Origin of the sequence: Bacteroides sp. D55t1_190419_B8 (assembly GCF_015558905.1) — a bacterium.
Classification (GTDB): domain Bacteria; phylum Bacteroidota; class Bacteroidia; order Bacteroidales; family Bacteroidaceae; genus Bacteroides; species Bacteroides vicugnae.
On sequence record NZ_JADMOU010000035.1, the window covers coordinates 1 to 57,671 of the forward strand.

51 protein-coding genes, 1 other RNA gene and 1 pseudogene (1 of these 53 running past the window's edge) are annotated in these 57,671 nt (G+C 40.7%); 34 read left to right on the plus strand and 19 right to left on the minus strand.

What is annotated here, in order from left to right; all coding sequences use genetic code 11:
- The 14 genes from I2I13_RS21130 to I2I13_RS21195 form a co-directional block, all read left to right on the plus strand.
- Nucleotides 1-1,779, plus strand: a 1,779-nt coding sequence (locus I2I13_RS21130; RefSeq protein WP_195650433.1) for an SLBB domain-containing protein, incomplete at its 5' end; no start/stop codon positions are given.
- A gap of 12 nt (nt 1,780-1,791) precedes the next feature.
- A complete protein-coding gene (locus I2I13_RS21135) occupies nt 1,792-2,925 on the plus strand; it encodes a chain-length determining protein (protein WP_195650434.1) in 1,134 nt (377 codons plus the stop codon).
- Nucleotides 2,926-2,945: 20 nt separating this feature from the next.
- Nucleotides 2,946-4,352 carry an undecaprenyl-phosphate glucose phosphotransferase gene (locus tag I2I13_RS21140; RefSeq protein WP_195650435.1) on the plus strand — a complete coding sequence of 469 codons (1,407 nt, stop codon included), beginning with the start codon at nt 2,946-2,948 and terminating at the stop codon, nt 4,350-4,352.
- A gap of 176 nt (nt 4,353-4,528) precedes the next feature.
- Nucleotides 4,529-5,206, plus strand: coding sequence for a cytidylyltransferase domain-containing protein (locus tag I2I13_RS21145; protein WP_117809582.1), 678 nt, complete (start codon nt 4,529-4,531; stop codon nt 5,204-5,206).
- A 36-nt stretch (nt 5,207-5,242) separates the two neighbouring features.
- Nucleotides 5,243-6,520: a hypothetical protein gene (locus tag I2I13_RS21150; RefSeq protein ID WP_195650436.1), complete on the plus strand. Its 1,278-nt coding sequence runs from the start codon at nt 5,243-5,245 to the stop codon at nt 6,518-6,520.
- Nucleotides 6,521-6,532: 12 nt separating this feature from the next.
- Entirely contained in the window at nt 6,533-7,828 is a 1,296-nt protein-coding gene (locus I2I13_RS21155) for a lipopolysaccharide biosynthesis protein (RefSeq protein WP_195650437.1), read from the plus strand.
- Nucleotides 7,829-7,840: 12 nt separating this feature from the next.
- A complete protein-coding gene (locus I2I13_RS21160; protein ID WP_195650438.1) occupies nt 7,841-8,695 on the plus strand; it encodes a hypothetical protein in 855 nt (284 codons plus the stop codon).
- 15 nt (nt 8,696-8,710) lie between these two features.
- A complete protein-coding gene (locus I2I13_RS21165) occupies nt 8,711-9,907 on the plus strand; it encodes an O-antigen ligase (RefSeq protein WP_195650439.1) in 1,197 nt (398 codons plus the stop codon).
- A gap of 25 nt (nt 9,908-9,932) precedes the next feature.
- Nucleotides 9,933-10,772: a glycosyltransferase family 2 protein gene (locus I2I13_RS21170; RefSeq protein ID WP_229128691.1), complete on the plus strand. Its 840-nt coding sequence runs from the start codon at nt 9,933-9,935 to the stop codon at nt 10,770-10,772.
- Complete coding sequence (locus I2I13_RS21175; RefSeq protein ID WP_195650440.1) at nt 10,769-11,368, plus strand: DapH/DapD/GlmU-related protein; 600 nt, start codon at nt 10,769-10,771, stop codon at nt 11,366-11,368. Before I2I13_RS21170 ends, I2I13_RS21175 begins: the two co-directional genes overlap by 4 nt.
- Nucleotides 11,369-11,372: 4 nt before the next feature.
- Nucleotides 11,373-12,197 (plus strand): alpha-1,2-fucosyltransferase, encoded by an 825-nt coding sequence (locus I2I13_RS21180; protein WP_195650441.1) that lies wholly within the window; start codon nt 11,373-11,375, stop codon nt 12,195-12,197.
- 1 nt (nt 12,198) lies between these two features.
- Nucleotides 12,199-13,155 (plus strand): glycosyltransferase family 2 protein, encoded by a 957-nt coding sequence (locus tag I2I13_RS21185; protein ID WP_195650442.1) that lies wholly within the window; start codon nt 12,199-12,201, stop codon nt 13,153-13,155.
- Between the two features lie 143 nt (nt 13,156-13,298).
- Entirely contained in the window at nt 13,299-14,429 is a 1,131-nt protein-coding gene (locus I2I13_RS21190) for a glycosyltransferase family 4 protein (protein ID WP_195650443.1), read from the plus strand.
- A 343-nt stretch (nt 14,430-14,772) separates the two neighbouring features.
- Nucleotides 14,773-15,006, plus strand: a complete 234-nt coding sequence (locus tag I2I13_RS21195; protein ID WP_004296628.1) for a DUF4248 domain-containing protein — start codon at nt 14,773-14,775, stop codon at nt 15,004-15,006.
- A gap of 62 nt (nt 15,007-15,068) precedes the next feature.
- Here the strand turns inward: I2I13_RS21195 and I2I13_RS21200 are convergent, their stop codons facing one another.
- The 4 genes and pseudogenes from I2I13_RS21200 to I2I13_RS21215 all read right to left on the minus strand — a co-directional run bounded on the left by I2I13_RS21200 (nt 15,069) and on the right by I2I13_RS21215 (nt 18,695).
- Nucleotides 15,069-15,512, minus strand: coding sequence for an N-acetylmuramoyl-L-alanine amidase (locus tag I2I13_RS21200; RefSeq protein WP_195650444.1), 444 nt, complete (start codon nt 15,510-15,512; stop codon nt 15,069-15,071).
- A gap of 16 nt (nt 15,513-15,528) precedes the next feature.
- Complete coding sequence (locus I2I13_RS21205) at nt 15,529-15,627, minus strand: smalltalk protein (RefSeq protein ID WP_004303901.1); 99 nt, start codon at nt 15,625-15,627, stop codon at nt 15,529-15,531.
- Nucleotides 15,628-15,697: 70 nt separating this feature from the next.
- Nucleotides 15,698-16,186: an HU family DNA-binding protein gene (locus I2I13_RS21210; RefSeq protein ID WP_148367888.1), complete on the minus strand. Its 489-nt coding sequence runs from the start codon at nt 16,184-16,186 to the stop codon at nt 15,698-15,700.
- A gap of 248 nt (nt 16,187-16,434) precedes the next feature.
- A pseudogene (locus I2I13_RS21215) lies at nt 16,435-18,695 on the minus strand (DUF3987 domain-containing protein).
- A gap of 152 nt (nt 18,696-18,847) precedes the next feature.
- Between I2I13_RS21215 and I2I13_RS21220 the strand changes: the two are divergent.
- From I2I13_RS21220 to I2I13_RS21230, 3 genes are all read left to right on the plus strand, one after another.
- Nucleotides 18,848-19,207, plus strand: coding sequence for a hypothetical protein (locus I2I13_RS21220; protein ID WP_195650445.1), 360 nt, complete (start codon nt 18,848-18,850; stop codon nt 19,205-19,207).
- A gap of 95 nt (nt 19,208-19,302) precedes the next feature.
- Nucleotides 19,303-21,561 (plus strand): hypothetical protein, encoded by a 2,259-nt coding sequence (locus tag I2I13_RS21225; RefSeq protein ID WP_195650446.1) that lies wholly within the window; start codon nt 19,303-19,305, stop codon nt 21,559-21,561.
- Nucleotides 21,562-21,598: 37 nt separating this feature from the next.
- The gene (locus I2I13_RS21230; RefSeq protein WP_217723579.1) at nt 21,599-21,892 is read left to right on the plus strand and encodes a RyR domain-containing protein; all 294 of its coding nucleotides are present in this window, start codon (nt 21,599-21,601) and stop codon (nt 21,890-21,892) included.
- Here the strand turns inward: I2I13_RS21230 and I2I13_RS21235 are convergent.
- The 3 genes from I2I13_RS21235 to I2I13_RS21245 are packed head-to-tail and all read right to left on the minus strand — an operon-like array spanning nt 21,867 to nt 27,475.
- Nucleotides 21,867-25,148, minus strand: a complete 3,282-nt coding sequence (locus I2I13_RS21235) for a CHAT domain-containing protein (RefSeq protein ID WP_195650447.1) — start codon at nt 25,146-25,148, stop codon at nt 21,867-21,869. The genes I2I13_RS21230 and I2I13_RS21235 overlap by 26 nt on opposite strands.
- Nucleotides 25,149-25,168: 20 nt before the next feature.
- On the minus strand, nt 25,169-25,831 hold the full coding sequence (locus I2I13_RS21240) for a hypothetical protein (protein WP_229128693.1): 663 nt from the start codon (nt 25,829-25,831) through the stop codon (nt 25,169-25,171).
- Nucleotides 25,832-25,858: 27 nt separating this feature from the next.
- Nucleotides 25,859-27,475, minus strand: a complete 1,617-nt coding sequence (locus tag I2I13_RS21245; protein ID WP_195650449.1) for an SUMF1/EgtB/PvdO family nonheme iron enzyme — start codon at nt 27,473-27,475, stop codon at nt 25,859-25,861.
- Nucleotides 27,476-27,570: 95 nt separating this feature from the next.
- On the opposite strand from I2I13_RS21245, the gene I2I13_RS21250 reads away from it, so the two are divergent.
- Nucleotides 27,571-27,945 carry a RidA family protein gene (locus I2I13_RS21250; RefSeq protein ID WP_148367895.1) on the plus strand — a complete coding sequence of 125 codons (375 nt, stop codon included), beginning with the start codon at nt 27,571-27,573 and terminating at the stop codon, nt 27,943-27,945.
- Here the strand turns inward: I2I13_RS21250 and I2I13_RS21255 are convergent.
- Nucleotides 27,913-29,403: a folylpolyglutamate synthase/dihydrofolate synthase family protein gene (locus tag I2I13_RS21255; protein WP_195650450.1), complete on the minus strand. Its 1,491-nt coding sequence runs from the start codon at nt 29,401-29,403 to the stop codon at nt 27,913-27,915. The two genes, I2I13_RS21250 and I2I13_RS21255, sit on opposite strands and share 33 nt — an antisense overlap.
- Before the next feature lie 131 nt (nt 29,404-29,534).
- Between I2I13_RS21255 and I2I13_RS21260 the strand changes: the two genes are divergently transcribed.
- Complete coding sequence (locus tag I2I13_RS21260; RefSeq protein WP_148367896.1) at nt 29,535-30,860, plus strand: PhoH family protein; 1,326 nt, start codon at nt 29,535-29,537, stop codon at nt 30,858-30,860.
- A gap of 113 nt (nt 30,861-30,973) precedes the next feature.
- Here the strand turns inward: I2I13_RS21260 and I2I13_RS21265 are convergent, their stop codons facing one another.
- The 4 genes from I2I13_RS21265 to I2I13_RS21280 all read right to left on the minus strand — a co-directional run bounded on the left by I2I13_RS21265 (nt 30,974) and on the right by I2I13_RS21280 (nt 33,779).
- Complete coding sequence (locus I2I13_RS21265) at nt 30,974-31,951, minus strand: dihydroorotate dehydrogenase-like protein (RefSeq protein WP_195650451.1); 978 nt, start codon at nt 31,949-31,951, stop codon at nt 30,974-30,976.
- Between the two features lie 26 nt (nt 31,952-31,977).
- Complete coding sequence (locus I2I13_RS21270; RefSeq protein WP_074558994.1) at nt 31,978-32,646, minus strand: YggS family pyridoxal phosphate-dependent enzyme; 669 nt, start codon at nt 32,644-32,646, stop codon at nt 31,978-31,980.
- Between the two features lie 6 nt (nt 32,647-32,652).
- A complete protein-coding gene (locus I2I13_RS21275; RefSeq protein ID WP_004296648.1) occupies nt 32,653-33,132 on the minus strand; it encodes a DUF4494 domain-containing protein in 480 nt (159 codons plus the stop codon).
- 83 nt (nt 33,133-33,215) lie between these two features.
- A complete protein-coding gene (locus tag I2I13_RS21280) occupies nt 33,216-33,779 on the minus strand; it encodes an HdeD family acid-resistance protein (protein WP_004296649.1) in 564 nt (187 codons plus the stop codon).
- Between the two features lie 137 nt (nt 33,780-33,916).
- Here I2I13_RS21280 and tpx point away from each other — a divergent pair, with 137 nt between their 5' ends.
- On the plus strand, nt 33,917-34,417 hold the full coding sequence (gene tpx / locus I2I13_RS21285; protein ID WP_074559007.1) for a thiol peroxidase: 501 nt from the start codon (nt 33,917-33,919) through the stop codon (nt 34,415-34,417).
- 189 nt (nt 34,418-34,606) lie between these two features.
- Nucleotides 34,607-35,491 (plus strand): DUF3078 domain-containing protein, encoded by an 885-nt coding sequence (locus I2I13_RS21290; protein ID WP_074558996.1) that lies wholly within the window; start codon nt 34,607-34,609, stop codon nt 35,489-35,491.
- A gap of 118 nt (nt 35,492-35,609) precedes the next feature.
- Here the strand turns inward: I2I13_RS21290 and I2I13_RS21295 are convergent, their stop codons facing one another.
- The 4 genes from I2I13_RS21295 to I2I13_RS21310 all read right to left on the minus strand — a co-directional run bounded on the left by I2I13_RS21295 (nt 35,610) and on the right by I2I13_RS21310 (nt 40,438).
- The gene (locus I2I13_RS21295) at nt 35,610-36,254 is read right to left on the minus strand and encodes a DedA family protein (protein WP_074558997.1); all 645 of its coding nucleotides are present in this window, start codon (nt 36,252-36,254) and stop codon (nt 35,610-35,612) included.
- A gap of 30 nt (nt 36,255-36,284) precedes the next feature.
- Nucleotides 36,285-37,736, minus strand: a complete 1,452-nt coding sequence (locus I2I13_RS21300; RefSeq protein ID WP_148367898.1) for a lipopolysaccharide assembly protein LapB — start codon at nt 37,734-37,736, stop codon at nt 36,285-36,287.
- A 101-nt stretch (nt 37,737-37,837) separates the two neighbouring features.
- Nucleotides 37,838-39,577 carry a glutamine--tRNA ligase/YqeY domain fusion protein gene (locus I2I13_RS21305; RefSeq protein ID WP_074638588.1) on the minus strand — a complete coding sequence of 580 codons (1,740 nt, stop codon included), beginning with the start codon at nt 39,575-39,577 and terminating at the stop codon, nt 37,838-37,840.
- A 48-nt stretch (nt 39,578-39,625) separates the two neighbouring features.
- Entirely contained in the window at nt 39,626-40,438 is an 813-nt protein-coding gene (locus I2I13_RS21310; RefSeq protein WP_099147584.1) for a PstS family phosphate ABC transporter substrate-binding protein, read from the minus strand.
- A 177-nt stretch (nt 40,439-40,615) separates the two neighbouring features.
- On the opposite strand from I2I13_RS21310, the gene pstC reads away from it, so the two are divergent.
- The 6 genes from pstC (at nt 40,616) to I2I13_RS21340 (ending at nt 45,860) form a co-directional block, all read left to right on the plus strand.
- Nucleotides 40,616-41,812: a phosphate ABC transporter permease subunit PstC gene (gene pstC / locus I2I13_RS21315; protein WP_195650452.1), complete on the plus strand. Its 1,197-nt coding sequence runs from the start codon at nt 40,616-40,618 to the stop codon at nt 41,810-41,812.
- Between the two features lies 1 nt (nt 41,813).
- Entirely contained in the window at nt 41,814-42,689 is an 876-nt protein-coding gene (pstA, locus tag I2I13_RS21320) for a phosphate ABC transporter permease PstA (protein WP_148367901.1), read from the plus strand.
- An 8-nt stretch (nt 42,690-42,697) separates the two neighbouring features.
- The gene (pstB, locus tag I2I13_RS21325) at nt 42,698-43,456 is read left to right on the plus strand and encodes a phosphate ABC transporter ATP-binding protein PstB (protein WP_148367902.1); all 759 of its coding nucleotides are present in this window, start codon (nt 42,698-42,700) and stop codon (nt 43,454-43,456) included.
- Between the two features lie 143 nt (nt 43,457-43,599).
- Entirely contained in the window at nt 43,600-44,289 is a 690-nt protein-coding gene (gene phoU / locus I2I13_RS21330; RefSeq protein ID WP_004296659.1) for a phosphate signaling complex protein PhoU, read from the plus strand.
- 390 nt (nt 44,290-44,679) lie between these two features.
- Nucleotides 44,680-45,282 carry a riboflavin synthase gene (locus I2I13_RS21335; RefSeq protein WP_004303876.1) on the plus strand — a complete coding sequence of 201 codons (603 nt, stop codon included), beginning with the start codon at nt 44,680-44,682 and terminating at the stop codon, nt 45,280-45,282.
- A gap of 32 nt (nt 45,283-45,314) precedes the next feature.
- Nucleotides 45,315-45,860: a nitroreductase family protein gene (locus I2I13_RS21340; protein WP_148367913.1), complete on the plus strand. Its 546-nt coding sequence runs from the start codon at nt 45,315-45,317 to the stop codon at nt 45,858-45,860.
- 168 nt (nt 45,861-46,028) lie between these two features.
- Here the strand turns inward: I2I13_RS21340 and I2I13_RS21345 are convergent, their stop codons facing one another.
- The 3 genes from I2I13_RS21345 to rnpB all read right to left on the minus strand — a co-directional run bounded on the left by I2I13_RS21345 (nt 46,029) and on the right by rnpB (nt 51,186).
- Nucleotides 46,029-49,313, minus strand: a complete 3,285-nt coding sequence (locus I2I13_RS21345) for a S41 family peptidase (protein WP_195650453.1) — start codon at nt 49,311-49,313, stop codon at nt 46,029-46,031.
- A gap of 54 nt (nt 49,314-49,367) precedes the next feature.
- Nucleotides 49,368-50,687, minus strand: coding sequence for a YihY/virulence factor BrkB family protein (locus tag I2I13_RS21350; protein ID WP_099147404.1), 1,320 nt, complete (start codon nt 50,685-50,687; stop codon nt 49,368-49,370).
- 112 nt (nt 50,688-50,799) lie between these two features.
- An RNA gene (gene rnpB / locus I2I13_RS21355) (RNase P RNA component class A) lies at nt 50,800-51,186 on the minus strand.
- A gap of 98 nt (nt 51,187-51,284) precedes the next feature.
- Here rnpB and I2I13_RS21360 point away from each other — a divergent pair.
- The 7 genes from I2I13_RS21360 to I2I13_RS21390 all read left to right on the plus strand — a co-directional run.
- Nucleotides 51,285-52,265: an NlpC/P60 family protein gene (locus I2I13_RS21360; protein ID WP_195650454.1), complete on the plus strand. Its 981-nt coding sequence runs from the start codon at nt 51,285-51,287 to the stop codon at nt 52,263-52,265.
- Between the two features lie 4 nt (nt 52,266-52,269).
- A complete protein-coding gene (locus I2I13_RS21365; RefSeq protein ID WP_148367907.1) occupies nt 52,270-53,421 on the plus strand; it encodes a dipeptide epimerase in 1,152 nt (383 codons plus the stop codon).
- A 219-nt stretch (nt 53,422-53,640) separates the two neighbouring features.
- The gene (locus I2I13_RS21370; RefSeq protein ID WP_148367908.1) at nt 53,641-55,176 is read left to right on the plus strand and encodes a trypsin-like peptidase domain-containing protein; all 1,536 of its coding nucleotides are present in this window, start codon (nt 53,641-53,643) and stop codon (nt 55,174-55,176) included.
- A 183-nt stretch (nt 55,177-55,359) separates the two neighbouring features.
- Nucleotides 55,360-56,220, plus strand: a complete 861-nt coding sequence (locus I2I13_RS21375) for an RNA polymerase sigma factor RpoD/SigA (RefSeq protein ID WP_002561589.1) — start codon at nt 55,360-55,362, stop codon at nt 56,218-56,220.
- Between the two features lie 134 nt (nt 56,221-56,354).
- Entirely contained in the window at nt 56,355-56,978 is a 624-nt protein-coding gene (locus I2I13_RS21380; protein ID WP_148367909.1) for a murein L,D-transpeptidase catalytic domain-containing protein, read from the plus strand.
- A 77-nt stretch (nt 56,979-57,055) separates the two neighbouring features.
- Nucleotides 57,056-57,457, plus strand: coding sequence for a hypothetical protein (locus tag I2I13_RS21385; protein ID WP_004296669.1), 402 nt, complete (start codon nt 57,056-57,058; stop codon nt 57,455-57,457).
- A 90-nt stretch (nt 57,458-57,547) separates the two neighbouring features.
- Nucleotides 57,548-57,671: the 5' end (the start) of a clostripain-related cysteine peptidase gene (locus tag I2I13_RS21390; protein ID WP_195650455.1), read on the plus strand. 1,088 nt of this gene lie beyond the right edge of the window; only the first 124 of its 1,212 coding nucleotides appear in the window; it begins with the start codon at nt 57,548-57,550; its stop codon lies off the right edge, out of view.

Below are 57,671 nucleotides of genomic sequence, written 5' to 3' on the forward strand. Positions count from 1 at the left end.
ACCTCTGACATCCGTCTGACTTTGGGCAGCATACGTACTATCCAGATCAATGTAATGGGTGAGGTTGTCCAACCGGGCACTTACTCCCTCTCTTCTTTTGCCACAGTCTTCCATGCGCTTTACCGCGCGGGTGGAGTCAGTGACATAGGAAGCCTTCGCAATGTCCAGCTGGTACGTAACGGCAAAAATATTGCCACGATCGACGTCTACCAATTTATCATGAAAGGAAACATTCAGGATGACATCCGCCTTCAGGAAGGCGATGTAGTGATTGTCCCCGCCTATGACGTATTGGTTAAGATCGACGGAAAAGTGAAACGGCCAATGCGTTTCGAAATGAAAAAGGATGAAAGCCTATCCACTCTTATCAGCTATGCCGGTGGCTTTGAGGCCGACGCCTACACCCGTTCCTTACGTGTCGTACGTCAGAACGGACAGGAATATGAAGTAAATACGGTCAAAGACCTTGACTATAGTGTCTATAAAATGCGAAACGGTGATGTTGTGACCGCCGAAGCCATCCTTAACCGCTTCATCAATAAACTTGAAATCCGTGGAGCCGTTTATCGTCCCGGTATCTACCAGCTGAATGGAAAACTGAATACTGTTCGTGAATTGGTAAACGAAGCCCAAGGCCTGACCGGTGATGCCTTCTTGAACCGTGCCGTTCTCTACCGTCAGCGTGAGGACTTGACTACCGAAGTTGTTCCAGTAGACATTAAAGCTATCATGGACGGTACTTCCCAAAACATCATACTGATGAAAAATGACATCCTTTATATTCCGAGTATTCATGACCTGGAAGACAGGGGCAACGTCGTAATCCACGGTGAAGTAGCCAAACCGGATTCTTATCCTTATGCTGATAACATGACCCTTGAAGACTTGATTATTCAAGCAGGTGGATTACGTGAAGCCGCTTCTGTAGTCCGTGTAGATGTATCCCGTAGAATTAAGAATCCTCGTAGTACAGTAGACAACGATACTATCGGCCAGATATATACATTCTCCCTGAAAGAAGGTTTTATAGTGGATGGCACTCCCGGCTTTGTCCTTCAACCTTATGATGAAGTTTATGTACGTCGTAGTCCGGGTTATCAGGCTCAACAGAATGTAGTTGTTGAAGGTGAAATTCTGTTCGGAGGCTCTTATGCAATGACCAGTCGTGAAGAACGTCTTTCTGACTTAATCAATAAAGCGGGAGGTGCAACGAATTATGCCTACTTACGTGGTGCCAAATTGACTCGTGTGGCTAATGCTAGTGAAAAGAAACGCATGAGTGATGTAATCCGTTTGATGAGTCGACAGTTGGGCGAGGCTATGATGGACTCTTTGGGTGTTCGTGTGGAAGATACCTTTAGTGTTGGTATTGACTTGGAAAAAGCTCTAGCCAAACCTGGAAGTACAGCAGATATTGTCTTGCGTGAAGGTGATGTAATTTCTATTCCGAAAAACAATAATACGGTTACAATTAATGGTGCTGTAATGGTTCCGAATACAGTTTCATATATAGAGGGTGAGAATATAGATTATTACCTGAATCAAGCCGGTGGTTATTCTGAAAATGCGAAAAAGAGTAAGAAATTCATCGTATACATGAATGGTCAGGTGACTAAGGTGAAAGGTCGTGGCAAGAAACAGATCGAACCAGGTTGTGAAATAATTGTGCCTAGTAAAGCTAAGAAGAAAACTAATATTGGAAATATCTTAGGTTATGCTACTACCTTCAGTACTTTAGGAATGATGGTTGCTTCTATTGCTAATTTAATCAAGAAATAACAAATACTTCTTATGCCTACTCTGATAGAAGGAGAATCTGAAAAGGAAATAAAACAAAAACAGGATAATCATATGGATGAAGAGATCAGAATTGATGTGATGGAGATTCTTCGTAAGATTATAGCTATTCGTAAAACAATCTATAAAGCGGCTGGCATCGGTTTAGTAATTGGCATTATTATAGCAATAAGTATTCCTAAACAGTATACAGTTGAAGTTACTCTTTCTCCGGAAATGGGGAACAATAAAGGCAGTGGTTTATCCGGTTTAGCAGCTTCTTTCTTGGGAAATGAGGTTACTATGGGTGATGGGACTGATGCTCTGAATGCTTCTTTATCTGCCGATATCGTTTCTTCCACTCCTTTTTTACTGGAACTTTCCACAATGGAAATTTCTGTATCGAGAGATGAAAGTATGACATTGAATACATATTTGGACGAAGAATCTTCTCCTTGGTGGAACTATGTGATCGGATTTCCGGAGATGCTGATTGGTGGAGTAAAGTCATTATTGGTGGATGATGATGAATCAATAGCATCTATTGGAGTGAATCAGGGTATAATTAAACTCTCTAAGAAAGAGTCAAAGAAAATTGAAACTCTGAAGGAAATGATTACTGCTGCTGTTGATAAAAAAACATCTATGACTTCCGTTGCTGTAACTTTACAAAATCCTAGAGTTGCTGCCGTGGTTGCCGATTCTGTAGTGAAGAAATTGCAGGAATACATCATAGATTACCGGACTTCCAAAGCGAAAGAAGATTGTCTCTATTTGGAAAAGCTATTTAAAGAACGTCAGGAAGAGTATTACACTGCTCAAAGAAAATATGCTAATTATATAGATTCTCATGATAATATCATATTGCAGAGTGTTCGTGCTGAACAGGAACGATTACAAAATGACATGAATTTGGCTTATCAGGTTTATAGTCAAGTGGCAAATCAACTTCAGGTTGCTAGAGCTAAGGTTCAGGAAGAAAAGCCTGTATTCGCTATTGTAGAGCCAGCGGTAATACCATTGGACCCTTCGGGGACCAGTAGGAAAATATATGTTTTGATATTTATTTTCCTATCTGTTTGCATTGTCATATTGGGAAATTTTTTCGGGGAAAATCTTTTAAATAAGTTCAAAGAAATACAGGTCTAAAATCAATTGTTAACGTAATAATGGTTTCAACCAATCAAATAAATAAAATAGTAGAACTTATTGCAGTTTTGGGAGATTTGATAATTCTGAACTTATGTTTGTTTCAACTCCTTGTGTTTTGGGAAAAAGCATTTATGTATTCGCCTTTTTCTTGTACTGCTTCTTTAATGATGACTTCGTTAAGTCTCTGTTATCTGGCATGTTCAGCATCTCGTGGAAAGGCTTGGAATAGTAGAGAAATTCGTGCAGATCAGCTTGTGTTGCGTGTCTTGAAAAATATTATAGCATTTTCAGTTTTCTGGGCATGTATCATGACTTTTAGTGGAATTTCTATCATTTCCCCTCTTTTTTTTGTAATATATTTTTTTATCCTCTTTTGTGTTTTGAGTATTTATCGTATCATTATTCGTCGTTCATTGATTGGTTATTGTGCTAAATGGAAGCATAAAAGTTATGCTGTTTTTATTGGTGGAGGTGATAATATGCAGATGCTGTATGAGGAGATGGGAAGTTCTTTGGCGTCTATTTATGAAGTTGTCGGTTATTTCGATATTGTTCCAAACGATGTTTTTTCATCTCAATGCCGTTATCTAGGCAATCCTGATGGTTTTGCAGATTTTATGTCTGAAGAAACATCAATAAAGCATGTTTTCTGTTCATTGTCAATGGATCAGGGGCGTTATAATGTTCCTATTACAAATTATTGTGAGAACCATTTGCTTTATTTTCATGGTGTACCTAACGTTGGTAAGGGGTTTCCCCGGCGTATTTGGCACAGTATGGTAGGAAATATGCCGATTTTAAACTTGAGATATGAACCACTTAGTAAAGTGGAGAATCGTTTTTTAAAACGGGCATTCGATATTGTATTATCAGGGATTTTTTTGATTACTATTTTTCCATTTGTTTACCTTATTGTAGGAAGTATCATAAAGTTAACTTCTCCTGGTCCTATATTTTTTACACAAATGCGAACAGGTTTGAATGGAGGGGAATTCAAGTGTTATAAATTTCGTTCCATGAAAGTGAATAAAGAAGCAGATAGTAAACAAGCAACAGTTAATGATCCTCGAAAAACTCGATTTGGAGATTTTATTCGGCGTTCTAATATTGATGAACTTCCACAGTTGATCAATGTCTTTAAAGGTGATATGTCGATAGTAGGACCTCGTCCTCATATGCTGATTCATACAGAGATTTATGCACAATTGATTGATAAATATATGGTGCGCCATTTTATTAAGCCAGGAGTAACCGGGTGGGCACAAACACATGGATTTCGTGGTGAAACTAAAGAACTGTCACAAATGGAAGGACGCGTCAAAGCTGATATTTGGTATATGGAACATTGGACAATATTGCTCGATTTATATATTATTTATAAAACTATAGTAAATGTGTTTGTTGGAGAGAAAAATGCATATTGAGATGAGGAATGTCTTTATGTTATTAAATATGTGAGATTTAATGTCCATTTATCGCATATTCTGAATTTTGAATGAAGTGTAGAATATAATAAACAAAGTCTGTTTCGGTATCTGTCTTTAAAGAAAAGAGTTTTGAGAGAGGTATTAATTGGACGATAATCAGCTAATTTAAAGTTATGAAAAAAATTACAGCAGTTGTTCCTATTAGAAAGGGCTCCCAAAGAGTCGTAGACAAAAATTTGCGTCCTTTTGCTGGATCTAATCTTTTGGCAATAAAAATAGAAAATCTTAAAAGGGTTAGGGGGATTGATGAAATTATAGTTAATACTGATTCGGAACATGCAATTGAGATAGCACAAGAAATGGGAGTTTCATTTCATCGTAGAGAAGACTATTATGCTTCTTCAAAATGTACAGGAAGTGAATTTTTTGAACATTTGGGGCAAGTTACTGATACCGATATATTTGCATATTGTCCAGTGACTTCTCCTTTTATAAAGATAGAGACAATGGAGGCTGCTATAAGTATGTTTAAAGAAGAAAATGAGTTTGATTGTTTATCAACCGTTTCAGTGATTAAAGAATTTATGTGGTTAGATGGGAAAGCTATAAATTATAATCCTTTAAATGCACCTAATAGTCAAAATTTGCCAGATATTGAAGCTTTGAATTTTGGTTTTACTTTAATAAATAAGAGTGATTTGATAAGATATCGAAATATAATAGGGAAAACTCCCCAATTTATAAGAACTACTGATATAGAGGCTATTGATATAGATACTCCTTTGGATTTTTTTGTTGCAGAACAGATTTATATTAAAACAATTATTGAAGCAAAGAATTTGTTAGGTTGATTGGTTAACATCAGTGGATATTCTGACTAAATAAAAATGAATACTACAAAATTATTTTTGAGTTTAAATGGGATCGCTTTTAGGGGATTTCCTAATGTAAGATGGGATTTTATTTTTGGCAGATTATCCTTATATTTTCAATGTAAGGAGTTTGATAAAAAAGCTAAAGTAATTAGTCTATTAGACTTCTTTTACTCTTTGTTTTTTCCAAAAACTCCTTGCTATAATATTGAAGAAAAAGGAAAAAAGGGAGTTTTGCTTTTGAATAATTGTTGTGATAGAAAAACTAACATAGATAGGCTACATACTATTAGTGATTTAATACAGAATAGAACCGTGATTTTAGGAGGCAAACCTCGTAGAAAATTTAATATTTTATATACTACTAATATTCTGTCATACATACCATTTTGGCTTTTCTCGTTTAGAAAACGAGATATACCGTTTATACAGAAACTGATTATACTTAATAGATTGGCATTCCTGTATCAAGTGTTAGATTATATTGGTAAAAATATAGATATTCATAACTATAGTTTATTTGTATCATATTATGATTCACTGACAGAGGATAGTTTTTGGGAAGAGCTTTTTCGGCTTGAAAAAATAAAAACGGCCTCTTTGCAACATGGACAATTTATTGCATATCGTGAAGATACAGTAATTAATTGTGGAATTGAATTACGTACATTTAAAAGTGATTTCTTGTTATGTTGGAATAATTATACAAAGAGAGAAGCTGTAATATCAGGAATTGAAGAATCAAGATTACCCATATTAGGTATTATAGGATATGCGAGTAAAGAATACTGGAATAAGTGTACAAAGCCAAATAATAATAAATTTGGTGTCGTTATTGGACATCCTGATTATATAGATGAAAATATAACTTTAATAAATGCTGCTAATAGTTTGTCTAGAGCAAAGGGATTTAGGTATTATCTTAAATTACATCCTAGCTATAAAGATGATTTTTTTAAGGATATAGTGGATCAAAATTTTTATTTGGGCAATGTTAAAAAGGGTATTGATATGATTGATTATGCAAATATGGTTAATTTCTCAATAGTAGGAAGTTCTACAGTATTTACAGAATTAATCTTCTTAGGTCATGAGGTTATAAGATATTCAAATCAAAGTATAAAGGATAAATATCGAGATATTAAAATTGGACTAACTTTTAGTGAGTCAAAACAAATTGTCGATGTTTATAATAGAGGAAATTTTGAAATTGATGGCTTGTTTGACGATTTATGTTCAATTCGTGAAGTGAGATCTTCTTATCAAAATTTTTTTTCAGCATTTGATGTTTAATCTTATAATAATATGTATATCATCAAAGATAGAATTAAAGGTTATCTGCATCATCCTCTATTTAAGAGAACAGCCATATATACTATAACTGATGGTATTACAAAATCTATTTCTTTTATAGTATTACCTATTGTTTCCTATTTTATTATCCCTTCAGAATTAGGTATTGCTGCAAATTTCGACGTTCTTCAAAATATCGTTATATTATTAGCAGGTCAGGTTGTTGTAAGTTCATTACCATATTTTTATTATGAAAGGACAAAAGAAGAGGTAGCTATATTGGTTAGTAATTTGCTTTTTCTAGTTTTATTAGTTAGTATAATTCTTGCAATAATTATAGTTTTCTGTACTAATATAATAGAGGGGTATTTACATATAGGACTATCATTGCAATTACTTACAGTGTTGAGTAGCCTTTGTATGCTTGCAAACAATGTGAACTTCATTTTATATAAGATGGAGGATAACCCTATTAATTTTGCAAAATTGCAAGTAGGCCAGGTTATTTTGTATGTCAGTTTACTTGCAGTTTTAGTGATAGGGTATGATCAACAAGCATTTGGGAAGATTTTGAGCTATGTAGTAGCAATATCTATTATGTTTTTTATTCATCTTTCACTATTATATAAAAGAGGATATTTAATATTTAAAGTAGACCTTAATATTCAAAAGACTTTAGTGAGATTTGGAATACCTCTTTTGCCACATTCTTTATCTTTTTGGATAAAGAGTGGTATGGATAAAGTTATCCTTACAACATATTGTGGATTATCTGTAAATGGACTTTATTCAATGGCTTTAAGTTTTGGTGCGGTTTATGCTTTATTTAATACATCTTTTAGTAATGTCTATGTCCCAGAACTACAAAAAAGATTATCTAGGATGACCCCGGAAAATGAATATGAAGAAAAAAAGTTTCTAGTAAAATTGTCATATAGATTGGGTGGTGCTTTTTGTGTGTTGTGTCTTGTTGTTATTATTATATGTTGGATTATAGTTCATTATGTCTTGAGTGAACAATATACAGCTTCTTTCCAATATATACCATGGATAATATTATCATCTACAATATATTCATTTTACGGGTTAGTTATTCAGTATCCATATACTGTAAAAAAAACATTTGGATTAGGTTTAGTAACGTTTTTGGGCAGTGCTTTTCAACTATTATTGACTTTTTTACTAGTGAAAACTATAGGAGCTGACGGTATAAAATATAGCTTAGTTATCGGTTCTTTAACTATTATGTTGGGAGTTTGGTGGTATAGTAACAAAGTTTATCCCATGCCGTGGTTTTCACGTCTATAAATCAATTGATATATGAGAAAGATTGTATTTCTTTCATTTGCTAATACAGATTATTCTGATTCTTTAATTAGATTAGAAAAAGAAACGGAAGGTTTTCCTTTTGATGAGAGAGTTCTTCTTACAGAAAAAGATCTTCAACCTGAATTAAGGAAGAAAATTCATTGGTTCAAGCATCGGCGTGGCTATGGATATTGGCGTTGGAAAGGATTTATTATATATAATCAACTTCAAAGAATGGAAGATGGTGATATACTGGTTTATTCTGATGCGGGAAATGTCTTTAATTGTAAGGGAATACCGAGATTTCTAGAATATATAAAGATGTTGGATGATAACACTTCGGGGATTTTGGCATTTCAAGAGATGTATAAGGAAAGAGTATATACAAAGAGGGATTTATTCGAATTTCTAAATGTGAAAAGCGGAGATTCTGTAATGGAATCTAATCAATATTGGTCTGGGTGTGTTTTTCTTAAAAAGAATAATATAACATTGACTTTGGCAAAACAATGGTATGATATTAGTCTTTACCATTATGATTTGGTTACTGATAAAAGATCTAAAGCACCAAATTATGATGGGTTTATAGAAAATCGCCATGATCAAAGTGTTTTTTCTTTATTAGCAAAAAAGTTTAATCCTATTGTATTAGAAACAGATGAGTTTATGGCTGTGGATAATAATTGGGATAAATTATCAGAGAAACCTATCCATGCAAAAAGGGCTCGTTATAGTGATCAATCTTTAAAAAAGAAGATAAAACGCTTCTTATTAAGACCTTTGATCTTAGTGACTCGTTGGTATATTATTATATTTGAGGATATGGATATGAGACGCCCCTTTCAAATAAAAGGAAGAACTTATTAATCTTGTATTAATTATATGAAAGTAATAATATTAAAGCGTTCTTATGTAGAGAATATGATAGCTGTGTTACTGATCTTATTGTCATCGGGCACATTGTGCTTTTATCATCAACATTCTATATTATTATGCTTTTCATTATTCTTTTATGGGATGTATTTATTTATAAAGCGTAAACCTCATTTGAGATCAGTTATAAAAAATAAAAGTTTTTTGTTTGTTGTTACTTACACATTTTGGATATGGATAAATTTTCTTGTAATTAATACTAATCATGTAGAAGCTGTCACTCAACCCTATGTATATTGTTTAATACTTTGGGGGACATTTTTTATGACATTGTCAATGGATTACGGCTCATTTAAGAGTTTGTTGTTAGATTTAACCTGTGTTATTTGTGTTATTAGTCTAACTTTATATGTGCTATATCATATAGGTTTGATATCTCCTCGTTTGGTAGAGGGAGCGCATGGCGGAACGTTTTCTTTACTGTTATTTGATGTTATAAAATTAGGCCATGATAGTAATCGAATGTGCAGTTTGTGGTGGGAGCCTAGTGCTTTCCAAGTGGTATTATCAATGACTTTATTCTTGTATATACCTGATATGATATCCAATTTGTTTGATAAAAAGATATTTAAAAAGATATTGGTACTTATATTGGCTATGATATTATCACGATCTACATCTGGATATTTGGGATTAATAATAATTGTACTAATTATTGTTTTGCATAATGATATTCTCAAAAAGAGCAAATTTGCCTTTATACTCCTATTTATAATCGCTAGTAGTGGTGTAATGTATATATTTTCAAGTGATGTTATTCAGGACAAGCTTGAGGAGGATTATGGAAATCAAAATGCAGATGGGTCACTGAATGTGCGTCTGTTTGACAACTTAGCTATGATACAAATGATTTCTGAACGTCCATTAGTAGGATACGGTATAGATTCAGAGGATTACGATATGAGATCTTTAGAACTAAACAATAGAACATCATCTAATGGAGTTCTTGCACTATGTGCTAGTTTTGGGCTTCCAATAATGTTCTTTTATGTAATAACTGTGTTTAGAACTTTGAAGGTCAAAGATTTACATTTTAATAATATAGCTGCTTGCCTTTTGTTTTTGTTTTTTAACTGCTTCAACGGTATGATTATACATTCAATTGTGTGGGCAGTATTTTTAGATTATAAAAAAGAAAATACTTAACTTCTAACTTTTAGTAATTGAAATAATGGGACAATATGATATCTCTGTTGTTTTAGGCTCCAAAAATAGAAAAAAGCTAATAAAAGCTACAATAGAAAGTATAAGGGGAAATAAGTTCAATGGTTCAATAGAAATCATTGTAATAGACGGTGGCTCAACTGATGGTACATGTGATTGGTTAGCTAAACAAACAGATATTTTTACTATAATTCAGCCTAATTATACGACAACTAATGACCAAGGAATAAAATGTAAAGCGCATTCATGGGGGGAATTTATGAATATTGGTTTTAAATATTCCCATTCGGATTATATTGTAATGATTTCAGATGATCTGATACTAGCACCCGGTTGTCTTCAGAAGGGATATGACGAACTAAAGAGAAGAATTGGGAATGGTGAAAAAATAGGCGGTGGTGCATTTTATTTTAGAGAATATCCCAGGCATGATTATTATCGAGTGATAATGCTTCCCAAAGGATATATTAATATCAATCATGGCTTTTATTATAAGCCAGCTTTGGAGAATGTAAATTGGTTGGATGAGATAAATTATTTTTTTTATTGTGGAGATGGTGATATTGCAATGCGATTAAATGAAAATGGTTGGAAAACCATTCCTTTAAATGAATGCTATGCAGCTCATTTAGTTCATTTACCTGTGAATAAAAAAAAGATTCCAAAATGGAGACTTATTGACATGGATACATTTGAAAAGTTGTATCCTTATAAATGTATTGGTGATACAATTGAAAAGAATAGTGTCAATGTCAAGATTGATACATCGGCCTTTTGGAAATATGCATTGAAGAATGTATTATGTGGATATTTACTAAAAATGTATGATAACTACATCAATAAATGAAAGCTCAAAAGGTTTTTAATGCATTTACAACATATTGTAATTTGCTGAAATTAAGATGTATAGGGGTACAGGTTGGTAGGAAAGCAAGGTTTTGTGGTGATGTATGCTTTTGTATCAACAAAAATTCAAAAGTGGTATTTGGTAAAGGGTTGATTATTACTGGAGGATACAATATTAATGCTCTATCACCATCGGAGCGTTCTTATATATTGGTAAGAAAAAATACAGAACTGATTATAGGTGATAATTGTGGATTTTCTAGTATTTGTATAAGTGTACACGATTCTATTAGAATAGGAAATAATGTCATAATTGGTGCTAATACTAGGTTGAATGATAGTAATGATCATTCAATCAATTACTTGGAGAGAAGGATGGAACGAGAATATAAAGATTGGTCAAAACTAAATATTGATCATGCTCCTATTATTATAGAAGATGATGTTTTTATTGGAGCGCACTGTATTATTTCTAAGGGAATAACCATAGGTGCTCGTTCAATTGTGGCTGCGGGATCTGTGGTTGTAAAATCTATTCCATCTGATGAAGTTTGGGGAGGAAATCCAGCTAAATTTATAAAAAAGTTGCAAAACTAAAGAAATGAAGGTCATTGTATTTCAGGGAGGATTAGGAAATCAGATTTTTGAGTATGCATATTATTCTTATCTCAAAAATAAATATAAAAATGAAAGATTTTTTGCCTATTATCCAAAGGCAGCATTAAAACGTCATAATGGATTTGAGTTAAGTAGACGATTTGAAGTAGAAATGCCTCCTACGTCTTTTCTTACGAACTTGCTAGGAGGGATTCTCTTTTATCTTAATAAGATTTTTAGAAGGGTAGGCTTTTTACCATGGTTTGTTAATGATGATAGTGGTCGGCATGAAGATGCGTTATTTCATGATGGATATATGCAGGATCGAAAATTTGTTGGAAATAATTTTTCGTTGTTATTTAAATCTTTAGAGTTATCAGCGAAGAATATAGAACTAATTAAGCGACTGAAATCAGAGAATTCTGTATCTATTCATATTAGAAGAGGGGACTACTTGTGGCAAAAAGAAGCTGAAATATTTGGTAATATTTGTACAGATGAGTATTACAAAAGGGCAATACAAGCAGTTTATCAGACGACTGATAATCCATTATTTGTTTTTTTTTCTAATGATCCTGATTATGTGAAAAAGCATTATAGATTAGAAAACATGCTTGTTGTTGATTGGAATACAGGTGATAATAGTTTTATTGATATGTACTTAATGTCTAATTGCAAGTCTATGATATTGGCTAATAGTACTTTTAGTTATTGGGCAGCCATACTTAATAATAATGTGCAAAAAGTTTTCTGTCCTCCTAAATGGTCGAATGTAAATAACCCTCCTGAAATTATTATGGATAATTGGATAATAATTAATTGCTTCTAATATGAAACCTTTAATTTCTATAATTGTACCTGTTTATAATGTAGAGGCATACCTAGCTAAATGTGTAGACAGTATTTTGGCACAAACATATACTAATCTTGAAATTATTCTTGTTAATGATGGTAGTTCTGATGATTGTGGAAGACTCTGTGACGAATATGCAAAACAAGATAAGCGTATAAAGGTTATACACAAAAAGAATGGAGGGCAGAGTGATGCACGTAATGTGGCAATAGATATAGCAACAGGTGAATTTATTTCTTTTATTGATAGTGACGACTATGTTACTGATAACTATATAATGACTCTTTATTTATTGATAGAAAAATATAAGTGTAAAGTTTCAGTCGCATTATATACCACTTTTGTTGAGGGGTCCACTCCTAATATTGTTGATGAGGTTTACAAAGAAGATTGTCAGACAAATATAAAAGCTATAGAAGAAATGTTTTATCAGAAGAAATATGATACAGCACCATGGGCAAAACTTTATCATAGTTCTTTGTTTACTACTGGAATTCGTTATCCAGAAGGTATAATCTATGAAGATTTAGCTACTACTTATTTGTTGATATTTCAGTCTGATAAAGTAGCGTTTTGTAATAAAAGGATATACAATTATTTATTACGGAAAGATAGTAGTGGAAGATCACCTTTTGGCTCCCAGAAAATGGATAGTGCATTAAAAGTATGTGAATTGATGGAAAGTCACTTAGATATTCTTGGTAAAGTAATGCAAGCATATCAATGTAGAATGATGAGCTTCTTTTTTCATCTTTTACTTAAAATGCCGGATGGCTATGAACATCGTAATATGCTTTACAATAGAATAAAGGCAATACGTTGGTCTGTTTTATGTAATAGCAGGGCAAGGAAAAAAGCACGTGTGGCTAGTTTGCTTTCCTATTTTGGATTAGGTGTCGTGAAAGGTGTGTTTCATTTGATAGATAGGAGATAAATATTTTAGATAATGTGCTTTCGCTCTAGAGAGATTGCGTAAGTATATACTTTTTATAGGATTATGGATGTTATGGTTAATATGTAACAATATTTGTGAGGTTAAGCTCTTGGCTTAATGTTAATTATTTACTCATCTTTGATATGGATAAAATAAAAATAATGCATATCGTGCAATCTCCTGGTGGGGTTGCTCGTTATCTTTCTATGTATTTGAAATATTCGGATAAGAATAGATTTGAACATATATTGATTTGCTCTTTGGATTATAAAATAGAAAAGATGGAATATTTAGTCGAGCATATAGAATACTTATCTATGGGGAGACAAATTTCTATAATAAATGATGCAAAGGGAATTTGGGCTATACGGAAATTTATAAAAAAGTATATGCCAGATGTCATATATATGCACAGTAGTAAAGCTGGTGCTTTAGGAAGATTGGCAGATATCGGATTTAAAAATATAGTTTTATATAATCCTCATGGTTGGGCATTCAATATGAATAACATATCTGTAATCAAAAAAAAAGTGTATGCATTGATTGAGAAGGTGTTAGCTTATAAAACTAATATGATAATAGCTATTTCTGCTTGGGAAAAGGAGAGTGCTGTAAAATATAAAATTTGTTGTTCGGATAAGATTCATATTATACCTAGTGGTGTTGACGTATGCTTGTATGATGAGGAACGAGGTAGATATGACTTAAATAGGAGCAAATTGAAGCTACCATTAAACGCTTATGTAATAGGTATGGTAGGAAGAATATCTTATGGTAAAGGCCCTGATTTATTTATAAAAGCAGCTGCACTTATTAAAGAAAAAATTCCTAATGCTTTTTTTGTTATTGTTGGAGATGGTGAAGAAAGGGCATCTGTTGAAAAATTACTTTCAGAGATGAGACTAAAAGATGACTTTCTTATAACTGGATGGGTTTCTAACCCGATAGAATATATCCAACTCTTCGATCAAGCGATGTTATTAACTCGTTGGGAAGGATTTGGATTGGTGTTAACAGAATATATGTTGGCAGAAAAACCTATAATTACAACTAGAGTGGGAGCAGTTCCTGATTTAATGCAGCAAGGAAAAAATGGCATAATGATCGATGTCGGAGATATCGAAGGAATTGTTGAAGCCTCATTTAAGTTATATGCAGATAATCAATATAGGCAGACACTAGTATCTAATGGACGTTTAACTGTGCGAAATTTATATGATATACGCTGTACAGTAAAGGAACATGAACGTTTACTTATGAGTGTAAGATATTGATGATTTAAAAAAATAAGAAATGGTATAAAATAAAATGTTGAGATGTAATAAACACGTGAGTGTTTCGCATGTGAGATGAAAAAATGTAGGTCCCTAGCTTCATGCTGTAAAAAGCATGATTCTCCTACATTGTGGATTGGAAATAGCACGACGGTGCATTTCTGATCTACGCCCTGACATCGGAGGTTAAAGCCGATGTGAATTTCCCACTATATCAACTGTCTGTGAAGATCGTTGATATTTCTTTTTATTCTCATAATACTGGATAATAATATCAGATTTCTTTGTTTATATGTTGAAATATTTGTAACTTTATAGCATAGAAAACAGTAATAAGGAAACGATGGAACATTCAGATTTTGTAGTGAAATGTTATAATAAACAAGAGTTGGCCCAGATGTATTTTCCGGATTTGACAATTCGTGCTTCGGTCAATAAACTCCGGAGGTGGATGCGGAGATGCAAGCCGCTGATGAATGAGATACTATCTACGGACTTTCATCCGAAGACAAAGGCATTTTCTGTGAGAGAAGTACGGCTTATTACCTATTACTTGGGAAAGCCGGGAGAACTATAAATGATATAAACATAAAAAAGAATTACGGGAGACTGCACTTTCGCCAGCTCCCGTAGTTCTTTTTATATATCCATATACTCCTTTTGACTGTCAAAACAAGGACAAGCCTTATGAATCGAAGCACTAAGCTGATAATGTCCCAGGATTTGCGCATCCGGATACTGATGTTTGAGAATCGTCAACAAGTCAAGTAGCGCGAAGCGCTGCGCCTGTGTTCTCGTATCCGCCGGACGACCTTCTTCATCCAAACCACCTTCATAGCAAATTCCAATACTATGCCGGTTGAAACCTCGCACATGCGCACCGGGCTCCGATACCGGGCGACAATGATGAAGTTCCCCGTTACGGGTGATGTAAAAATGATACCCTATGTCCTTGAAACCTCGTTGCAGGTGACATTGTCGAAGCTGTTCTACGGTGAAGGAAACATTGCAGCGCGTTGCGCTGCAATGAATCACCAACAACTTAATCTCACGTGGGAGATAGCTTTCTTCTGAATATTCCATATCGGTCAGCAGGAGATTAATGCCCCACGCAGGACGTTACACCGATAGCTGAAATGATTGAAGTCGCGATAGTCACGATAAACTGGAGAATGTTTTTCCAAAGTTGCTTTTTCATATAAATTTGAATTAAAGAATAAATACTACTGATACATCATAAACTCAATAACCAACCCGTAACTGACGGATTAAGCTGCCGGATCCGGAGCTTCCCCGCTGCCGGAACCTCCCTGATTATCATCACCGCCATCATCAGGAAGCGGATCTTTATCCGAATCAGTGGAAGAATCACTCTTATATAATGTATAATCCAACGTCTTACACAACTTGCGGAGATCACTACCCGGATAGAAGAGCACTTTGCCCTTATTGATGCACGATGCCTTGAATTCCTTTGCCGTATCGGTAGGAGTACCGGTCTTGATACTCATACGGAAATTACCCAAATCCCCCATCTGGACGATATTTCCTTCCTCCAGTACATTGACGATTTCGAGCAAAAACTCACCGATACAACCTTCCAGTTCACCTTTGGAATAAGAAGAACGTTCAGTGATACGTTTACAAACTTCTTTGACCGTCACTTTACGACCGCTACGCGCCACTGCATAGTACTTCGGAGTTTCATTAGGTTTCAACAGGTTCTTACGAGCCATGAGAGTGTAATTCTGTGCCATAACTTTTAATTTTAAATCATTAATTTTTAATTGCCTTGTAATCGATTACATGACAAAAGTACTACATCGGGAAAGCGGCATGACGCATAGTGACGCACACAGGCGTACAGATAAAAAGAAAAAACACCGGGAGATTTGTATCGAAACTTCCCAATGTTTGATTTCAATCATTGCGATGTTTTTTTCAAATCTCCCGATGTTTTTCCGGACTCTTCAAAAGGACAAAAGGACAAAAAGGACAGATGTGACTATTGCTCATTCATCTTGGTGTAAGAACCATGGGATATCTTATTGATCTTTACTCCATTAAGCGATTTTAGCAGACGTGTTACCTTACGATGGTTGAAATCATATTTTGCGCCAATCTGAATCGCTTCATCTGTCGTGAAACTGTCGGGCAACTCTTGAACGAAATTACGAATAGTGTCCGGATTCTTCAGTGGACGGACCGAAGGAGACGGCATGGATGAGTGCAACAACCGGCTATGCTCGTAACAACATAGAACGATTTGAAGAGAACGCTCAAAATCAGCATCCGTGCAATAAATCTCGGAAGAAAGATCGGATGCCTCAAATTGCCGGATACGGGTCTGGATCATGCTGATGCGCATCACCAGAAAAGCATAGCGTTTCACTACAGCTTGGAGGTCATCGTTGCCTTCCAATGCCACCTCGGACAGCATACGTGAGAAAATCTCATTCAGACGGTTCCATTGCAGGCGGTTGAAATGAAAAAGAACCGGATGAGCCAGGCAGAAGTTATATAATTCAGAAACACGATGCGCGATCGGTTTGAAAGAATCTTCCAGCGAGATGCAGTCGTCGCCCATCTCTTTCCAGTGTGGAGCCTCTCGGAAAGTGTAAATCAGGGTGCGGCTGGGCAATCCGTTTTCGTAGCTGCTCAATAGGCCGTCTATTTGTCCGGGAGTACCCGTCAGCAGCAAAGCCAATTTGGGATGGCGTATATAGATTGGAATGAGGCCGTTGGCTTTGTAGGAAGACTCTATATTTTCGTGCTCAAAAGCCTTGCGGAGCATATCGTCGAAATCAGATGATTGGCTGTGGATAGCGTTTGTGCTTCCGTGTCGAAAATGATGCTTCCCTGTGGACCGTTGTCTTGCATCTGCATTTGCATGCGGGTATAACTGGTGGTGGCAGGAATGAATAACATCTTGAAAGGAGGTCTTTGCGGTTCTTCGGAGCATGCATCTCCTTTCTTTTTCTGTTTTTGACATTCTGATTGCCAGTTATTATGTACAGTCTGGTAGTTTTTCATCATGGATTCACTGGTGGAAAGAATTTCTGAATGTATTTCTTCCAACAGGTATCGACCGGTTTGGGCGATGCTTTTACCACTGGCGGCAGGCGAAAGTATGACACTGAATATATGCGTGGAGTATTTCTTATGATTATAAATTCCGAAAGTCTGCGGAAGTGCTGCGCTCAAGGCTGTGAGATCGGAAAGGAGAGCGACATCTTGTTCGCGTTCGCTTCCGTCTTCAATGATACAGTCATTCAGTAAATCGGGAAGATTATTGTACAAACTTCGGGGAAATAAAGGAGTTCCTTTCCGGAATTCCTCTCCCAACCAATAGGCTTCGTCGTCGGCATCGGAATTTTCTGTAGTACCATAAGGTCTTTTTGTCCTTATGTCCTTTTGAAAGGAAGGCCCGTTGGCTGGGGTGGAAGTGGGTGTGTGTTCATTAACTTGTTTGTATCCAGACAATAAAACACTCGTTAGCTCTTCGGGACGAAAATCCGTGTGTTCGAAAAATGCGGTAAGTTCGCGTAATATGCTTTCTTGGGGATAGTGCCGACGGCAGGCTTCACAGGCAAGTTTGAAGACGTTGGAATGGCGTTGACCGGCTGTTAGCGGATGAAAGAAAATATAGGACGAAATAAATTGGGAGATTTCTTCTTCAGATACATTTTCCGGTTCTTCTTTTACAGGCGGTTCCAGAACAAATGCCTGATAAAGACTGGCAATATAACCGTTGGGGGAATAGCTGAAATAACAGAGGCGGCTTTCATCTTTACACGCCGGATCGCTTTCCAATCCGAGCAACTGGTTGTAATAACGGCTCACCAGTTGTTGCCCCTCACGATGGCGGCCTTCGATACCTTCCACATAGGCGAAGACTTTCACACCGTCGGTCGGACTTTCTATTGCTGCCACCGTATGAGGATCTGCCGCGCATCGTTGAATAACTTCCAGACGATTGGCTACATGGTCGTAATCAAGCCCGACAATATGGCTGGGGAGCAGAAAATGTTTGATGGCATGCGCTCCGTCAAATGTGCCCGCCGGAGTGAAGCAGGGGAGTTGACTCTTCAATTTCTGTGCGGCGGCATGGTCTCCTTCCGCATGATATCGGCGGATAGAGTTGATAATCGTTGCATAAACAGGATGAATACACATGATGATGACCTCAAGGAAAGACATGACTTGGGGCTTTTTTGAATACACGTTTTTGTAAACTGAGACTTTGATTTCTTCTAAGACTTTCATATAAAATTGTTTTTGTAGGATTGCGCTACCTGATTATCAGATAACGGGAACAAAGGCCGGGATATTAAAAATAGGGTTGCTTCCCTATGTGGATAGTACTTGATAAAGCAAATAAAAAATGAAATATTATAATTTATTAATCATCGAGTGACATGGCAAAAGAAAAACAGGAACCTTATGAGTTCTTAAGCAATTTGGTATTGGCTTTAATGGATACGGATCGTATTTTTAGTAACAATTTTTTCATAAGCGAATTAGCTATCTCTCCTAAAACATTAGGGGAGATAAGGCGGGGAGAGGATATGTGCATTTATCAGTATGTACGGGTGATCCGGTGTATGACGAAATATCTTCATTTAATCATTCAAATGGATATGTTGCTGAAGGAGTTAAGAATCGTACTGTCTTCCCATTGTGACTTGGTGGTCGCTACGGTTCCGCACCGTTCTTGCGGAACTTGTCAGCCGACAGAGTGGGTGGTAGTGATGCATTGGGATGGAGTGAAATTGTGATGTGGAAGTTGACAAGCCGGAGTTTTTTGTCACTAACCTATTTGTTATTCAATATTTTGTATAAATTTGTAGAATAAATAATCAATCTATCGAATATGTATATGTTAAGCACAATAATCTCTCAAACTGGTGAATGCAATGCACAGCACGCGCCAGACCCTTGTTTTTTAAATCAATGGGGGTATTCTACCCTTTTGTTAATCATTATCGGGATAGGTTTAGTATACCTGCTTTTTAAGAAACGGAAATTCTTGGTGGATAACCTGAAATGGATTGCAGGTACAGTATTTATTGCAGGTTTCCTGATATATTGGTACGCTTTTAATGAGGGAGGGAGTGACAGTAATTCGATAGCATTGGCATTTAGGTCTGCTCTGTCTTCTATGGAAATGTTCGCTTCGCATTCCGATCTTTTGGAGGTTCCTAAAGAACTGCATCATGATCCTTTCTACATGACGATATTTTCTGTGATACATTTCCTGGCCGTTATAGTGAGTGCGGTTTTTATCATTAAACTGTTAGGATTCAGATTCATCTCATGGGTGCGGTTATGTGTGGCGAATCTTCCAAGTAAGAAGAAATGCCGGCTGTTTATTTTCTGGGGTGTCAATGATAATGCGATATTGCTGGCTGACAGTATAAGAAAAAAAGCGGCAGAGCCAAAGGGGAAGAATGAAGAAGGATGGGAGAATTGCAAATTCATTTTTGTGAGGTTGCTTTCTGCTAATGAAAGCAGTTCTCATGGTCGGTTCACATTCAGTCATTTCTTTAATTCGTCTCATGACGGAACTGAAAAATTCATAGAAAAGATAGAAGAGCTTGACGGCATACTGGTTAACTCTAAATTTGGAATTACAGGCCGGGTTATAGATAAAGTCAAATCGGAATTTGATTTATACAAATATCTCGGATTGAGGAGATTGGGAAACCTAATCAAGAAGTACCCGCAGGCAACTTTCTATTTTTTGTCTCCCAATGAAGAGCTGAATCTGGAGGCGGTGTCTGTTTTTAAGGAAATAGCGAAATGTAAAGAAGACAGAGTCCATAATCAGGTTCAGATTTATTGCCATGCGCGTAAGAACAACCAGAACCAGAAGTTGGAAATATGTGATGGGTTGAAACATCAGATTCATATCATCGACTCGTCTAATCTTGCTGTATTGCAATTAAAAAAGAATGTAAGGAATCATCCCGTGAATTTTGCAGATGTCGATACTTCGAAGGCTTGTGTAAAGAAACCTTTTACGTCGATGATTATTGGTTTTGGAGAAACCGGGCGTGACGCATTTCGTTTTCTATATGAGTTTGGGGCATTGATCGATGCAAATGGCAATAGGAATCCTCGAAAAATATATGTGGTTGATGAACATATGGATGAATTGAAAGGTGATTTTTTAATGAAAGCACCTGCCTTGAAGGAGAGGAAAAATGAGTTGGAATGGTGTGAAGAAATGTCTATCCATTCCGAACGTTTCTGGGAAAAACTCTCTGAAATCATTCATGATCTAAACTATGTTGTAATTGCTATAGGAAATGATAATGAAGGGATGGCATTGGCGATTGATCTCTACGAATATGCCTATCGATATAGGAAGGATTGTTTCAATGACTTTAGGATTTATCTGCGCGTCAATGGAAGTTGCAACACCATTCAGCTGAAGCAAATAAAAGAGTATTTTAATATTTATGGCAATACCCGGGATGTAATCATAACTTTTGGAGCGCAGGAAGAAATATTCTCATACGATGTGGTATCGACAGATGTGCTTGAAGTATTGGCAAAGGAATTTTATTATGCATATCAGAAAATTATGATTGACGCAATGCCTGGAATGAATGAGAAGGAAATTGAAGAGAAGAAGAAAGCGAAGGAAAGCCTGAAGCAAACAGCGGAAGAAGAATGGAATGCGCGTAGAGAGGCATTGCGGGACAAACATAGCTTGGATGCACAAATTAAATTGGCTTATCAGGAAGAGCAGGATAGGGCTAACGTATGGCATATCGATACCAAAAAGTTTTTAGCCGGGGCCATGGGAGAGGATGGCAAAGATAATAAGGAAAGGTTGAAAGAAATGGTTGAACTGACGCAGCGTGAAGCCCATACATTGAACTATTCTAAGGTTTGTGATGTTGTTTCCAGTACATTATTTGATAATTTGAGTAAGTGCGAACATTTGCGTTGGAATGCATGTATGGAACTGCAAGGATTTGTAACGTGTGACGGAGATAAAGATTTTCAGCAGAAGAAGCATAAATGCATCGTCGATAATGATGTTTTAAGAAGTAAATATCCGGAAACCATCCCTTATGACCAGTGTGTGGTTGAGCTAAGTTTTAGATTGAAAAAGAACTGAAAATTGTTCCGCTAATATATAAATAATGAATCATAAAATGAAAAAGTATATTCCCAATCCGGTGGATACAGGACATATCCAACTCCCGAAGGAGTTGGAATACCTGGTAGAAGAGATGGCTAAGAATGTTCATGAAGTCTGGTCGAAAACCAGAATAGAACAAGGTTGGACGTATGGAAAAAAGCGGGATGATGTGTTGAAGCAGCATCCGTGCCTGGTTCCGTATGAAGAATTACCTGAAGAAGAAAAGGTGTACGACAGAAATTCTTCGGTGGAAACCTTGAAACTGATTATGAAACTAGGGTTCAAGATCTCGAAGGATGAGGAATAGGCGCTCTGCCTGCATCCAACAAGATAAATGGTGCCCAATATTTACTGTCTGCATATCCGTTCTCACGAAGGTACTGTTGTGCTTTGATAAGAGCCTGTCGTTCGGATAACCCTGAAATGATGTTCTCATAGAATTTAGTCATGAGAAGCATGGAGGCCTGGTCGTCAACAGCTGAAAGTGTCATGAGGATGGTTTGTACTCCTGCATTTTTGAAGCCTCGTTGAAGACCGAAAAGACCATCCGCACCAAGAGTACCTTGACCGGTGTTGCAGGCAGAAAGAACAACCATACGACAACCGCGGAGGTTTAGTACACTGATCTCATCTGCACGGAGCAGTCCGTCGTTATTCTCTTCCGTGGCATTGGCGCCGGACATAATCAGGAAGCAATGCTTCATCGCATCATCGGCTTCACGTCGCTTCAATTCTTTATAGTCTCCGTGAGTAGCTATGTGAATTAACGAAACAGCTTTGCCGTCGAGTGCCCGGAACTGCTTTTCCGTTCCGTTTTCACCTACGAATAGATTGGTTTTAATCTTCTTTTCTTTCAACAGGGAATTTACGTTATTTACTTCATTGAGCGTATATGGTAACTCATGATACCCATTCTGTCCGTTACGGAATTTCCCGGAGTTATGATCTGTAGAAACAATATTGCGGACTTTGGTTGAAGCCATTTCGTAGTCCAATCCTCCGAAAAGTGCGGCTGATGAGTAGTTCAGCGAAACTCTGTCGAGTGCGATTTCTTTTGTTGACGATAAACGATAGACGGCTTTCCGGAATGCTAACGGCAGGTTACCCGCTCCATACGGAAGATATTCTACAGGCAACTGGTGAAGTATCCCGTCAGGTGAAAAATAAATGGTATCCGCTTTGCTGATATATTCATCCAGCGCTTTCCAGAAATGTGCCCCGTTTTCGGTTGCGGTGAAAGCCGTAGGCGATTGCATCTCTTTCAATAGCAATTTCTGACTCATTAACTTGATTGCGGTGGGAGACGCGTCGCCCGGACGAAGTACGAAAGCGGCCAGATGTTTGTCCGGAGCTAGTAATTCATCGTCTATGAGAGCAAATTCTATGGCGATGGAGTTTCCATGCAGATGCTTTTGTACGTCTTGCCATTTGACGGAAAGATAACGGGTATAGTCGCCGAAATCAGTAGACTTTCGCATCAGGTTCAGTTGCAACTGTTCATACTCCTCTTTCTGGCGGATGATATTTTTCTGTGCTTCCGTCTGATTGGTTGCATTCGGGAGTTCACTTTGCATGGATAAAATTTGTTCCGCCATAAGGGCAGCCTTGTTGTATTGGTCGAGCAGAGACTTATCTCCCGAAGCGCGGATCAGAGACTCCAGTTCAATAGACGAATTAAGCATAATACCTTTCGAAAACAATAATGCATCGTAACCTAACCGGGCAAAACGTTGTTTTTGTTCAGGCGTACCTGTTGCGGCGATATTGGCTGCACGGAGGGGAATACTGTCCAGTGAGGAACGGATATCCTTCCAGAATGCCAGGCGTTCATCGGCTTTCGAGAGACGGAAAAGATTACGCAGTGCGGTTGTTTCGCCGGAGAGGAAAGGTTCCATATAGGCTAATGCCTTGTCGGTCTGTCCTTGGGTATAATAGATATCGGCGATAGTCCCTAATGCGGAGACATACATCAACCCGTCTTCTCCCCATTGCAGGCGATAAGCATCCAGTTGTTCAAGACTCTCTTTTAATAGCCTGTTTAAAACCGCCATTCGCTGACGTTCCGCATCCTGTTCTGTCTGTCTGGCGGCTGTCTCATTGCCCATCATGGTGTGGCAACGATTCAGACTGCTAAGTGCATCCTGATATTTTACATCACTATCGGGAAGAACTTTGTAAATGTCTGCAGCCAGTTGGTAGTTTGCTGCCGATTCTGCATATTGTTTCTGTCGGTATAAGATACTTCCTCTGGAACGGAGAATTTCCCCCATCTTGTCTGACTTATCACCCGTCGGAAGCTGTTTTTCGGCTTTTGCAAGTATTTCGAGGGCTTTTCCATACTCCTTGGTAAATCCATAATTACGGCATAATGCAATGGAGGTGTCTACATATTTGTCCAGTCTGTCCGGCAACATCTGTGCATAAACCGACAGTGCCTGGTTGAGCATACGATTGGAGGCCTCATACTTGGCAGCAATGCTATAATTGAGTCCGCCCAGATAAGATTCCAATGCAAATTTAGCCTGTTCGGCAGGATTGTTGCGAAGGATGTCTGCTGCCAGTTCGTAGTATTCGCCGGCGGATGCGTGATCTTGTATTCCGGAGAGAAATTGCGCATAGTAGTGGCGTACCTTAAAAACGATCTCCTTATGAGTATTCACATCGCATTTCTTTAAAGCATCCAGAAAATGTGCCCTTGCCTTGTCGTTGTCACCTATACTGGCAAAATACTGGGCGCGCTCGGTCAGGCAACCGGGCTCGTCGCAAGGCTTTTCCAGTTCTTTTTTATTGTGAGCTTCTGCCAATTTCATATATTCCAATACTTTCGGCTGATTGTTCAATTCCAGATAGATGGACGATATCCAATTGAGAAGTTGCTCGTATTCTTTTGAATCGTCAGGAAAGATATTGAAGGCCTGCTCATAATAAGTTACCCCTACGTCTTTACGTTCCGACAGGTAGTACAACGAACCTATCTGCTGGAGTTGACGGGCTACTGAAAGGGACTTTTCGCCATACCTCTTTTTACTGATGGCTATTTCTTCTTCTACGATGGCACTTGCTTTATCCATTTCTCCTAAAGCTATGTAGCAGCGGGCGAGATTGAGATGAAACATGGATGCCTGTTCGGGACGAGGCTGAATGCGACTGCACAGTTCCCATGTCTTGCTGTGAATTTCTGTTGCTTTATGATAGTCTTTTGCAACAGTCAGGTAGTAGAGTCCTGTGTTGTTCAGGGAGGAAATATATTTGATATCTGTTTCACCCAGTATGGTCTTGCGCATATCTGCTGCCATTTGTGTATAGGTTAGTCCTTCGGGACGCTCCAGATTCAGATAACAGCGGCCTAAAATGTGCAGGCAGGTAGCACGTTCCGCACTCTGTGTCTTTCCCGTTTTGACATATAATTCGTCCGCTTGTTTCAGTTGGGTAATGGCGGTTGTGTAATCTTGTTTACTTTCTAGTTTTTGAGCTTCTTCAACCAGTAGGTCGGCTTGGCTTGCAGTCTGTGAATAGGCTGTCAGACACAGACAGGCTAATAGAGATAGAATGAATTGTCGCATATAATAGAGATTTTAGTGGATTAAAATAAGATCAAGGCAAAGCTCCCGTCTCTCTTGCTTCTATTGGTGATCGAGACGATGATTTTATACCGCTCGTCCGAGCTAACCTTTTCTTTTCGGAAAGGAAGCCCTTTCCGGACGCTGTCATTACATTTGTATTCCCGTTCACTTTTCGATTGATAACCGATTGTCTTTATTTTCCAACTGAAAGAACGGTTCACCTCTGCCACACAGCCTATCTGCGAGGTTCCCGAACAGCTCGGAATCTCGAAAGTACAGGTCTGACCGGCAGCCACCATTTTGGTATCTAATCTTACTTTGTTGGCGGAATCCTTATCACCTCTCATCCTCGCTTCTGCTGCATACTTGTCCGCGATTTCATAGATTGTTTCATTATCAACGCAGGCTTGAATAAATTCGTAATCAAAGACCAGATGTCCTTTCAGGCTCAAGACATCGCCCTGAGTTTGTTTGACGGTTAATGGGATAGGGGCTGCATCACGCAGCGTTTTGCTTACTGCCAGCAGTTGCTCACCACTGGCAAAGCCGCCTTCCAATGCTTCACATGCTTTCTTACAGGCGTCGAACACCATTTCAAAGGGTGTCGTTGTCTGTGCATTGACACTTATTTGCCCTCCGATGGAAAAAAACAGGAGGATGAATACTCTGAAAATAGTTTTCATGCTCATTTTTATTCTGCATTCATTGTGTTATTGAATAGGATTAAGTACCACACGAAATCCGATATGTGGTTCTGATGTATCGTAAGTCTGTACGCTGCGATGGCGAATGTCCATATCACGTTCGTTGGCCAGGTAGCTGCCTCCTCTCACAATCTTTTTATGGTGTCCGGGATTTTCTGCCGGACCTTGGGGATCTGTGACCCGTGTATTTTCGTACCGGTTCATCCAGTCCGTACACCATTCGGCGGCGTTGCCTGACATGTCGTATAAGTCGAACCCGTTTTCGTGTTTCTCACCAACGGGATGCAAGCGTTCATTGGCATTGGAGGCGTAGTAAGCTACATCACGAATGTTGTCTGAACCGGCATAAGGATAACTTTCGCCTCCGGTGGCTGCATATTCCCATTGCGCCTCCGTAGGGAGGGAAAAAGGTAAACCGGTGAGCTTGTTCAGCTCCTTGGTGAAGGCTTCGGCATCATTCCACGTTATATGTGTCATAGGCAGCATGCCTTTTTCCGTAACAATGGAGTCATTCATAACGGCATACCACAGCGAGCGTGTTACTTCGTATTTACACATATAATAATCGGAACTCAATACAACGGTGTGCTGTGGTGAGTCATACCCTTTTCCTGTAGCTTTTCCCATGATGAATTCTTTGTTTTTGGCCGGAATCAGCAGCATATTGTTCATCATGTCCACCAGGGAGCGGAGCTGGGGCAGTGTGATCGTAGGATTCCATTTTATGTCTACCCATTCTTTCTCTCTGTCTTTTATATCCCTGTTTCCGGTGTTGTTCACGGAGGCGCGTCCGTCATTCCGGAGCGCGTTGAATTCATGCAGGATAGAGTCGCACGTCGATTTCAAAGAACTGTCCGGGTGTTTCTTTATGAAACTACTGTAATCGTCATAAGTGCGACACTCCTTGAATTCCAGTTTTTGTTCTGCCGTTCTTTGGATGGAAGTATAAGTTTTGCTTCCTGCTACTATTAATAATAGGGCAATGAAAGTCATCATAAGCCATTTGGCAGATACATAAGAAGGCTTTGACAACATTTGCTTCAGGAGGTCACCTTTTATATCTTTGAATCGGGCTACCCGTGAGTTGCTATAAAATACAGCTTGAAAGTCTTTCAATCCACTAATGTCCGGGGGGAGTTGCAGGGTAGCGAAATCATAGCTTTCACTTTCCTGCGGAGCAATCGGAATGATATTTATCTGTTTGGGGGTTCTACTTTGGCGACGTAACGCACGGCCTAATTCTATCCGGACAAAATCGATCTCTCCGGTACGGCTGATCTGCTTAATTTCTGTTTCAAACTCTTCATTGGTCAAGGACGCCATCCGTTCGTAGAAAGCCACTTCTTCCATGTCCCATGTTGCTTTTTCGCCTGTCTCAACCGCTTCTTCATTGAGTGGGCGGATCGTTGTAAACGTCTCCGGCACCATGAACATAATGAAGTCTTTACACTCATCAATGCGGCGAATCAACTCAACATCAAACCGACCGTTTAAATTGTCTTTGTCAAAGCTCACCCTTTTGCGGAATCCGGATTCTTCCAGCATCAGTTGTAGCATTTCAGGCTTGTCGCCCGAACATTTCTTACGGTAACTAATGAATATGTCGTAATTATGCTTGCTCATCAGCTGCTAAGATAATAAAAAGAAACAGATTTGTCAATCTTAATCGAAATTTATTTTTATCTTTGAAGTTCAGTAAACAGAAAAAAGAAATATATATGAAAAAAGTAATTTGCAGTGAGAAAGCTCCGGGGGCTATCGGCCCTTATAGTCAGGCGATAGAAGCTAATGGTATGGTATTTGTGTCCGGTCAGTTGCCTATCGATGCCGCTACGGGACAGATGGCGGAAGGCATAGAAGGACAAGCGCGCCAGTCGTTGGAGAATGTCAAACACATTCTTGAAGAAGCAGGATTGACAATGGGAAACATTGTCAAAACTACTGTATTTCTTCAGGATATGTCCCTGTTTGCAGGGATGAACGGTGTGTATGCCACGTATTTTGACGGAGCTTTTCCGGCACGTTCGGCGGTTGCCGTAAAAGCTCTGCCAAAGGATGCGTTAGTAGAGATTGAGTGTATCGCGGTTCGCTAACAAATCTGCGACAATGAAACTGCTGCCTCCTACAAAGATCAGATCTTTGGGGGGGCAGTTCTTTTTTGCCGCCTGTACAGCTTCTACAACAGTGGGGTAGGTGGTACCTTTCAATCCGGCTTCTTCTGCCAATGCCAGCAGTTCATTTTCCGGAAGCGCGCGTTTGACGCTTGCTTTGGTAAAATAATAGGTGGCATATTTCGGCAATGCTCGCAGAACCCCCCGGATGTCTTTGTCATTGACCATGCCGAATACAAAATGGATCTCCTGATCGAAGGTTTTGTGAATGACATTGAGCTGTACATGGATATATTCGATTCCATCCACATTATGTCCCGTGTCACAGATAATATCCGGATAGCTGTGCACTTTCTGCCAACGCCCCATCAGACCGGTGAGCTGACATACGTTTGCAAGACCTTCGCGATAGTCCTGGGATCTGATGTTGTAGTTCAGACGGTTCAGTGTCGCAAGGGCTTTTAGGATGGTGAACATATTTTCGAATTGGTAAGCTCCGCTCAACTCGGTGAAAAGTCCTAAAGGAAACATCTCATTGTGGATTTTGATAGCATCTTTTCTTTTGTCGAGTATCTGGTCTAGCGCACGTAGACTGTCTGGCAGGTCTAACATGAGTAATGCTTGCCGCATCTGATTTGCCTCTTCTTCTGACTGTTCGTCCATTGCTTCGATCATTTCGCGCATGCTCTGAATTGCGTTGTCCATCACCGGTCTTATTTCTTGCAACTTCGAATAAGGAACTATTTCCATGTCCCAGTACCGGGTATTTTCACGGGCATATTCGATGGGCGCATTCTTTTCTTTGGCTTTCATGGTAAATACACGTTTCACCGCCCCTTGGGCTCTGCCGATAATGACCGGAACTCCTTCTTTGATAATTCCGGCTTTCTCTTTGGCAATCTTCGTCAGCGTGTCACCCAGATATTGGGTGTGGTCGAGGCCTATGTTGGTGATAACGCACAAATCCGGATGGATGATATTCGTACAGTCCAATCTTCCGCCCATGCCTACTTCGATAACTGCTACATCTACTTTCTGGTCGGCAAAATAACGGAATGCCATAGCGGTGGTCAGTTCGAAGAATGAAGGGTGCAGCGGCTCGAAGAAGGAGCGATGCTCTTCTACGAAATTGACTACATACTCTTCCGGTATCATCTCACCGTTGATACGGATACGTTCGCGGAAGTCGATTAAATGGGGGGAGGTGAATAGCCCTACCCGGTAACCGGCGCATTGTAATACGGCTGCGATAGTATGCGAGCAGGAACCTTTTCCATTGGTTCCGGCGATATGTATCGTTTTGAATTGTTGATGAGGATGCCCGAAATGTTCGTCCAATTGATGTGTGGTCTCTAAACCCGGCTTATATGCTTTGCTTCCTATTTGTTGAAACATTGGCGCACTCTCATATAAGTACTTTAAAGTGTTCTGATAGTCCATGTTTTATAATATTTAACGTCGGGCAATCTTTATTGCCCGCTAATTTGTTTATCTTTAGAACCGTCAATCTGACTATAAATGGGGGATTGGCGAATGAGATTGCAAATATCAACATTTAAATCTAAGAAATCATGGGAACTAAGAAAAATTTTGTGCTAGACACGAATGTTATTCTTCACGACTACAATTGCTTGAAGAATTTTCAGGAAAATGATATTTACCTCCCTCTTGTTGTACTCGAAGAACTGGATAAGTTCAAAAAAGGAAACGAGCAGATAAATTTCAATGCTCGTGAGTTCGTGCGCGAATTGGATGTGCTGACAAGCGACGAGCTTTTCTCCGACGGAGTGAAGCTTGGCGAAGGATTGGGACGTCTGTTTGTGGTGACGAGCAATGTACCGGCTACCAAAGTGTGGGAATCGTTTCCTATAAAGAAACCCGACCATTTGATTTTGGCGGCAACCGAATACCTGACCGAAGAGGATCCGGAAATGATGACTATTTTGGTGACCAAAGATGTGAATCTGCGTATGAAAGCTCGTTCCATCGGTTTGCTTTGCGAGGATTATATTACGGATAAGGTGTATAACGTAGATGTGTTCGAGAAGTCCAATGAGATCTTTGAAAATGTAGATCCGGCATTGATCGACCGTATTTATTCTTCAAAGGAGGGCATTGACTTGAGTGAATTCGACTTTAAGGATTTGATTCACCCCAATGAATGTTTTATATTGAAGAGTGACCGGAATAGTGTGCTTGCACGCTACAATCCTTTTACCCATTCTATTATTCGTGTGATGAAAGGCAAGAATTATGGAATCGAACCACGGAATGCGGAACAGAGTTTTGCTTTTGAGATTCTGAATGACCCGGAAATCAAACTGGTGGCTCTGACTGGAAAAGCAGGAACGGGGAAGACATTGCTGGCTTTGGCTGCTGCTTTGGGCAAACTGACGGATTACAAACAGATTTTGCTGGCACGTCCTGTTGTGGCGCTTTCCAATAAGGATATCGGTTTCCTTCCGGGAGACGCGCAGGAGAAAGTGGCTCCTTATATGCAGCCGTTATTTGATAACCTGAACGTGATAAAACGTCAGTTTGCTGCAAACTCTACCGAAGTGAAGCGCATAGAAGATATGCAGAAAAGCGAGCAGCTGGTGATTGAAGCTCTGGCATTTATCCGTGGTCGTAGTTTGAGCGAAATGTATTGCATCATCGACGAAGCGCAGAATCTGACTCCGAATGAAATAAAGACAATCATCACCCGTGCAGGTGAAGGTACGAAGATGGTATTTACGGGAGATATCCAACAGATTGACCAACCTTATCTGGATAGTCAGTCCAATGGTCTGGTATACATGATTGATCGTATGAAAGACCAGAATATCTTTGCACACGTCAATTTGCTGAAAGGTGAACGAAGTGAATTGAGTGAGTTGGCAAGTAACTTGCTGTAATGATGAAAAAATAAATTTGGCACGGATTACACGGATTTCACGGTTTCTCCAATTATCTTAAACCGCGTAATCCGTGTAATCCGTGCCTGATTTTTACTTCTTGCTTTTCTTTATTATTCTTTCTTTCCGAAATATTTCAGGAACTGTGTACGTTCGAATGTATTAACACCCTGAACATCCTTAATATTCAGTTTGCCTTTGAATTGAGCTATATTTTTGAATCCTTTGCGTTCCATCCATGCAGAGAGGAAGCGGTTGGCTTCTCCGATGAATGCATTTGTATTCAGATAGACTGCACTGCAAACTTCTACGGCTGAAGCACCGGCAAGGATAGCTTTCACTACTGATTCTGCGTTGGCAACACCACCGGAAGCTGCATAGTCGATTTTGTCTACTACTGCAGACGCAATTCCGATCCAACGGAGCGGAGTGGCAAGGTCGGAAACATTGCTGAATACTTCTCCTGAAATATGCTCCATCTTTTCGATGTTGATGTCCGGTTGATAGAAACGGTTGAAGAGAACAACTGCTGCTGCACCGTTGGCATACAACTGATCGATTAATGCCACAGGATTTGTCAGGTTATCACCCAGTTTCATGATTACAGGTATCTTGACTGTTTTTTTGATGTGGCGGAGAATATCAATGTGGCGTTGTTCGAATGAACCGTATGTATATTGCACTTCCGATTGCAGGGCAAGGATATTGATTTCCAATGCATCGGCACCGGCCTCTTCAATCATCTTTGCAAAGTCAATCCATTCGGAATCAGTGTAGCAGTTGATGCTGGCAATGATAGGAATGGGGCATACCTTCTTGCTTTCTTTTATTAAAGTCAGGTATTCGGATAGCTTGTGTTCACGGATGTATTCTTCCAGATAGTCACTGGCTTCCGGATAGAAAGCCGGATCTTTCAGTTGGTCTGCTTCCAGCATGATTTGTTCCTCAAACAGTGATTTCAGAACAATTGCACCGGCACCATCTTCTGCCAATTTTTTGTTTTTGCCGGCACTGTTGGTCAGCCCCGAGCTACTAATGATGATAGGGTTTCTAAGGGAAAGCCCTGCGAAAGTAGTTTTTAAATCGGTCATAGCAATATGTTTTTTTTAACACTTAATCAGTAAATTCGTTCTCCGAAAATCTTGCTTCCTACTCGTACCAGCGTACTTCCTGCGGCAATGGCTTCGTGGTAGTCATGTGACATTCCCATTGATAGCTCACAGAAAGTATCGGAGTGGATGAACCAAGTTGTTTTTATCTCGTTAAAGAGCCCATTTAGTAAACAAAATTCCCGATTGATTTGTTCAATACAATCGGTGTTGCTGGCCATCCCCATTAATCCGCAGATGCGTACATGAGTCAGCTCTTTCCATTCTCCGGCATTCAACATCTCCTTGCATTCTTCGGGACTGAAACCAAATTTGGTTTCTTCCTGCGCAACGTGAATCTGCAACAGGCAGTTCACTGTACGTCCCGCTTTGACAGCTTGTTTGTTGACTTCGACCAGCAGTTTATAACTATCAATTCCATGAATCATCGCTACGTATGGTATCATGTATTTGATTTTGTTCGTCTGCAGGTGTCCGATGAAATGCCATTCAATGTCTTTGGGCAAACTTTCGTATTTAGCTGTCATTTCCTGCACTTTGCTTTCTCCAAAAATACGCTGTCCCGCCTGATATGCTTCTTCTATCGCTTCATTGGGATGGAATTTTGAGACAGCAACCAGCCGGACTCCTTGCGGGAGTTCGGCCAGCACTTGCTTTAAATTGTCAGCAATACTCATTGTTACTTATGCTTTTGACGGATCAAACTCCGGTTTGTCATTCGGTTCGGCGCTGTAAGGATATACATCCATGAGCGGAGTTTCGGATACCATACCGATCTGATAATCAGCCATGGTTCCTTTCATCCCTTCATCCAGCTTCTTGACTGCGTCACGCAAGTCGGCAGCTTGTACCAATACTTGAGTGGAAGTCTTTTTTTCAGCACCGCTTTTTTCATCCAGAGTGATGAAAATAAGTTTGCATTTGAACCAGCGGTCGGCACTTTCTTCGTCGCTGGGGAAAAGTTCGCTATAGTTGGCACGTTTAATATCCGAAACGGTAAATTCTCCGGAGATAAACGGAGTCATTTCTTCAATAATCCGTGCTTCTGCTTCTGTAAAACTGAGTGCGTCAACAAGATAAGGTTCAGTTACTTTCTTCTGCATTCCGTTTTCCATTACTTTTTCATAACGGATCTTGCACTCAAACCATGTATGCATTGCCATAATTTTCTTCCTTTTTAATTAATTGATTGATGTAAATTGCCTACAAAGATAAACAAAATCCCAAAGTAAGTGCCGAAAGCTTTTTATTTTCTTTTATGTAGATTCTTTAGTTCAAATGAAAGCATGACACGGAAAAGTCCGATGATGAGGAAAGCAAAAGAAATCATATACACTGCGTAGAGCGCTCCTATGGCGGGTTGCCATAATATTAAAAGAGAGCACAGGATGGCAAGAATACCGAAAGCCATGTACCAGCCCCAGTCGCGGGTTCCGTAACGTTTCAGGTCGATGGAATAGCCAGTGGAGGAGAAGCCGCGGAACATAAGCCAGAAGGCGATAATGAAAGGAATAACTTCCATACTGACCATCGGATAGGCAATCAGGTAAATACCCAGAACGAGGTCGATCAGTCCTCCTACGATATACCATCCCCAGCTCGGGACGCCTTTCCGGTTGCTAAGAGCGAAGATGATTTCCAGAATACCGCTTATCAGCATCGATACACTGAAAATGATGCTTAGAGCTACATAGGTGCTTACGGGTGAGAACATGAGCCAAAGGGCTACAATGATATACACGATTCCCAAAAGAAGAGAAGTCCACCAATTTTTTACTGAATGTTGAATCTCATTGAATACAGTTTCCATACATTTTATATTTTAAATTGAACACTAAAGTGATTTCGTTGGTGAATAACAAATTGAATTTAGAAAAGGTTTTCCGTGAACATATTTGGGGGAATAGTTGTTTCCTATATAAAGTAAATTTTAAATATACATGCATTATGGCAACAACAAATTTCAAAGGACAACCGGTGAAACTGATCGGTGAATTTATACAAGTAGGTAAGGTAGCTCCTGACTTCGAGCTGGTAAAAACAGATTTATCTTCTTTCTCTCTGAAAGATTTAAATGGTAAAAATGTGATTTTAAATATTTTCCCCAGTCTGGATACCAGCGTATGTGCAACTTCTGTACGTAAGTTTAATAAGATGGCTGCCGGACTGAAAGATACGGTAGTATTGGCTATTTCTAAGGATCTTCCTTTTGCACACGGCCGTTTCTGTACGACAGAAGGTATTGAAAATGTAATTCCATTGTCTGATTTCCGTTTCTCTGATTTCGACGAAAGTTACGGAGTGCGTATGGCAGATGGACCGTTAGCAGGACTTTTGGCTCGTGCCGTAGTTGTGATTGGCAAAGATGGCAAGATTGCATATACGGAACTTGTTCCTGAAATCACTCAGGAGCCTGATTATGACAAAGCCTTAGCTGCGATACAATAATAAAGTATTAAGTATAAAGTATTAAGTATTAACCGCGGCAAATCAGCGGCTACGACTAATACTTAATACTTAACACCTAATACTTATTTAAACTTTTTGACCTAATGGGAACTGGTAAAAAGGCTTGGTAAACTGCCATAGCTCCGTTCTTGTTAGGTTGTGTTTTTTCTACACTAAACCTCAACTATCATGAACAAAATGAAAACTCTATTCATCGCCCTGTTATGTATGGGCGCTGGAACTTTATCGGCCCAAACTGCCGATAGTACACAAACTTCTCCCTGGACAAAAGAAGGATTTGCCGGACTGAAACTAACGCAAGTGAGCCTCACTAATTGGGCTGCCGGAGGTGATAACTCTGTTGCCTTTGACTTGCAGGGCACTTATCAGATTAACTATAAGAAAGGAAAACATCTGTGGAATAACCGTATTGAACTGGCTTATGGATTAAATAAGACTGGTGATGACGGAACCCGGAAAGCGAATGATAAAATTTATTTGAATACGAATTATGGCTATTCTATTGCCAAAAACTGGTATGCCAGTGCGTTCGCCACTTTCCAGACACAGTTTTCTCCGGGATATGATTACTCTGTTAATAAAGACATTGCTATCTCCGAATTTATGGCTCCTGCCTATTTGACTACCGGTTTGGGCTTTACGTATGATCCGGGTAAGATATTTACCGTTGTATTGTCTCCGGCTGCGTGGCGCGGAACATTTGTACTCAATGACCGTCTCTCTGACGAAGGAGCTTATGGAGTTGATCCGGGCAAACATCTATTATCCAGCTTCGGTGCTAACTTGAAAGGAGAAGCCAAATATGAATTCTTAAAGAATATGACAGTATATTCACGTTTGGATCTATATTCCGATTATCTGCATAAGCCGCTGAACATAGATGTGAACTGGGAAGTACAAATAAATATGATTATCAATAAATGGTTCTCAACCACACTTACTACTAACCTGATGTATGACGATGATGTGAAAATCGTGCAAAAGGATGGTACAAAAGGTGCTCGTGTGCAATTTAAAGAGATATTGGGAGTAGGAGTCCAGTTTAATTTCTGAGTACCAAGTATCCAGTATTAGGTATTAAGTATTACCATGGCTGTTTGATTAATTGTGTAAACAACAATTAGAGCAAAATACCAGCTACGGTTAATACCTAATACCTAATACTTAATACTTATTTTTTCTTTTTCAGCCCTTTATAAGCCAGAAAACCGATTACCATTACCACCACTGCTATAATGACATAGCCAATTTCGTGACTGTATTCGGTTGCCATTACATAGACATCATTAGTCGTTTTGAGGTCTGTAAAACGGTAAATCAGGTATCCGAGCAAAGCTAATATACTGTTCCATATAGCAGCGCCGAGAGTTGTATAAAGCAGGAAAGAACCTATTTTCATGCCGGCTAATCCTGCGGGAATACTGATAAGTTGGCGTACAGCCGGAATGAGGCGGCCAAAGAAAGTGGAAGCTGCACCGTGCTTTCTGAAATATTCTTCCGCATGATGTATTTTTTCTTCATCAATAAGGCACATGTGCCCTAAACGACTGTTAGCAAATTTATAAATGATAGGGCGACCCAGCCAACGGGCGAGGTAATAATTTACTAATGCACCGATATCGGCTCCTATGGTTGCAAATAGGATGACGAGAAAGATATTCATACTGTCGTCAGCCATTGCTTTCCATGCGGCAGGTGGCACTATGGCTTCCGAGGGGAAGGGAATAAAAGAGCTTTCGATAGCCATAAAAATGGTGACTACCCAATAGTTCAAGTTTTCTAATACCCATTTAAGAAGTTCTGCTACTGATTCCATGTTTTTTGAGGATAGAATTTATAAATTGATTTATTTTTTTCCTTTCGGTTTTTTCTTATTCTCTTTTTTCATGCGTTCCCATACTTCTTTGAGAGTTCTTTCGTCTTCTTCTCTATGTTCGGGACTGTTCAACAGATCCAGAATCATGTCTTCTTCCAATGGATGCTCGCATTCCTTATTATATTTAAAGAAGTTGTCGATTTCGCCGTGCATAAGGCAAAGAACACTCAATTTCTCCGTCACATCTTCGTATTTCGGATTCATCTGGTATGCTTTCTCAAAGTATTCTTTCGCTTCGAACAGATAGTCACTTTCCGAATAAGCAGAGGCAATCATATACCACATTTCTATGTTAGGGTTCGTCTCTATCGCTTTTTCGAAAGAGATGGCAGCTTCGTCTTCCAGTTCCTCTGCGAGGTATAGTTTCCCCTCTGTCAGATAAATCAATCCCTCATTCGGGTTTATCTCTTTGGCTTTTTCGCATAACTCATGCGCTTCTTCATACCTTGCCAGATGTGACAGGGCGAAAGCTTTGCTGGTATAAGTGTCTATCAATAAAATAGACTGTTTGTCTCCGTTTTCTTCAAAACGTGCGATTACTTTGTCGTAATAGTCATCGGCTTTCTGCCATTCTTCTTTATTGCCGTAGGATATTCCCATAAACATATAACCCAGTTCGGGGGGAATGGATTTGAACTCAATCGCCTTTTGGTAATTCTCGATGGCTTCATCCGAATTGTTCAGATAGAAGAAACAATGTGCCTTGTAGGCGTAAGCTTCTCCGTACTGATCGTCGGCTGCCAATGCAAAATCACAGGCTTCGATGGCTTTGTCTATTTGTTCCTGAACAAAGTAACATTTCACCAGCCCCATCCAGTAGGACGGGTTGAACGGGGATTTGTCAATGAGTTTGTTGTAATAGGTGATGGCCGGTTCTACCTGATGGGTCGATGCCAGATAATCGGCTGTGAGAGCCATATATTCTTCATCTTCGGCATAGCGGGATTTCCCTTTGTCGAGCCATTCTTTGGCTGCTTCCGGATATCCCATGTCCAGATAGAGAAAGACAACATCAATGATTGTTTCCAGTTCGTCGGCATCCGCTATTGTGCTTAACAGCCATTGGGCTTCTTCCAGTTTTCCTCCATTCAGCAATAGTTCGGCTTTCAGCAGTTTCACTTCGGAGTCAAATTCTTCGGTAATTGAATCTGCCACTTTCTTTGCTTTTTGTAGCTTTTGGGTGTCCAGGTAAAGATAGGCTTGTTCTATAAGCAAATCTGTATTTCCCGGATGTATTTTAAGCCCGTAAGTGATTGCTTCTTGTGCTTCTTTGAATTTTCGTTCGGAGGCATACCAGTCAGCGATGTCAGCCAATTGGTCAGCATCCAGATAAAGTTGTCGGTTTTCTGCTTTTGCTTCTTCGTAGTTTGTGATTAGTGTGACTAGTTCCTTTTTTGCTGATGGTGAATTTTTCCTACCCATTTTATTTTAGATTTTTAATTGCTAAGATGGGGCTGTTGCAAAAGTTTTGATGATGATCCTTTTGACACAGCCCCATTGTAAAGTTAAGCTTGAAAGCTTAGTTATTTATTAATCTTCCCCCATGTGTCTTTCAACCCTACTGTGCGGTTGAAGATTAGTTTTTCCGGGGTTGATTCTTTATCGATATTAAAGTAACCGATCCGTTGGAACTGCAGGTAGGAGAGTGGAGGCAGGGTAGCTGCGAACTTCTCTATGTAGCAGTTGGGCAGAATTTTCAATGAGTCCGGATTAATGATTTCCTTCATGGCTTCCAGTGCTTCACAATTTTTTGCTTCGCGGATGGCAGCCAGTTCGTCGCGTGGATTTTCCACTTTCCACAGGCGGTCGTACAAACGTACTTCTGCTTGCAGGCAGTGGTTGCAGCTTACCCAGTGGAGCGTACCTTTCACCTTGCGGTTAGCATCCGGCATACCACTGCGGGTATTTGCGTCATATTCGCAATATACTTCTGTGATTACACCGTTTTCGTCTTTCTTGCAACCGGTACATTTCACGATATAAGCATTTTTGAGACGTACTTCCTGTCCCGGTGTCATGCGGAAATATTTCTTGGGAGCATCTTCCATGAAGTCTTCGCGTTCCATCCACAACTCGCGGCTGAACTCGATCAGGTGACTTCCTGCTTCCGGATCTTCCGGATTGTTGATTGCTTCCAGTTCCTCAACCTGTCCTTCCGGATAGTTGGTGATAATCAGTTTTACCGGGTTGATAACGGCAGATATACGGGTAGCACGGCTGTTCAAATCATCCCGGACAGAGCTTTCCAACAGGGCGATGTCGTTCAGGGCATCGTAAGTGGTATAACCGATTTTATCGATAAACTTATGAATGGACTCCGGTGAATAACCGCGACGGCGGAAACCGCAGATAGTCGGCATACGGGGGTCGTCCCATCCGTTTACCAATCCTTCTTTCACCAGTGTGAGCAGGTTACGTTTGCTCATCAGGGTGTAGCTTAGATTCAGTTTGTTGAATTCAGTCTGACGGGGACGGTTGTCGTTCAGGTCTTTTCCTTCTTTCAACCAATCGATGAAGAGGTCGTAAAGCGGACGGTGTACCACAAATTCAAGTGTACACAGAGAATGAGTCACTCCTTCGAAGAAGTCACTCTGTCCGTGGGCGAAGTCATACATCGGATAAGCTTTCCAGGTAGTACCCGTACGGTGGTGCGGGTGTTTCACTACACGGTAAATAATCGGATCGCGGAAGTGCATATTCGGATTAGCCATGTCAATCTTGGCACGAAGCACCATGGCGCCTTCTTCGATCTCGCCGCTATTCATTTTCTTAAAAAGTTCGAGGCTCTCTTCGATAGGACGGTTCCGGTAAGGGCTTTCCACACCCGGTTGGGTAGGAGTGCCTTTCTGCTGTGCGATCAGTTCGGAACTTTGTTCGTCGATATATGCTTTTCCCTCCTGTATCAGGCGGATCGCGAAATCCCATAATTGCTGGAAGTAGTCAGAAGCATAATATTCATTTCCCCACTGGTAGCCTAACCATTGGATATCTTCTTTGATAGCTTCTACATATTCCACATCTTCCTTGGTAGGGTTTGTGTCGTCGAAACGAAGGTTACATACACCGCCGTGTTTTTCTGCGATGCCGAAATCAAGGCAAATAGCTTTGGCATGGCCGATGTGAAGGTAGCCGTTGGGCTCGGGCGGGAAACGCGTCTGCACTTTTCCACCATTTTTACCTTCTTTCAAGTCTTTCTCTACTGCCTGTTCAATAAAGTTCAAGCTTTTCTTTTCGCCTGCTTCTTCGTTTTTAATATCTGTCATAACGGTTAATGTTATCTGTATTTAGGCTACAAAAGTAGGACATTTTTTTTATTTAACCGGAATATAACCGCTCTTTTTTATAATGTCTTGTCCGTCGGATGAAAGAATAAACTGAATCAGGGGACTAACTTGTTCCTTATTTTTTACATTATAATAGTAGTAAAGCGGGCGGACGATAGGGTAGGTCTTGTTGGTGGCATTCTCTACCGTAGGGGTGGCGTAGTGGCTTCCGTCATAAGATACGGAAAGCGTTTTGACACGAGGAGATACGTAGGCAAGTCCGACATATCCGATGGCTCCTTGGGTCTGGCTGACAGACTGGATAATGGCGCCCGTTGCCGGCATGGAAAGGCTGCTTGCCATGTAGTTTTTATTTTTCAATACGCTCTCTTTGAAAAATTCGTAAGTACCGGACGATGTTTCACGCGAGTAGACCACTATTTTTCGGTTGTCTCCGCCTACCTGTTTCCAGTTGGTTATCTTCCCCCGGAAAATATCCTCCAGTTGTTGGCGGGTCAGCTGTTTCACCGGATTGGAGGGATGCACCACCACGGCGAGGGCGTCGTAGGCAACAATCACTTCGTTTACTTCTTCTCCTGCCGCTTTAATTTTCATCTTCTCGCTGAACTTGATCGGGCGGGAGGCCATCGCAATGTCCGTTGTATGATCCATTAAGGCGGAGATACCCACACCGGTTCCGCCACCGGTTACTGTGACACGGGCATCCGGATGCTGGTTCATAAACCGCTCTGCTGTCTGTTGTGCGACAGGTAGTACCGTGTCGCTACCTTTTATACGTTGCGCGTTGGCACCGAGCGAGAGTAAGGAAAGGGCGATTAATAAGTTTCTTCTCACTTTCATATTTCTTCTTTTTATTGACTTTGCAAATTAAGCAATCGGATATTACATTTCCATTTCATCCGGAATGGAAATATTGCTTGTAACACAAATGTAATACGATTGAAACATTTCCTTCAAACATTAGTCACACCTCCTTAATAAAGAGACGCTTTCTTTGCATCAGAAATCATAGTAGGTATGAAAAAGGTATTTGAAAGGATTGTGGAAGGAATGTTGACTTGTAGCGGTTTCGTGACAAGTATTACTATTCTGCTGATTGTACTCTTCCTTTTCACGGAAGCTTTCGGGCTGTTCAAGAGCAAGGTGATTGAAGAGGGATATGTGTTGGCGCTGAATAAGAGCAACAAAGTTAGTGTGTTGAGCCCTGCACAGATAAAAAATGTTTTTGATGAGGAGATTACAAACTGGAAGGAGCTCGGTGGGGAAGATCTCCCTATCCGGGTTTTTCGTTTGGAGGATATAACGCAGTATTATACGGAAGAGGAGCTGGGACCTGCTTATGAATATGCAGGCGACAAGATTACGGAACTAGTAGAGAAAACACCGGGTATCGTAGCTTTTGTTCCGCAGAAGTTTATTGTTCATCCGGACGCGGTGCATTTCATAGAAGATAACACCATTTCCGTGAAAGATGTATTTGTGGGTGCCGAATGGTTTCCTACGGCCACTCCGGCAGCTCAATTCGGCTTTCTGCCGTTGATTACCGGTACGTTGTGGGTGAGTTTGTTCGCCATTCTTTTTGCTTTGCCGTTCGGGCTTTCGGTTTCTATCTATATGTCTGAAGTGGCAAACCCGAAAGTGCGGAACTGGCTGAAACCGATTATCGAACTGTTGAGCGGTATTCCTTCGGTGGTCTATGGCTTTTTCGGGTTGATTGTCATTGTTCCGTTGATTCAGAAGTTTTTTAATCTTCCAGTAGGAGAGAGCGGCCTGGCAGGGAGTATCGTACTGGCTATTATGGCATTGCCTACTATCATAACGGTGACGGAGGATGCGATGCGCAACTGTCCGCGTGCAATGCGGGAAGCGAGCCTGGCATTGGGGGCTTCTCAATGGCAGACTATATATAAGGTAGTGATTCCTTATTCTATTTCGGGTATTACATCCGGTGTGGTACTTGGCATCGGACGTGCTATCGGGGAGACGATGGCGGTATTGATGGTGACGGGTAATGCGGCCGTGATTCCGACAACTATTCTTGAGCCTTTGCGTACCATTCCGGCTACGATTGCCGCCGAACTGGGAGAGGCTCCTGCAGGTGGTCCGCACTATCAGGCATTGTTCCTGTTGGGTGTCGTACTGTTCTTCATTACATTGATTATCAACTTTAGTGTGGAATATATTTCTTCTAAAGGATTAAAACGTGGTAAATAAGATGGAAATACGGAGTAATAATAAAGCTAAACACCGTTCGCAGAAATTTGCTTTCGGAATTTTCCGGTTGTTGAGTCTTTGCATTGTATTGATATTGTTTGCGATTCTGGGATTTATCATCTATAAGGGAATCGGTACTATCAGTTGGGATTTCATCACTTCGGCTCCTACGGACGGAATGACGGGTGGCGGTATCTGGCCGGCTATTGTAGGTACTTTCTATCTGATGGTGGGAAGTGCGCTGTTTGCATTTCCGATAGGGGTGATGAGTGGTATTTATATGAATGAGTATGCGCCGAAAGGCAGGTTGGTACGCTTTATCCGGGTGATGACCAATAACTTGAGCGGTATTCCTTCCATCGTATTCGGATTGTTCGGTATGGCGCTGTTTGTCAATTATATGGGGTTCGGTGATAGTATTCTGGCAGGCTCTTTGACATTAGGTTTGCTTTGCGTACCTTTGGTTATCCGGACAACGGAGGAAGCCTTGAAAGCCATTCCTGACAGTATGCGTGAAGGTAGCCGGGCATTGGGAGCGACGAAGTTGCAGACGATAGGACGCGTCATTCTGCCGATGGGTATGCCGAACATTATAACAGGGTTGATTCTCGCATTGGGACGTGTTTCGGGAGAGACGGCGCCGATTCTGTTTACTTGTGCCGCATACTTCCTGCCGCAACTGCCTACCGGCATTCTGGATCAGTGTATGGCCTTGCCTTACCATTTGTATGTAATTTCCACCAGTGGAACGGATATGGAGGCACAACTGCCGCTGGCTTATGGCACGGCATTGGTATTGATTATGATGATCCTGTTGGTGAATCTGCTGGCTAATGCCTTGAGAAAGTATTTTGAGAAAAGAGTAAAAACGAACTAAATTAGTATATGGATACAGTGAAAATTGATACGCGTGATGTGAACTTCTGGTATGGGGACTTTCATGCATTGAAGGGCATCAGCATGCAGATTGAGGAAAAATCGGTTGTTGCTTTTATCGGACCGTCCGGTTGCGGTAAGTCTACTTTCCTCCGGCTTTTCAACCGGATGAATGATTTGATTCCTGCTACCCGCCTGGAGGGAGAAATCCGTATCGACGGACATAATATCTATGCGAAAGGCGTGGAAGTGGACGAACTCCGCAAGAATGTGGGAATGGTGTTCCAACGTCCCAATCCTTTCCCGAAAAGCATATTCGAGAATGTGGCTTACGGACTTCGTGTGAACGGAATAAAAGATAATGCTTTCATCCGCCAGCGTGTAGAGGAAACGTTGAAAGGAGCGGCTCTTTGGGAGGAGGTGAAAGATAAGTTGAAGGAATCGGCTTATGCACTGTCCGGCGGACAGCAGCAGCGTCTTTGTATTGCCCGTGCGATGGCTGTCTCTCCTTCGGTATTGCTGATGGATGAACCTGCCTCTGCGCTCGATCCTATTTCTACGGCGAAAGTGGAGGAGTTGATTCATGAACTGAAGAAGGATTATACGATTGTAATCGTTACGCATAATATGCAGCAGGCAGCCCGTGTCAGTGATAAGACGGCGTTTTTCTATATGGGAGAAATGGTGGAATTCGATCAGACGAAAAAGATATTCACCAATCCGGAGAAGGAGGCTACCCAGAATTACATAACGGGACGTTTCGGGTAATGAATTAGGCACGGATTACACGGATTTCACGGTTTTTAGAAATATGCTTGTTTAAAGCAACAGCGTCATCCGTGTAATCCGTGCTTAAAATTTATCTCTGAAATCTAATTAGCAGAATATTAATCATTTATATATAATAGACTATGGTAAAGTTTATAGAATCGGAACTCATCCTATTGAAGAAGGAAATTGATGAAATGTGGACCTTGGTGTACAATCAGCTTGACCGTGCCGGAGAGGCTGTGTTGACCCTTGACAAGGAGTTGGCTCAACAGGTGATGGTTCGCGAGCGCAGGGTGAATGCTTTCGAATTGAAGATAGATAGTGATGTGGAAGATATTATCGCATTGTATAATCCGGTGGCGATTGATCTTCGTTTTGTGTTGGCTATGTTGAAAATCAATACGAACTTGGAACGTTTAGGTGACTTTGCGGAAGGGATCGCCCGTTTTGTACTTCGTTGCAAAGAACCGGTATTAGATGCGGAACTGTTGTCTCGTCTTCGCCTGGCAGAAATGCAGGCAGAGGTGTTGTCGATGCTGGAACTGGCGAAACGTGCCTTGAATGAAGAGAGTAATGATTTGGCGGCAGGAGTGTTTGCCAAGGATAATTTGCTGGATGAAATCAATGCGGATGCAACAGGGATTCTTTCAGACTATATTATCGAACATCCGGAAGCTGTACATACTTGCGTAGATTTAGTCAGTGTGTTCCGTAAACTGGAACGCTCGGGAGATCATATTACCAACATTGCCGAGGAGATTGTTTTCTTCATTGATGCCAAAGTGTTAAAACATCGTGGAAAAACGGATGAAAATTACCCGGAAAAGTAATTTTCTGCCGATTTTTAAACAGAAATTAGGGCTCCTTAAAAAATTATCTTATATTTGTCTCCTGTAACGGACAAGTTACAGGAGTTTTTGCTTCAAATGATAATAAATCCAAAGAATTTTCAAAAAGATGTTATATGACATGTTTTATAATTTGGATAGTATCGGTAAAACCGCCTATATTTGCACCGTTATCCTGAAAACAATCTTTTTACCTTAAAAAAAAACTAATACCTATTGAAAACTGAAAAATGGGGCTTTGTGAAAAGCCCTATTTTTTTTTGCTCTTATTTTTTAAGCTCCTTTCTAATTCGTATCTTTGACCCTTGCATTAAAAGAGTATTTTCAATCGTAAAATAGTAAATAGTAAATCGTAAAATAGTAAATAAAATTATGTTTTCTGGAATCGTAGAAGAATATGCTACTTTGGTAGCACTGGTGAAAGACCAGGAGAATATACACTTTACATTTAAGTGTTCGTTTGTGAATGAGTTGAAAATTGACCAAAGTATTTCTCACAATGGTGTATGCCTGACGGTGGTGACTCTGACGGATGATACGTATACGGTGACTGCCATGAAAGAAACGTTGGAGCGTTCTAACCTCGGTTTGTTGAAAGTGGGGGATAAGGTGAACGTTGAACGTAGCATGATGATGAACGGTCGGCTGGATGGACATATCGTTCAGGGGCATGTGGACCAGACTGCCACTTGTATTGATATTAAGGATGCGGAAGGCAGTTGGTATTTTACATTCCGGTATGCGTTTGACAAGGAGATGGCGAAACGCGGATATATCACTGTGGATAAGGGTTCGGTGACTGTGAACGGCGTTAGCCTGACGGTATGTAATCCGACGGATGATACTTTCCAGGTGGCTATCATTCCTTATACTTACGAGCATACGAACTTCCATACATTTGAGATTGGCAGTGTGGTAAATATCGAATTTGATATTATCGGTAAGTATATCAGCCGGATGATTCAATATAAATAAGGAAATATAAATAAGTGACCGGAGGATTGGAAATGGCATATACTGATTTTCTTCAATTGGTGCAGGCTCGTCAAAGTGACCGTTCGTATGATAAGGAACGTCCGGTGGAGCCGGAAAAGTTGGAACGGGTGCTTGAAGCTGCACGTTTGGCGCCTTCGGCCTGCAACGCACAACCTTGGAGGTTTGTGGTCATCACAGACAAGGAACTGGCTCAAAAAGCCGGGAAAGCTGCTGCTGGCTTGGGAATGAATAAGTTTGCCAAAGATGCTCCCGTGCATATTTTGGTTGTAGAAGAATCTGCTAATATCACTTCCCTGCTTGGCGGAAAGGTTAAAGGTAAGCATTTCCCGTTGATCGACATTGGAATAGCGGCTGCTCATATTTCTCTGGCTGCTGAAGCCGAAGGATTGGGCTCTTGTATTCTGGGTTGGTTCGATGAAAAAGAGATGAAACAACTTGCCGGTATTCCTGCTTCGAAACGTTTATTGCTGGATATTGTCATTGGCTATCCGGCAAAGGAAAAACGTAAGAAGACGAGGAAGCCGAAAGAAAAGGTGATTTCATACAATCGTTATTGATTGAAAAATAATTATATTCTTAGGCTTTTAGGATAAGCATATAACAGAAAGCATCGTTGGTTTTAAAGGAACGACCTGTTTCTTTAAAACCAATAATGGATTTTCTAAGGTGTTGATAATTAACTTATTATTGATGCCGCTTTTCCGGCGGCATCAATAATGCAGTATTTATTTCTTTTTTGACAAATCTTTTAATAGGTAGTCTACTGCTGCTTTCAGTTGCGCGTCTTCTCCTTTCAGGCTGGCTGCCGGTTCGTTATAGACTAGAATATCAGGTTGCAAGGTCTGATTTTCGAGATAGTTGCCTTGCATATCCATGCAACCTACCTGTGGGATACCGAATACAATAGACGGATCTATCTGGCGCTCCCACCACACGGCTGTCATCGTTCCTGCCACCGGAGCGCCTATCAGTTTACCAATGCCTAGAGTCTTATATACGTAAGGAGTGCCATGTGCATTGCTGTAATTGTCTTCACAAGTTAGCATGCATGAGGCTTTCAGCCATTTGTTGAATGGATCGCTGCCAATATATTGTCCGCGTGGCACGAAACGTTGATATTCCTTTCCGCTAAGTAAGGTGACCACATCATCGTGCAGCCATCCACCACCATTATGGCGGGTATCTACCACTACGGCTTCTTTATTGCGATAACGACCGAGCAATTCGGAATAAATCTTGCGGAAGCTGGGGCTGTCCATACCTTTAATATGTACATAAGCAATGCGTCCGCCGGAAAGCTCTTCAACTTTCTTGGCGCAACGCTCTACCCAACGTTTGTAAAGCAGCTCGCTTTGAGTGCCATAGCTGATGGCCTTTACAGTTTCTTCAAAACGTTTTTTAGTGGAAGGATCGTATACGGTAAGTACTACTTTGCGTCCGACTTTGCCTTCAAATAACGGGAAGTAATCAGCACCGGCTTCAATCGTTGTGCCGTCTACTTTTTCAATGATGCAACCTGCCTTCACTTCTGTCTTTTTCTGGGTGAAAGGACTTTGCTTCATGATTTCCTTGATCTTTAACCCGGCACCGTTGTATGACTCATCGTAAAAGACTCCCAGAGTAGCGGTAGGCATTGCGCTGCCTCCTGCTGCAAACCGGGCTCCGGTATGGGAGCCGTTCAGTTCGCCGAGCAATTCACTCAACATTTCTGTGAAGTCATAATTGTTACTGATGTGGGGCAAGAAGCGTTCGTATGCTTTTTTATATCCTTTCCAGTCTACTCCATGCAGGTCGGCAATATAGAATTTGTCATTTACTTGCTGGCAAACGTGGTCGAAGATGTATGCACGTTCATCATAAGGGCGGTAATCGAAGAATGCTTCAAATTCTATCGGTGTAATTTTGCTACCGGCAATCTCTATTTTCTTCAATCGGCCGCCTGTGCACATAAAGATATTCTTTCCTTCTTTATCCGGTATGAGTGAGCCGCCGCCAACTCCTTTTAATAATATTTTAGTTGTGTTTTCTTTCAGTTTATGCTCCCAAAGGTCGTAGTCTCCTTCAAAAGCTGCCAGGTAATAAAGAATATCACCCTTCGGACTCATGACAGCGTCACCCAGGCGGGAAGAATTTACAGTTAGACGAACGATACGGTCAAAACGATTTTCCAAATCGAATGTAAGAGGTTTTACCTCTGTACTGTCTTTTTTCGCATTCTCATTCTGGGCAGTTTTCTTCTTACTGTCTTTAGTATCTTCTTTCTTCTCTGCCTTTTCTTTCTTGGCTTTTTCTTTTTCTGCTTTCTCTGCCTTTTCCGCTTCTTCAAGTAAGGCAATGTCTTCTTTGCTCATCAGGAAGCGGTTGTAGGCATCGACGTCGAAAAACATAATATAGGTGTCGTCTTCACTTCCCCAGCTACCATGGCTACGGTATCCGGCACGGTCACTGTTCCATATCATCGCTTTTCCACCCAACACCCATTTGGCGTTGCTGTCGCTGTATCCGCTTTCGGTAAGATTGACCATTTCGCCTTTTCCGTCGGCTTTCAGCAAAACGACGTCTTTATTGTTCCAGCCTCCTATGCCGATGAAGTCTGATAGAATCCATTTGCTGTCAGGGCTCCATTGGAACCATTGGTCACCGTCGGCATAAGAATATTGATATTTGGCATCCATCACTGTGCGTACAGCCTTGCTTTTCAGATTGATGACACGGATAGCGGTACGGTTTTCGAGGAAAGCAACCTCTTTACCGTCAGGACTGAATTGTGGTTGGAAAGAAGCCACTTTGGAGTTTGTCAAACGTTCTTCTTTCAATTCTGTGGCATAGGTGAATTGTTTCTCCTCTTTGCGTACGATGGTGGAAGTGTAAAGCTGCCACAATCCATCGCGTTCTGAAGAATAGACGAGTGTGCGTCCGTCGGGTGCGAAACTGATGTTACGTTCCTGATCGGGTGTGTTGGTGATTTGTTTGGTTGTTTTGTAGTCAATGGAGGTTACGTAAACATCACCGCGCATAATGAATGCAACTTCTTTTCCTTTGGGAGACACAGCGATATCGGTAGCTCCGTTGGATTTGATTTGGCGGATAATATCTTTGTCATTCTTGTCTGCCAGAATACTAATGTTCACCTTTTGGGGTTGTTTGCCCGGAACAAGTGTATAAATCTCACCGTCATAACCATAACAAAGCGTGCCTGTAGTTGAAATGCTTAGAAAGCGTACGGGATGCTTTGTGTGGAAAGTGATTTGTCGGGAAGTAGTGGCTCCGGGAGTACGTTGGAATATATTGAAGGAACCTTTCTCTTCACTTAGATAATAGAATGATTGACCATCAGGACTCCATACCGGTTCACGGTCTTCACCTCCGAAGGTTGTTTGTTTTTGATAAATAGGGGCTTTTCCGGGAGTGTATGTCCAGATGTCGCGGGCAATAGGGGATACCTGATGTTTACGCCAATAGTCTTCGTATCCTTTCTTATCTTGATAGAGCATCACTCCCTCCTTATTGATAGAGATGCATTCCATTGGCATGGATGAGAACATAGTGGGGCGTCCTCCCGTCACGGGCACTTCGTATACTTGCTGGAACTGACCGGAAGGAAATCCGGCATCTTCGGCAGAGGGAGCAATGTTGGCTGTGAATAAAATGTGTTTGCTATCTTTGTAGGCAACGGGTTTCTCACTGCCCGAATGAGTGGTCAGTCGCTGGGGCGTTCCTCCTTCACTGGATACGACGAAAACGTCGAGACTTCCCATTCGGTCCGATGCAAAGGCAATCTGTTTGCTGTCGGGACTCCACACCGGTTCCGTATCAAAAGCCGGATTGGTAGTGATTTGTGTGGCACGTCCGCCGGTTGACGGTACCGTGTAGATGTCTCCTTTGTAGGTGAATGCAATGGTGGTTCCGTCTGGCGAAAGAGCGCAGTGGCGCATCCATAAAGGAGATTCTTGTGCAATGCTTGTCCCTGCTAGACAGATGACAAATGCACTTAGCAGTAGCTTTTTCATTTTTTCTAATCTAATTGTGTTAAGTTTATTTTCGCGATTTAAGGTTTGTCCTTCCTACAAATCCTTCAGTAATACTTTACTTGCTTTTTTATAGTATTCTTCTCTGGATTCGGTCAGCACCTTCCATTCGTCGTTGAATTCTTCGTCTTTGTCAATTTTGAAATTCTCGGAGCCGTATGTGTCCAAACGGTCTAGCAGGACAGCCACATTCAATTGATTGATATCCATTGAAGGCTGGTAACCGATTTCTTCACTTTTTTCGTCGGTAACCACCTCGTGAATCAATTCTATTTCCTGTAACTGATAAAGTACCTGGTTTGTCAGCCGGATAGGAATCTGGTGTTCTTCCGATATTTCTGCAGCCGTATAGGGCGGTTTGTTCTTTTCGAATCGTTTGGCTATGAGTGACATAATCAGGATGGATATAAAATCCCGGTATCGTCTGCTGATGTTACGGGTGTCCTGGTCAAAGCTGAAGCTGCGGATATTTTGTCCGGCATACGTCAGTTCGGCTCCAAACAAACAGATTGTCCAGGATATCTGCAACCAAAGCAGAAATAGGGGGAGTGCGGCAAAACTACCATAAATGGCATTGTACTTTGACACCCACAACTGGCTGTTGATGTACAGAAACTGAAAAGCCTGATAAGCGGACCCTGCCAGAATACCTGCAATGAGTGCATGCTTGAATTTCACTTTCGTATTCGGCATAAAGATATACAACCCGGTGAACATCAGCCATGTCAGGACGAAAGGAATAAGCCGTATCATGAATTTCATGACAGGAGCGAGCAGAACGAAATCATCCATCTGTTTGAGAATGGTGCTCATAAACAGGGAAAGTCCTCCGGATACCACGATCAGAATCGGCATCAGCAGGAACATGGAGAAATAGTCCGTAATCTTGCGATACATGGATCGTGCTTTTTTCACTTCCCAGATACGGTTGAAGGTGATTTCAATATTACTGACCAGATTGATAACCGTCCATAACAACATCACCAAACCGACTCCAATGAAAATACCTCCTTTAGTCTGTGAAAGATAGGAATTGACAAATGAGAGAATGGCCTCCGTTGTTTCTATATTCCCTCCGAAGCCGTTGCGGAACTGATGTTCCATCAGGTTGTCAAATCCGAAACCGCGTGCTACGGCAAACAGAATGGCAAGTATCGGTACAATGGCAAGCAATGTGCTATATGTCAGTGCAGAAGCCTTATTGGCCATTTGGTCTTTGGTAAACCGGTTGATGCAAAGATAGACGGTCTTTATAATATTGTAGAGTGAGAACTTGGTCCGGGTCACTTCGTCTTCCGTAATGCGCCAGATGTCATACGTAAGAAACTTCCATATATCGGTGATTTTCTTCTTCATGGTTCTTCGCTGATTACTAATTGCAAGCAACTAATTACTGATTACAACAGCCTTGCTCGAACAGTCGATCCTCATCCATTAGTCATTTGTAATTAAATGGATAATTAAAAGAAAAAGCAGTCAGCCTATAAGCCGAGTTCTGTACCCCATATAATTTCCGATTATTAATCTTTAATTATATCAGGTGCCTGTCATTTATCTGAGTGGCGTGTCACCACGACACTTTAGCGGTCTACCCTCCGACATGGAGCGAGCAACTCTCATAACGCCGGTTTACATGACCTTACAACTCCTAAGACGTACAGCCCGCATGTCGCCATGCGACTGGTGGGCTCTTACCCCACCTTCTCACCCTTACCTCTCCCCGAAAGGAGCGGCGGTTATTTTCTTCTACGTTACTCTACCCTCGCGGACAGCTTTCTGTTAGGAAGTAGGATGCTCTATGTTGCCCGGACTTTCCTCCTGCACGAAACATGCACGCGACAGACCGGCCAACTGCTTTAGACTGCAAAAATACGTCATTTATTTTGTTTTAGCCAAAGAAAGTGTCACAAATAGAAATAATTTCTAACTTTGCTATCATTAAAATGGATTTTAATGAAGAAGAATATCCTCCTTTTCTATTGTTTCCTGGCGATGACGGCAGCTAGTCTGAAAGCACAGGAAATACGCCCCATGCCTGCCGATTCGGCTTATGGGGTAGTACATATTTCAGTTTGCAATTTGCGCGAGGAAGGCAAATTTACTTCCGGTATGAGTACGCAGGCATTGTTGGGAATGCCGGTCAAGGTACTTCAGTATAACGGTTGGTACGAGATACAAACACCGGATGATTATACCGGATGGGTGCACCGGATGGTGATTACCCCCATGTCGAAAGAACGGTATGATGAATGGAACCGGGCGGAAAAGATAGTGGTTACCTCGCACTACGGATTTGCGTATGAAAAGCCGGATGAGAGTTCCCAACCCGTATCCGATGTTGTTGCGGGCAATCGTTTGAAGTGGGAGGGGAGCAAAGGACATTTCTATCAAGTATCTTATCCCGACGGTCGGAAAGCATATCTTTTGAAATCCATTTCCCAACCGGAAACAAAATGGCGTGCTTCACTGAAACAAGATGTTGAAAGCATCATTGAAACCGCTTACTCAATGATAGGAATTCCTTATCTTTGGGCAGGAACCTCTTCCAAGGGAGTGGATTGTAGCGGACTGGTACGAACCGTACTTTTTATGCATGACATTATTATCCCTAGAGATGCCTCTCAGCAGGCCTATGTGGGCGAACATATCGATATTGCCCCTGACTTCTCTAATGTCAAACGGGGGGATCTGGTGTTTTTCGGCCGGAAAGCGACTGCGGAACGTAAAGAAAGTATTTCTCACGTCGGCATTTACCTCGGAAACAAGCAGTTTATCCACGCGTTGGGAGATGTGCACGTCAGCAGCATGAATCCTGCGGATCAAAACTATGATGAATTTAACACGAAGCGTTTACTTTTTGCTGTCCGTTTCTTACCTTATATAAATAAGGAGAAAGGAATGAATACCACAAATAAGAACCCCTTTTATAAATAAAAGAATGCAGAACAGGAGAGATTTTTTGAAAACGGCAGCTTTGGCTGCTTTTGGTTCGGGGTTAGTAGTCCGTCAGGCATTAGCCGGAGAATCGTCGCTTTCTACCATTCATATAAATAAGCTCGGTTTGGGAGGGAAGATGAAAATGACTTTTTTTCCTTATGAACTGAAGTTGAGGCACGTGTTTACAGTTGCCACTTATTCGCGTACAACAACTCCCGATGTGCAGGTAGAAATAGAATATGAAGGCGTGACGGGGTACGGAGAAGCCTCTATGCCTCCTTATTTGGGAGAAACAGTAGAGTCTGTGATGAATTTCCTGGGGAAAGTGAATCTGGAACAGTTTAGTGATCCTTTTCAGCTAGATGACATTTTGTCATACGTTGACAGCCTCTCACCAAAGGATACGGCAGCGAAAGCTGCGGTAGATATCGCCCTTCATGATCTGGTAGGGAAACTGTTGGGCGCTCCCTGGTATAAGATATGGGGATTGAACAAAGAAAAGACACCTTCCACTACCTTTACGATAGGTATCGATACGCCGGATGTGGTACGGGCGAAAACAAAAGAGTGTGCCGATCAGTTTAATATATTAAAGGTGAAACTGGGACGGGATAATGATAAGGAGATGATTGAAACCATTCGTTCGGTAACAGACCTTCCGATAGCAATAGATGCCAATCAAGGATGGACAGACCGCCAATATGCGCTCGATATGATTCATTGGTTGAAAGAAAAAGGCGTTGTGATGATAGAACAGCCCATGCCTAAGGAGAAGCTAGAGGATATTGCCTGGATAACGCAACAGAGCCCGCTACCGATATTTGCGGATGAATCCTTGCAGCGTTTGGGAGATGTAGCCGCTTTGAAAGGTGCTTTCACGGGAATCAATATAAAGCTGATGAAGTGTACCGGTATGCGTGAAGCATGGAAGATGGTGACATTGGCTCATGCACTCGGCATGCGTGTGATGGTGGGCTGTATGACAGAGACTTCCTGTGCTATTTCTGCAGCTTCACAGTTTTCGCCATTAGTTGATTTTGCCGATCTGGATGGCAACCTGCTTATCTCTAATGATCGTTTTAAAGGGGTGGAAGTGGTGAAAGGAAAGATCACCCTGAATGACTTACCCGGAATCGGTGTCATGAAAATCTGACTTTACTGAATGAATGTCAGAGTGTTAAAGCCATCTGACATACAACGAATGTAAATTTGTCAGGTGTTGTCGTTAACCGCTGTTAAGCTCCAAATATTCTCTGTTAAAAGTGGACAAAAAAGAGTGACAAGTAGAATAAGTGAACGATATTTGTTATTATTTTAACGTCGTAAAAGTTAAAACAATGTCGAATATTAACATTTTAAAGAATTATAAATCATGAAACAAACAACAAAGAACATTCTGGGAGTAGGAGCAATCGTTCTTCTTAGCTCAGGAGTTGCAGGATTGACAACTTACAAACTGTTGCAATCTAACGAAGCTGCCAAAGAGACGTCTTTCAATGAGATGTTCAAGCAGAATCCCAATGTAAAATTGGCTGCTTTTGATGCTGTGAACGCCCAACCTGTTGATTTGACCCAGGCTGCTGAGAATTCGCTTCATGCTGTCGTACATATAAGGTCTACTCAAGAAGCTAAAACAAGAACTGTTCAGCAAGCGCCGGACATTTTCGATTTCTTTTTTGGTGATGGACGCGGACAGCAACGTCAGGTACAGTCTCAACCTCGTGTAGGTTTTGGTTCGGGAGTAATCATCTCGAAGGATGGATATATCGTAACGAACAATCACGTGATTGAAGGTGCGGATGAAATCAGTGTGAAACTGAATGATAACCGTGAATTTAAAGGACGCGTGATTGGTACTGACCCTAGCACCGACCTTGCGCTGGTGAAAATTGAGGGTGATGATTTTCCGACTATTCCGGTGGGAGACTCCGAAGCGTTGAAAGTAGGAGAGTGGGTATTGGCAGTAGGTAACCCGTTCAATTTGAACTCTACTGTAACTGCCGGTATCGTAAGTGCAAAAGCCCGTTCTCTGGGAGTATATAATGGTGGTATAGAATCATTCATCCAGACGGATGCTGCCATCAACCAGGGTAACAGTGGTGGTGCACTGGTAAATGCCAAAGGTGAATTGGTTGGTATCAATTCAGTGCTTTCTTCTCCGACAGGTGCTTATGCAGGATACGGTTTTGCTATCCCGACCAGCATTATGACGAAAGTAATTGCCGACCTGAAACAATACGGAACAGTACAACGTGCATTGCTCGGTATTCGTGGTGGCTCTATCGGTAGCAGTTTGATGGACGACCGTCAACCGATTGACAAATCCGGTAAGACACTGGCAGATAAAGCTAAAGAACTGGGTGTTGTAGAAGGAGTATGGGTGTCTGAAATCGTAGAGAATGGTTCTGCTGCAGGAGCTGATATCAAAGTCGATGACGTAATTATCGGTGTGGATAATAAGAAAGTCTCTAATATGGCTGACTTGCAGGAAGCACTTGCTAAACATCGTCCGGGTGATAAGGTGAAAGTGAAACTGATGCGCGATAAGAAGGAAAAGACCGTTGAAGTAACGTTGAAGAACGAGCAAGGTACTACCAAGATTGTGAAGGATGCAGGTATGGAAATCCTGGGAGCTGCTTTCAAAGAGTTGCCGGATGACTTGAAGAAGCAATTGAATCTGGGCTACGGTCTGCAAGTGACAGGAGTTTCCTCCGGTAAGATGTCGGATGCGGGAGTTCGTAAAGGCTTCATTATCCTGAAAGCTAATGACCAGCCGATGCGCAAAGTCAGCGATCTGGAAGAAGTGATGAAAGCTGCTGTTAAGTCTCCGAACCAGGTATTGTTCCTGACTGGTGTGTTCCCATCAGGTAAACGCGGATATTTCGCTGTCGATCTGACTCAAGAGTAATATATAAAATAAGGTAAGAAGATCACAGGATAAGCTAATGAAATAGAAAAAGGATGCCGCCAATCAACTTGTCGGCATCTCTTTTTGTTTTATTAGATGAAAAATATAGTGTAAAAGTTACTTAATTTTGTATGTTAACAAATTATTTGTCGTAACTTTGCACTCCAAATCTGTTTTTAAAGAATGAGACAACTAAAGATTACCAAAAGTATCACTAACAGAGAGAGCGCTTCTCTTGATAAGTATTTGCAGGAAATCGGCCGTGAAGACCTGATTACTGTCGAGGAAGAAGTGGAACTCGCTCAACGCATTCGTAAGGGTGACCGTGTAGCATTGGAAAAATTGACACGTGCCAATCTTCGTTTCGTCGTATCTGTGGCTAAACAGTACCAAAACCAAGGTTTGAGTTTGCCTGACTTGATTAATGAAGGCAATTTAGGACTGATTAAGGCTGCCGAGAAATTTGATGAAACACGTGGATTTAAGTTCATTAGCTACGCTGTATGGTGGATTCGCCAGTCTATTCTGCAAGCATTGGCAGAGCAGTCGCGTATTGTTCGTCTCCCGTTGAATCAGGTAGGTTCGCTGAATAAGATCAGCAAAGCCTTCTCGAAGTTTGAACAGGAAAACGAGCGGCGCCCGTCTCCCGAGGAGTTGGCAGACGAACTGGAAATTCCGGTTGATAAAATCTCTGATACGCTGAAGGTATCCGGCCGTCATATTTCGGTGGATGCGCCTTTTGTGGAAGGGGAGGACAACAGCCTGTTGGATGTGTTGGTTAACGATGATTCGCCAATGGCGGACCGCTCTCTGGTTAATGAGTCTCTTGCGAGGGAAATTGATAGAGCTCTTTCTACGTTAACCGATAGAGAAAAAGAAATCATTCAGATGTTTTTCGGTATCGGACAGCAAGAAATGACATTGGAAGAAATCGGCGATAAATTTGGCCTCACACGTGAGCGCGTTCGTCAGATTAAAGAAAAAGCAATTAGAAGACTTAGACAAAGTAATCGTAGTAAATTGCTCAAATCTTACTTGGGATAAGTAAGGAATATCAGTTTCTGAAAGAAAAAAGAATTTGAGTCGCATAAGTCGCACTTTTCATATAGAAGAATGTACTTATGCGACTTTTTACATAAGCCCCATTCTATAATTCAATCTTATACTATGCGAGTTTAATGAAAAGGTCAGTTTTAATATCATTGGTTCTTATTGCTTTGGGAGCTGGGATGGTGGCATATGCAAAATGTGCGGCATCCTCTTCTGATTCGGTGCCTGCTAAAGTAGAGCAGCGTTTGCGGGAGAAAGCACAGGCGGGAAAGGCTTATTGTGATAAGAACGGATATAATACGAATTATTGCTTTCTGGTAGATTTCAGTATTCATTCTGGTAAGAGGCGTTTCTTTGTATGGGACTTCAAGGGAGATTCCGTGAAATATGCCAGTCTCTGTGCTCATGGATATGGGAAAAATAGCACTGTGTCCAAACCTGTATTCAGCAATGTGGAAGGTAGCTATTGCTCTTCGTTGGGGAAATACAAGGTGGGTATCCGGTCGTATAGCAAGTGGGGAATCAATATTCATTATAAATTACATGGATTGGAAGCGACGAATAATAATGCTTTCAAGCGGTATATCGTGTTGCATTCTTATACTCCATTGCCGGAAACAGAGGTATATCCTTTGCATCTTCCGTTAGGAATCAGTCAGGGGTGTCCTGTAATATCTGATGAAGTGATGAGGAAAGTTGACGGGTTGCTCAAAGCGGAAAAGAAACCAGTCCTGCTATGGGTCTATGACTAAGAAATGCTATTTATTTGAGATAAATAGAGGTAATCTCCTCTTTTTTGTTACCTTTGCAAGGTTAAAAATTATATGATATGAAATACGTAAAAATACTATTTGCAATTGCACTTGTGTTTACCATGTGCTCCGCTTTTTCCTTGAAAAAAGACCACTCTAAACCAGTTTATGCTTTTGGAATTTCTGCTTCATTTACGGATACAGTAGTCTATTTCACGGACATTCAGATATTAGATAGTGCGAAGGTCAGCAAGGAAGGTTTCTTGTCTCACCGTGAGTTATATAGTTATCAGTTGAAGAATTATCTGGAGGATAATCAGTTGCAGCAGAATAGTACATGTATGATTTACTTCTCGGAAAACAAGAAGAAATTAGAGAAAGAAGCAACGAAGATTCTGAATAAATACAAGAAAAATAATAGAATGACGGTGTCGCGGATTGATTCCGATAAATTCCATTTTACGAAACCGGAAGAGTAATAAGCAATAGTTGAATTGTTAATATAATAAGAGATGCAGTTTTGCATCTCTTATTTTTTTACCTTTGCCTCGTCATTAATAAAAAATATTATGAGAAAGATTAAAATATTATTCCTTTTGTTCTGTGTTGCAATGTTGATGGCAGCTTGTCACGATGATGAAGAAGCTCCTATTACACCTCAACCACGTGAACAGGTGGGGCGTACTGTGTTGA

Excerpts from the sequence above, each read along its gene's own strand:
- I2I13_RS21135 (WP_195650434.1), top strand. The coding sequence starts at position 1,792 with ATGCCTACTCTGATAGAAGGAGAATCTGAAAAGGAAATAAAACAAAAA.
- I2I13_RS21140 (WP_195650435.1), top strand. The coding sequence starts at position 2,946 with ATGGTTTCAACCAATCAAATAAATAAAATAGTAGAACTTATTGCAGTT.
- I2I13_RS21145 (WP_117809582.1), top strand. The coding sequence starts at position 4,529 with ATGAAAAAAATTACAGCAGTTGTTCCTATTAGAAAGGGCTCCCAAAGA.
- I2I13_RS21150 (WP_195650436.1), top strand. The coding sequence starts at position 5,243 with ATGAATACTACAAAATTATTTTTGAGTTTAAATGGGATCGCTTTTAGG.
- I2I13_RS21155 (WP_195650437.1), top strand. The coding sequence starts at position 6,533 with ATGTATATCATCAAAGATAGAATTAAAGGTTATCTGCATCATCCTCTA.
- I2I13_RS21160 (WP_195650438.1), top strand. The coding sequence starts at position 7,841 with ATGAGAAAGATTGTATTTCTTTCATTTGCTAATACAGATTATTCTGAT.
- I2I13_RS21165 (WP_195650439.1), top strand. The coding sequence starts at position 8,711 with ATGAAAGTAATAATATTAAAGCGTTCTTATGTAGAGAATATGATAGCT.
- I2I13_RS21170 (WP_229128691.1), top strand. The coding sequence starts at position 9,933 with ATGGGACAATATGATATCTCTGTTGTTTTAGGCTCCAAAAATAGAAAA.
- I2I13_RS21175 (WP_195650440.1), top strand. The coding sequence starts at position 10,769 with ATGAAAGCTCAAAAGGTTTTTAATGCATTTACAACATATTGTAATTTG.
- I2I13_RS21180 (WP_195650441.1), top strand. The coding sequence starts at position 11,373 with ATGAAGGTCATTGTATTTCAGGGAGGATTAGGAAATCAGATTTTTGAG.
- I2I13_RS21185 (WP_195650442.1), top strand. The coding sequence starts at position 12,199 with ATGAAACCTTTAATTTCTATAATTGTACCTGTTTATAATGTAGAGGCA.
- I2I13_RS21190 (WP_195650443.1), top strand. The coding sequence starts at position 13,299 with ATGGATAAAATAAAAATAATGCATATCGTGCAATCTCCTGGTGGGGTT.
- I2I13_RS21195 (WP_004296628.1), top strand. The coding sequence starts at position 14,773 with ATGGAACATTCAGATTTTGTAGTGAAATGTTATAATAAACAAGAGTTG.
- I2I13_RS21200 (WP_195650444.1), bottom strand. The coding sequence starts at position 15,512 with ATGGAATATTCAGAAGAAAGCTATCTCCCACGTGAGATTAAGTTGTTG.
- I2I13_RS21205 (WP_004303901.1), bottom strand. The coding sequence starts at position 15,627 with ATGAAAAAGCAACTTTGGAAAAACATTCTCCAGTTTATCGTGACTATC.
- I2I13_RS21210 (WP_148367888.1), bottom strand. The coding sequence starts at position 16,186 with ATGGCACAGAATTACACTCTCATGGCTCGTAAGAACCTGTTGAAACCT.
- I2I13_RS21220 (WP_195650445.1), top strand. The coding sequence starts at position 18,848 with ATGGCAAAAGAAAAACAGGAACCTTATGAGTTCTTAAGCAATTTGGTA.
- I2I13_RS21225 (WP_195650446.1), top strand. The coding sequence starts at position 19,303 with ATGTATATGTTAAGCACAATAATCTCTCAAACTGGTGAATGCAATGCA.
- I2I13_RS21230 (WP_217723579.1), top strand. The coding sequence starts at position 21,599 with ATGAAAAAGTATATTCCCAATCCGGTGGATACAGGACATATCCAACTC.
- I2I13_RS21235 (WP_195650447.1), bottom strand. The coding sequence starts at position 25,148 with ATGCGACAATTCATTCTATCTCTATTAGCCTGTCTGTGTCTGACAGCC.
- I2I13_RS21240 (WP_229128693.1), bottom strand. The coding sequence starts at position 25,831 with ATGAAAACTATTTTCAGAGTATTCATCCTCCTGTTTTTTTCCATCGGA.
- I2I13_RS21245 (WP_195650449.1), bottom strand. The coding sequence starts at position 27,475 with ATGAGCAAGCATAATTACGACATATTCATTAGTTACCGTAAGAAATGT.
- I2I13_RS21250 (WP_148367895.1), top strand. The coding sequence starts at position 27,571 with ATGAAAAAAGTAATTTGCAGTGAGAAAGCTCCGGGGGCTATCGGCCCT.
- I2I13_RS21255 (WP_195650450.1), bottom strand. The coding sequence starts at position 29,403 with ATGGACTATCAGAACACTTTAAAGTACTTATATGAGAGTGCGCCAATG.
- I2I13_RS21260 (WP_148367896.1), top strand. The coding sequence starts at position 29,535 with ATGGGAACTAAGAAAAATTTTGTGCTAGACACGAATGTTATTCTTCAC.
- I2I13_RS21265 (WP_195650451.1), bottom strand. The coding sequence starts at position 31,951 with ATGACCGATTTAAAAACTACTTTCGCAGGGCTTTCCCTTAGAAACCCT.
- I2I13_RS21270 (WP_074558994.1), bottom strand. The coding sequence starts at position 32,646 with ATGAGTATTGCTGACAATTTAAAGCAAGTGCTGGCCGAACTCCCGCAA.
- I2I13_RS21275 (WP_004296648.1), bottom strand. The coding sequence starts at position 33,132 with ATGGCAATGCATACATGGTTTGAGTGCAAGATCCGTTATGAAAAAGTA.
- I2I13_RS21280 (WP_004296649.1), bottom strand. The coding sequence starts at position 33,779 with ATGGAAACTGTATTCAATGAGATTCAACATTCAGTAAAAAATTGGTGG.
- tpx (WP_074559007.1), top strand. The coding sequence starts at position 33,917 with ATGGCAACAACAAATTTCAAAGGACAACCGGTGAAACTGATCGGTGAA.
- I2I13_RS21290 (WP_074558996.1), top strand. The coding sequence starts at position 34,607 with ATGAACAAAATGAAAACTCTATTCATCGCCCTGTTATGTATGGGCGCT.
- I2I13_RS21295 (WP_074558997.1), bottom strand. The coding sequence starts at position 36,254 with ATGGAATCAGTAGCAGAACTTCTTAAATGGGTATTAGAAAACTTGAAC.
- I2I13_RS21300 (WP_148367898.1), bottom strand. The coding sequence starts at position 37,736 with ATGGGTAGGAAAAATTCACCATCAGCAAAAAAGGAACTAGTCACACTA.
- I2I13_RS21305 (WP_074638588.1), bottom strand. The coding sequence starts at position 39,577 with ATGACAGATATTAAAAACGAAGAAGCAGGCGAAAAGAAAAGCTTGAAC.
- I2I13_RS21310 (WP_099147584.1), bottom strand. The coding sequence starts at position 40,438 with ATGAAAGTGAGAAGAAACTTATTAATCGCCCTTTCCTTACTCTCGCTC.
- pstC (WP_195650452.1), top strand. The coding sequence starts at position 40,616 with ATGAAAAAGGTATTTGAAAGGATTGTGGAAGGAATGTTGACTTGTAGC.
- pstA (WP_148367901.1), top strand. The coding sequence starts at position 41,814 with ATGGAAATACGGAGTAATAATAAAGCTAAACACCGTTCGCAGAAATTT.
- pstB (WP_148367902.1), top strand. The coding sequence starts at position 42,698 with ATGGATACAGTGAAAATTGATACGCGTGATGTGAACTTCTGGTATGGG.
- phoU (WP_004296659.1), top strand. The coding sequence starts at position 43,600 with ATGGTAAAGTTTATAGAATCGGAACTCATCCTATTGAAGAAGGAAATT.
- I2I13_RS21335 (WP_004303876.1), top strand. The coding sequence starts at position 44,680 with ATGTTTTCTGGAATCGTAGAAGAATATGCTACTTTGGTAGCACTGGTG.
- I2I13_RS21340 (WP_148367913.1), top strand. The coding sequence starts at position 45,315 with ATGGCATATACTGATTTTCTTCAATTGGTGCAGGCTCGTCAAAGTGAC.
- I2I13_RS21345 (WP_195650453.1), bottom strand. The coding sequence starts at position 49,313 with ATGAAAAAGCTACTGCTAAGTGCATTTGTCATCTGTCTAGCAGGGACA.
- I2I13_RS21350 (WP_099147404.1), bottom strand. The coding sequence starts at position 50,687 with ATGAAGAAGAAAATCACCGATATATGGAAGTTTCTTACGTATGACATC.
- I2I13_RS21360 (WP_195650454.1), top strand. The coding sequence starts at position 51,285 with ATGAAGAAGAATATCCTCCTTTTCTATTGTTTCCTGGCGATGACGGCA.
- I2I13_RS21365 (WP_148367907.1), top strand. The coding sequence starts at position 52,270 with ATGCAGAACAGGAGAGATTTTTTGAAAACGGCAGCTTTGGCTGCTTTT.
- I2I13_RS21370 (WP_148367908.1), top strand. The coding sequence starts at position 53,641 with ATGAAACAAACAACAAAGAACATTCTGGGAGTAGGAGCAATCGTTCTT.
- I2I13_RS21375 (WP_002561589.1), top strand. The coding sequence starts at position 55,360 with ATGAGACAACTAAAGATTACCAAAAGTATCACTAACAGAGAGAGCGCT.
- I2I13_RS21380 (WP_148367909.1), top strand. The coding sequence starts at position 56,355 with ATGAAAAGGTCAGTTTTAATATCATTGGTTCTTATTGCTTTGGGAGCT.
- I2I13_RS21385 (WP_004296669.1), top strand. The coding sequence starts at position 57,056 with ATGAAATACGTAAAAATACTATTTGCAATTGCACTTGTGTTTACCATG.